Raw genomic sequence first — 57,671 nt, forward strand, 5'->3', positions numbered from 1 at the left:
CTGCCCTGATCGCGCTCGTCTTGGGTCGGCGAGCGCAGACAGGTGAGCCCAGCACGTGAGCGCTCACCAAGGTCTTCGACCCCTGCGAGCCCAGGCCGGTCTCTACGGCGCCGGTTCAGGCTCCGTCACTTCTACTTCAAACCAAAACCAGTTCACGCCCTGCCGCCCATCGCGGACCACGTAATACATGCGAGCCCGGCCATCCACGGGCGCCTCGGTCTCGTCTTGCTCGCCCTGCGTCAGGACCCACTGGTTGTAGCTCATCGGATCATCGCTGGTCCCCGACAACAGCTCGCCCCACGTCCGGTACCAGTCGCCCTGGTACGCCTCGTCGCGCTCTTCGTAGCTCTCGCCGTTGTTGACCGGGATCACGAAGGTCTGCAGGTCTTCCTCGGGGGAGTCGACCTCGACCTGCAGCCTGACCTCGCGCGGGGCCGAGACCACCCCGCCAAATGGAACGATCTGCGCGTTGCCGACCTGCTCGCCTTCGTCGTTGATCACCCCCACGCGCACCTGAGAAATGCGCGGGTTGTGGTCGGGCTCGGGGATGTCTTCGGGGTCGGGCACCTCGAAGCCGGGGATCTCCAGACCAAAGCTTGCCGCGAGCGAGAGCAGCAGCTCGACCGGCCCAATGTTCAAGCGCTGGACCGCATACAGACAGTCGTTGGGCAGGTCGTACTCGCCCCGCAGCAGCTCGGCGGCGCAGGTGTCGGTCGAGGTCCCGCCGGGGACCCCGGCGATCATCGTCAGCTCGATCGCGCCGCTCACAAACACGTTGGCCGACAGCGGCGCCACGTACTCGGGCGTGCCTTCGCGGCCGATCACGCACGGGCTGACCAGCTCGGGCAGCTCGTCACCCGTCAGCGCGTCAAAGCTGGGGGCCGTGCAGTCTGGAATGTCCTCTAGCGCCACTGGCGTGGCCGCCGAGATGCACGCGAACAGCCCCAGCCCCGGGGTCAGCTCGCAGGCCAGCCACACCACGTCGAGGCTGTCCGGGTCCACGATCCCCAGCTCGTTGACGATGTAGGGCGTGATCGTGACGGTCTCGAAGGGCAGCGCCTGGGCCTTGGGTCGGTCGGGGTCGGGCGCCTGATCCGGGAACGGCGAAGCGGTGACGGCCGTCTGGATCGCAAGCACCCGGTGGCTGATGATCACCCGCGCGTCGGGCAGATCTTGGGCGCAGCCAGTGGCGACAAAGCTGACGCAGCAGCCCAGCACGGCGAGCGCAGCGAGCGAGACGGAGTGGGAACCAGAGGCAGACATGACGCTCACAGCTCCACGCGGAAGCCGATCGAAGGAATGATAGGCAGAGAGTTCACCGTAGAGAAGCTCTGATAGTCGTAGGCGTAGTTGATGAACTCGGGGTTTTGCTTGTTGTAGACGTTCTGGACGTCGGCGTAGACGCTCATCTGCAGCGCAGGCAGCACCCAGGTCTTGTCGAGGCGCAAATCCAGCTGATGGAAGGTCGGCAGCCGATCGCCGTTGACCGGGCCGGTGATCGGCGTGTAGATGCCGGCCTGCGCGTCGAACACGCCGTCGTTGACCGCGGTGTAGGGGTTGCCCGAGACCAGCCGAAAGCGGGCGCCAAACTGCCAGCCACGCGGAAATTTGTAGCTGCCGATCACCGTGAGGATGTGGGTCTGGTCAAAGTCGAACAGCTTTCGCTGCTGGCCCGGCGCGTCGATCCTGGTGCTGCGCGAGAGCGTGTACGACACCCAGCCAAACAAGTTGTCGGTCAGGCTCTTGCGCAGCAGCAGCTCGAGTCCGTAGATCCGACCGACGCCAGTGTTGGCGTACTGCTCGGGGCCAAGCTCGCCGGTGCTGCGCGACACCAGCTCCGCCGACGGCGAGACCAGGTCCCACAGCTCCTTGTAGAAGCCAGTGAGCTCGATGAAGCTCTCCCACGGCAGCTCCTGGGCGACCGCCAAGCTGCTGTGCACGGACTTTTGAAGGCCCAGGCGCGGGTTGCCAAACAACTCGTCGAGCTGCACGGGCTGCTGGATGCCCTGGCTGTAGAGGCCGACCGCGGCCTTGAGCGCGGTCGTGTCGGTCAGCTTCCAGACCCCGCGCAGGCGCGGATCCACACCGGCGCGATTGACCGCGGCGAACCACTCGGCGCGAACGCCCGGGTACAGCACGAACCTGTCGGTGAGCGCGAGGGTCACGGTCGAGTACAGGGCCCCGCGAAAGGTCAACCCCGAGACCCGGCGGACCAGCGAGTTGGCGCTGCTAAAGCCCGGCCCGCCGCCGACCCCCGTGGCCGGCGGCGCGGTCACGTCGATGTCGTACAAGGTCGTGTTGACGTCGGTGCCGATCCGCCAGCGCAGGTTCTTGGAGATCTGTCGGCTGAGCTCGGCGCGGCCGCTGATGTCCTTGGTGCGCACGTCTAGATCGAACACGCCGCCCACACCGATCTCGGTCAGCCCGGCCCGAAACGAGGGCGTGACCAGAAACTCCCAGGGCCCGAGCTGCTTGCGATAGACCAGGTCGAGCCGCGAGAAGTACTGCGAGGTCTCGACTTGGTTGCGGACGTCTTCGGTCGCCTCGGGATCGTCGTTGGGCCCGCTGAACGCGAGCTTCAGCTGGTCCGAGCTACCAAACGCGCGGACGCTGAGCTCGCCGCCCGAGACCGGGTAGTCGAACAGCATCTGGTAGTCCCAGTAGCGCGGCGCGACGCTGAAGTTGATGCCCGCGTCGGCCGGCAGCGCCTGGCTCAGCACGAAGTCGATGTAGCTGCGCCGGGCCGCGAGCGCGAAGCTGCCCTTGCCGATCGGACCCTCGGCCAGCACGCCAGCATCGAAGGCGTTGACATCTACGTAGCCGTGGTAGCCGTCGCGGCGGCCGGCCCGGGGCTGCACGTTCACGATGCCCCCGATCGCGTCGCCGTAGCGGCTGTCGAAGTTGCCCGGGATGAAGTCGATCTGCGCGAGGATCTCCGAGGCGAACACGCTGCGCAGCCCGCCAAAGTGAAACAGCAGCGGGATCTCGTGGTAGCCCAGGAACACCGCGGAGTCCTCGGGCGCGGCCCCGCGGATCGCCAACAAGCCCGAGCCAAACGGGGCACGCGCGACCCCGGGGAAGTTGAGCACGGCCTTGAGCGCGTCGCCCTGCGAGCCTGGGAGCTTCGCGATCTCCTCGAGCTCGAGGGTGCGCTCGACGACCTCGGGCATCGCCTCGCGGTCAACGACGACCTCGGTGCGATAGGGGTTTTGCGCCTCGCGCCGGGGCCACACGTTGATCTCGAGCTGCTTGTCGGGCTTCAGCTCGACCACGCGATCGCTGCGGGCGTAGCCAGAGGCCAAGACGATCAAGCGAACCTTGCCCTCGGGCACGCCGCGCAGCTCGTAGTTGCCGCTGGCGTCGGTCTGGGTCTGCACGGTCCACGCGGGCTCGGCCGGATCTTCGTAGAGCGTGCCGCGGATCTCACCCACCGGGAGCTCGCCAGCGGGGATCACCAACACGGAGGCGCCCTCGATCGGCGTGCGGTAGCCAGCCTCGCGCACGCGCCCCAACACGCGCACGGGCGCCTCGGGGTCATCGCCCTGGGGGGTCTGGGTCTCCGCTTCGGTGTTGGGGTTGGACTGCGTGGGCGCCTGTGGCTCGGGCGGACGCGGCGGCTCGACCACGAACGCCAGCGAGAGCTTGACCTCGACCCGCTCGCCTTCGTAGCTGGCGGGCTCATAGCGAAGCTTGGCGACGATGTTGATCGCAACCGGATCCAGCGCGGGATCGGGGCTCTCGAGCACGGTGATCTCGATTGGGACGCCGTCGATCCCGACCACGTACTCCAGCGTGATCTGCCCAGCTGGCGGCTGCTCGCGCTCGAGCAGCGCGGGCGGATACTCGAAGGCCTGCTCGCCCACGCCAACGACGAGCTTGGGCGGGATCAGCTCGCTCGGGGCCGTTGGCGGCGCGGCGGCGGTGGGCGGGCCAGCGACGGCCGTTGACCCACACAGCATCGCAGCCAAGAACGCTGCGAGCCCGCGCGACCGGGATCGCCCTTCATGCACTCGCGCAGCCACTTCAGTCGTTGACCGTGAACGCGTACTCGTAGCGCAGCTCGAAGTCCACCGGCTGGCCGTTGGTCCCGATCGCCGCCTTGAAGCGGGCCTGCTTGAGCGCCTTGACGGCGATCTGATCGCAGCCTTGTCCGATCCCCGTGATCACCTTGACCCCGCGGATCTTGCCGTCGCGCCCGACCTGCACCTTGAGGATGACGTCACCTTGGACCCCGAGCGACGCGGTCGCGGGGCACTCGATCTTGGGCACCTTGACCGGCTTGGGCAGCTCCTTGACGAACAGCTCGCTGCGCGGCTGCCAGGCGGCGGCGGTGCCCTTTTCATCGCCCTTGGGATCGCCGGCGGGCTTGCCCGGCCCCTTGCCCTTGCTGTCCGGCTTGCCGGTGCCCCCATATTCGCCGCCGCTCCCGGTCGGGACGACCACCAGCCCATTGCCGTTGGCCGCCGAGAGATCCCAGCGCTTGGGCGGCGCGGGATCTTGATTGACGGGCTCTTGCTGCTTCTCGGGCGCCTTCTTGGGCTTGGGCTTGGGTGGGGTGACCTCTTTGGGCTTGACCTCTTTGGGCTGCTCTTGTGGTTCGGGCTCGACCTCGGGCTCGGGCTCGGGCTCGGGCTCGGGCGGCTTCTCTTCGGGCTTGGGCTTCTCGACCTCGGCGACCTCGAACTCGATCAGCGCGAGCCCGTCATCCTGGACCCCGCAGCCAACCCGGCCGGCGATATCCAGGGACAAGAACAGCAGCAACAACCCGTGACCCGCGACGGCGCCGCCCAGCGCGATGCCCGATCGGCCCCGGTTGTCGCGGATGAACTCGTAGACGAGGTAGCCGGCGATCGCGGCCAGAACCACCAAGATGCCGGTCGTTGCGTCGAACCCGACCGACTCCGGGCCCGCCCCCAATCCCAGCACCGGACCCTCGACGAGCGCGACTAGCTGGAGACAGGACAGACCCATTGGCGTGACTCAGCCTTTGACCGCGGGCGGCTGCTCTGTCGCAATGGCGTACTTCGTGACGCCGTTTTCACGCAGTAGATCAATCAGGTGGACCATGGCGCCAACCTGGGCTTTGGTGTCGCACTGCACGATCCCCTGCAGCTCGGGGTTTTGGCTGACCCGGGCCGCGATCTCGAGGGCCATCGCCTGGTCGATCTGGGCTTGGGTGCCCTCGACCGGTTGCCCGTCGATCGCGAATTCGCCCCCGCCATCTTGGCCGCGGCACATCAGCACGATGCTCTGGGGCAGCTCTTCGATGTTCTTGCCCGAGCTCGCGTCGGGCTTGTCGACCTCCATGCCCTCGATCTTGTTGATCGTGGTGGTTGTGACCATGAAGATCACCAACAACACCAACATGATGTCGACCATCGGGGTGATGTTGATGCCCGTGATCTCTTCGTCGTCGTCGAGTCCGCCCGCTGCCATGGCTTACTTCGCCTTCTCGCTGCGCTCGGCGAGCTGGGAGACGACCATGCCCGTGAGCGCGTCGGCCTCGGACAGGACCTGCTTCACGCGCCGCTGAAACGCGTTGTAGGCGATCACGGCCGGGATCGCGACGAGCAGGCCGATCGCGGTGGCGACCAGGGCCTCGGAGATGCCGTTCATGATCCCGCTGGCGTCCTCGCCGGTTGTCACGCCTTGCTCACCGAGCAAGTGGAACACCCGCAAGATCTCGAGCACGGTGCCGAACAAGCCGATGAACGGGGCGTTTGAGCCAACGGTGCCCAAGAAGCCAAGGTGCTTCTCGAGCCGGAGCTTCTCTTGTGCGCGGTTGCCCTCGGCCACGGCGCGGGCCGACGCGGGCCCACGATCGGCGACCTTGAACATTGCGACGAGCATGCGCCCACCCGGGGACGGGACATTCTTGACGACCTCGGCGGCCCCCTCGATGTCGTCCTTGCCGAGCTTTTCAGACACCGGCTCGAGCAGCGCGCTGTCGCGTCCTGCGACGCCGCGGAAGAACAGCCAGCGCTCGATTACGATCGCCACGCTGGCCACGCTCAGCGCGACCAAGACCCAAAGTACCCAGTTAGCACCAAGCAGCGCGAGTTGAAGGAAGGCTTCTTGCAGATCCATGGGCTTGTCTGGGGTCGCTGAACGATGAGGCGAGGTCAGGCGAAGTGATGCCCAGCAACGGATATCACGGGTGGCGACGGACCCCGGGGCTCCGAGAGCCGCAAACGCGCGAAAGGTAGCCGAAACATCGTTGCGAGACCAGGCTTGCCACCCCAAACCGGCATTTGCCACGGGTCTGGGCCACTTTGCGCCTGGAGAGTTCGCTGCCCAAGGGCTCTAGTGTGCGCGATCAGCTGGCGCACGGCGCGTGCCTCTTGCCGCCCGCCACACGCGATTGCTTTCATGGCTGGACTGGTCCGCGCTGACCAGGACTGGTCAACCACACAGCTCGCGCAACAACACCGTCGCGTAGCTGCCGGGCGGGAGCGAGAACCGCAGCGCGAGGCCGGGGCTCAGCTCCGGGGCGGTCGCCGACGAGATCGCGGGCGCGGGCGCGAGCTCGAGTTGCCCAGGCCAGACCAACAGCCGCCGTCGCGTGCCCGGGGCGCTGCGACCCAGCCTCGCCAGCTTCGCCGGACTCAGCCCAACGCTGGCGAGCAACGCCTGCTCGAGCGCGTGAGCCGGGGTACCGGGTGTGGGGGATCGCATCTTGCTGCCGAACATGGGCCCGGTGATGACGAGCTCGCCCGCGTCGAGCCGGGCTTGATCTGCGGCAGGATCCTCGCACTCGAACATGCCGCCGCTGTCCCGCTTTTGCAGGATGTCGCCGGCCAACACGCTGCGGCACAGGCCACGCTCGGCGCGGGTCGCGAGGTACAGGTTGAACAGCGCCGACTGGCCTGCGCTCAGGACCAGGTCCCCCTTCTTTTGCCGGCGCCGCTTGCCCGCGAGCGTGGCCAGACCGGGCTCGAGGTTGCGCAGGTCTTTGCCAAACCGCTGCTCACCGTAGTAGTTGCGCAGGCCGTTGGCGGCGAGCCGATCCAGGGACAGCTGCGCGCGAGCCTGGGTCTGGCCAAGCGTGAACGCGGCCGGCAGGTTGCGAACGACCACACAGAACCGATTGCCGTGCAGGTGACCGCGGCGCAGCTTGTGCGAGTGCGGGCGAGGATCGCTCAGCTCGATCGCACCATGCTCGAACCGAGCGAGGTACGCGGCCGCCCCCTCTGGCCGCGTGTAGGGCAGGCTGATCTGCTGGCGGGTCACGGCGTTGCGATCTTTGAGCCCTGCCAGGCCGATCTCCTGGCGCGGGATCCCAAGCTGCCGGCTGACCTCGCGGATCGCATCTTCGGTCGTGAACGCGCGCTTGCGCATCCACACCAGCAAGTGCCCCGGGGATCCGTCGGCCTCGTACGCTGGGAGCTCCTCGACCTCGAAGTCCTCGGCCCGCAGCCGCGTTGCGCCGCCAATATCAGGCAGATCCGCGCACTCCCGCGGCGGATCGCTCACGGCCTGGATCAGTTCGCTGGCCACAGTGAACCAGTCCGCGAAGGCGTCCGCGAGCGGGCGAGAAGCCCTCGCCCGAGCTGAAGACAGTTGCTCGGGGAGCAGTCGTGCGCCCAACGGTCGCCCTCCGGGGTCATGTCGAGCCTTCGCCGGCCATGCGCAGGTACATCTGGGCCCGGGCGTTGTCGGGCTCGAACTCGAGGACGGCCTTCCACTCGGCCCGGGCCTCGTCCTTGCGCTTGGCCGACCAGAACGTCACGCCCAGGTGCAGGCGCGCCGCGAGGTACTCCGGCTTGGCGTCGCGGACCCCGATCAGCTCGTCGATCGCCTCGTCGATGTGACCGGCGTCGCGCAGCGTGGTCGCGAGCTTGGTGCGGATGTCGACGAAGGTCGGGCACAGCTGCAGCGCACAGCGAAATTGCTCGACCGCCTGCGCGAGCATGCCGACCCCCTCGTACGCGAGCCCAAGCTCGCGGTGCAAGTTTGCGAGCTTGCCGCGCACGTACCCATCGAGGTTGTCGACGGCCGTCGCCCGGCTCTCGCGGCCCTCGGCGGCCCGCTCGTACACGGCCTTGGCGTCGTCGTAGCGGCCCAGCTCGTTGTAGCAGACCGCGAGGTTCAGGGCGGCCTCGGTGTACGCGGGGTTGAGCTCGAGCGCGCGCTCGAAATTCAGGCGGGCTTCGTCGGTCCGACTCAGATGCTGCAGGCAGATGCCGAGCATGTTGTGGATGTCGGCGAAGTCGTCGTGGTGCTCGAGGACCTTTGTGAGATGCGGGAGGGCTTTTTGGTACTCCGCCGCGAGGTAGTGCTCACGACCGGCGTTGATGTGGACTCGGATCTCGGACTCCATGATGGCCTGCGTCCAGTGTACTCCCACGCGCCGGAGTACAACTTTGCTGCCCGCGGTGAGCCGCTCTCGCGCTACTGGCCGGGCTGCGTCGGTGGCTGCTCGGCCTCGGGGTCGGCCTCGGCCTCCGGCTCTGCCGCGGGCGGCTTGGCCTCGGCCTCCGGCTCTGCCGCAGGGGACGACTCCGGCGACTCCGACTCCGACTCCGGTGACTCCGGCGACTTCGACTCCGGCGACTTCGACTCCGGCGACTCCGACTTGCCAGCTTTGGCCTTGGGCGGCTTCGCTGCTGGTTCGGGCGTCGCCGTGCCGTCGGTCTTGGGCGCGGCGGGAGCGGGCGCTTCGCCCTCGCGTTTGAGCCGGCGCTGCTCACTGCGCCAGCGCCAGTCCTTGAACTCGTCGGGCTTGGCTTGCGGCGGGGTCTGCGGGACCGGGGGCGAGCGATCTGGGCGCGGGCGGTTGGGATCGGGCGCGCCGTAGCGATCCGTCATGTACTTCAAGTACAGCCGGGCCTGCTGGCCGTGGTGGTGGTCGGGGTGCTGCATCTGCAGCTCGCTGAAGATCTCCCGCGCAAGCTCGATCTCTTCGATGCGCAGGTACGTGATCCCGAGCAAGAACAGCACCTCGGCGTCCAGACCGATCCCAGGGAAGCGGTCGTGGGCGGACTCGAGCCGCATGATCGCGGCCTCGGGGCGATCCGAGTCGAGGTGGAAGCGGGCGACGTAGAGCTCGTGCTCGAGCAACCGACGCTGGACCTCGGCCTCGAGCTTGCGGGCGAGCGGCTCCATCTGCGAGCCGGCGTGATGATCGAAGAAGTAGTCGAGCTCGATCACGGTCTCGCGCAGCAGCGACTGATCTCGCTGAAAGTGCGGCGGCAAGAATGGGACGCTGCTGGGCGCCGCCATGTACGCGCCCACGGCCGCCATGTACGCGACCCAGCCGTTGCGCACGTGCTTGTGCGTGGGGTGCAGGCGCAGGAATTGGCGGAACGCGTCCTGCGAGGTGACGTAGTTCTTGAGCTCGAACTCGGCGCGGGCGATCAGCAGCTCGGCCTCGACGGCGTAGCGTGAGAACGGGAACCGGATCCGCACGAAGTCGGCGTAGGCGATCGCCTCTTCCCAGTCCTTGTCGCCAAACTCGGCCACGGCGAGCTCGTAGTTCTCGCGGGCGGTCTGGCCGTACTCGTCGGACAGGTTGGGCCCGCTCGCGCAGCCGAGCCCGGCACCGACGCTGGCGATCACCAGCGCGCTGGTGAGCGAGAGCGCCCGCAGCCGGAAAAATCGCGACGCACGAGGTGATGACTGCCCGGGCGCACACATCGAGCGAGCAACGCAGGCCGTGGCCGATCCTTGCGAGGCCGACGGATGTAAATCCGGGCCAGGAAGCCGATCAGCGTGAAGACCGCTGTGCACGGCCGCGAAACTAGCCGGTTTTGGCCCTTGGAGCCACCGCCCCCCAAGCCAAGCGGACGCGCACGGGGAGCCTCGTCGCAAAGGCGACAGGCTGACCAGGCTGAGATAGGCTGCCCCGGATCGTGAGTGAGGCTGGCCACAGCTCTGGCGACAGCGCCCAGATGCGTCCGGCGCGGACCCTTGGCGGTCTGCCGGCGCTCGCTCTGGTCGCGGGCTCGATGATGGGGATCGGCATCTTCATCAGCCCGCCAGAGGTCGCGGCGCACGTCACTGGCGAGGGCTCGTTCATGCTGGTCTGGCTGATCGGCGGGATCGTGGCGCTGTTCGGGGCGCTCAGCCTCGCGGAGCTCGGCGCGATGATGCCCCGCGACGGCGGTGACTATGCGTACCTGCGGCACAGCTGGGGGCCCGGGATCGCGTTCGCGGCCGGCTGGCTGCAGCTGCTGGCGATCTTTCCCGGCTCGCTGGCGGCGGTCGCCGTCGCAACTTCCAAATTTCAGCTGCCGGCGTTGTTCGGGCCGGGGTTCGCCGAGCCACTCGTGCTCGCCGGATCGCTCGGCTCCGTGGTGATCCCAGCCTCGCACTTGTGGGCGGCAGTGATCATCGTCGGCTTGACGCTGATCAACCACGTGGGCGTGAAGGTCTCGGGGGTCGTTCAGGTGTTGGTGACCTCGGTGCCACTGGCGGTGCTGCTCGTCGCCACCTTGTTTGTGGTGTGGCAGCACGAGCCAGGCATCGTGACCCCCGTGTTGGTCGAGTCGGGGAGCGATCAGCCAACCGCGCTGACGCTGGCCCGCGCGTACCTGCCGGTGTACTTCGCCTACTCGGGCTGGAACGCGGCGATCTACGTTGGCGGCGAGATCAAGAACCCCGCGCGCAACCTCCCGCGCGCGCTGATCGGCGGGACCGCGGCGGTCACGGCGCTGTATCTGATCTTGTGCGTTGGCTTCCTCGAGGTGTTCTCGCTCGACGGGTTGGCTCACGTCGGCGAGGCCGGCACCGCCGCCGCCCAGGCGATCTTCGGGCCGCTCGGGGTCACGATGATCACCGGGCTGATCGTGCTCGCCATGATCGGCTCGCTCAACGGCTCGGTCCTGACCGGCTCGCGGATCGCGTTCGCTATGGGCAAGCAAGGCGACTGCGCCCGCGCGGCCGGGCAGCTGCATCCGCGCTTCGCGACCCCCGCGGTCGCCCTGTGGCTGCAGTGTGGGATCGCCTTGGGTCTGTTGTTCTTCGACCTCGCCGCGTTTGGCGACGGCCTGGACACGCTGATCGCCTACACCTCGAGCGCCATGCTGATCACCGGGACCTTGACGGTGCTCTCGGTCATGATCCTGCGCCGCCGTGAGCCCAAGCTGCACCGCCCCTACAAGACTTGGCTGTACCCCGTGCCGCCCGTGCTCTACGCCGCCTCGAGCCTGGTCGTGCTCATCGTGCTGGCCCAGCAGGGGGACCTCTCGGTCTGGATCGCTGTGGGCTGGTTCGCGGCGGCGCTCGTGTTTCATCGCCTGATCCGCCGGGGCCGCGTGCCGGATCGAGACCTATCTTGTTAGAATGGGGTGTGCGCACGATCGGACGCGGCCTCGCTGGCCTGATCGCGCTGTGGGCATGCGGCGCCTGTGCTGACCGCGATGGCCTGGTCGAGGTCGCCTGGCTGTTCGACAACGCCAAGCTCGAGCGGATCTACCCGGTGAGCGACATCCCGGACACCTGCGGCTTGGATAGCCAGAGCGGGATCCGCTACGATCTGCGGGTCCGGCTGTCGATCATCGAGAACACGCCGGCGTGCCTGGCGGATCTCGGCAACCCCGACTGCCAAGTGATCGAGCCGTTGCTGTTCCCCTGCAACCGGTTTCGCGGCACCGCCAAGAGCGTGCCCGTCTCGATGCTCGATGACGGCAGCGATCCGGGCTACCTGATGCTCGTCGAGGCCGAGATCGATCCAACGGACACGCCCCCCTTCGTGCCCAACGCCACGTGCCTGTCGGCCCCGGGCCCGCGCGTGCGCGCCGTGAGGCCGGGGCGCATCACCGACCTCGAGGTCTATCAGTTCATCGTCTCGGGGATCGAGAGCCAAGGCGCCCTGCTCGACATCGACATGTGCCGGCCCCTCGAGGACGGCGGCGACGGCGACGGCGATGGTGACGGCGACGGCGACGTGGATACAGGCACCGACAGCACGACCTGAAGCTTTTGATCTGCTTGACGTCCGAGGCACCGCGGGCGACGCTGATCCCCGATCGACGCTCTCATGGCCTGGAACACCCCGCTGCGCACCATCCTCACCACCGTGGCCCTGTTTGGCCTGGCGGCGGATGTAGCGATGGCGCCGGCCCCCGCCCAGGCCCACTTGGCCAAGTGGGGCAGCTGGGAGGTCACCCACCGAAACCTGATGCGCTTGTTCCCCGACGCGGATCCCAACGCGTGGCGGATCAAGCGGTACCAGTTCTCGGACAAAGAGGTGAAGCAGCTCGAGCAACAGCTTGGCTTCGAGCTGTACCCCGAGGACAAGACCCCCGAGTTCTACGTCGCCCACGACGAAGCCGGCCAGTTCCTGGGTGTCGCAATTTTCATCGACCCGCGCACCAAGCCCAAGATCTTGGACGGCAGCGTGCTGACACTCGAGATCGGCATTGGCGTGGACGCCCGCGGCACGATCGACCGCATACGCGTCTACGACTACCGCGGCGACCTACGGCTGACCAAGGAAGACTTCTTGAAGCAGCTAGAGGGCCGCGGCCTGGACTCGGAATTCCGCATGGGCAAGGCCGGCCTCACGCCCGTCCCCGGTGAACCCGAAGAGAGCCAGCTGGTCGCCAACGCCGGCCGCGAAGCGCTGCTGCTCATGAAAGTAGCCCTAGGCCGCTAAAGAGGTGCCCAACGAAGGCACCAACCAAATGTGAAAAAAAAGAGCGCAGCGTTCCCCCAGCCAGACCCGACCTTGGGCCCGAGCGAAGCGAGGGTGTCGACCCGCGCGGAGGCGAAGCCGAGCACAGGGTCGAGTCGGGACGGCTGGGGGTATGAGAGAGAGCGCAGCGTTCCCCCAGACGGACCCGACCTTGGGCCCGAGCGAAGCGAGGGTGTCGACCCGCGCGGAGGCGAAGCCGAGCACGGGTCGAGTCGGGGACGGCTGGGGGTATAATAGCCCCCGTGCCCAGCCATAATTTCATGCGCCCACGCGGGCGGCTGGTGGAGATCACGATCAACTCCGCGGCGCTGCGTGACAACCAACTCGGCGACCCCCACGAGCGCACCGCGGCGGTCTACCTGCCAGCCGGATACGACGAGGGCGAGGGTGCGGGCTACCCGATGTTCGTGGCGCTCGCGGCATTCGGCGGCAGCGGGTTCAAGCTGCTCAACTGGCAGAGCTTTGGCGAGAGCCTGCCGCAGCGGATCGACCGGCTGATCAGCGAGGGCGAGATGGGCCCGGTGGTGCTGGTCATGCCCGACGGCTTCACCCGGCTCGGCGGCAACCAGTGGATCGACTCCCCGGTGCTCGGTCGCTGGGAGGCGCACGTGCTCGAGGAGTTGATCCCCGAGGTCGAGGCGCAGTTCGACGTCAAGCGGGGCCCCGCGCACCGGGCGGTGTTCGGGCACTCGAGCGGGGGCTACGCGGCGCTGATCCACGCGATGAAGCACGGCGAGCACTGGGGCGCGGTCGCGTCGCACAGCGGCGACGTCGGCTTCGAGCTGGTCTATGGGCGCGAGCTCCCGGGCGCGCTCGCCAGCTTGGCCGGGTGCAACAATGATCCGCAGGTGTTCCTCGACAAGCTGTGGGCGGCCGACAAGATCGGCGGCAGGCAGTTCAACACCTTGATGCTGCTGGCGATGGCGGCCACCTACGCCCCGGAACCGGACGCGCCCTACGGGATCCGGCTGCCGGTCGATCCCGACACCTGCGAACGCGACGCCAAGCGATGGGCCCGGTGGCTCGCCCACGATCCCCTCGAGCTGGCCGCGCTCCCGAGCGCGCACGAGTCCATGCAGCAGCTGCGTGGCCTGTACCTCGACTGCGGCTCACGCGACGAGTACTTCATCCACTTCGGCTGCCGCGCGCTTGCCCGCAAGCTGGTCGATGCGCAGATCAACCACGTCTATCAAGAGTTCGACGGCGGGCACTCGGGCGTGAGCCATCGCCTCGATGTCTCGCTGCCGTTCTTGTACCGGGCACTGAACGGCTGCGGCGCAGCGTGATACCGTCGCCGCCATGAGCGACGAGACCACCGCCGAATCCTTGGCCGCGATCTGGGAAGGTGGCCTGCGCGCAGATCTGCGCGAGGTCCTGTTCGATGCGCCCACTGTCCACGAGCGCGTGGTCCAGATGGGCCGGGCGATCACCAAGGACTACGCCGACAAGAGCCCGCTGTTGTTGCTGGGCATTCTCAAGGGCTCGTACCCGTTCCTGGCTGACCTCGCGCGCACGGTCAACCTGCCGCTGACGGTCGACTTCATGGCGGTGTCCTCGTACGGCGCCGGGACCAAGTCCTCGGGCGTCGTCAGGATCCTCAAAGACCTCGATCGCTCGATCGAGGGTCGCCACGTGCTGATCGTCGAAGACATCATCGACACCGGGCTGACCCTTCACTACCTGCGCGAGAACCTGCGGGGGCGCGGCCCGGCGTCCGTGGAGATCGCCGCGCTGCTGGACAAGAAGTCGGTGCGCAGGGGCAAGGAGCTCGAGGACATGAACGCCCGCTACGTCGGGTTCGAGTGCCCCAACGAGTTCGTCGTTGGCTATGGCCTCGACTACAAGGGGCGCTACCGCAACCTCCCCTTCATCGGCGTGCTGCGACCCGAAGTCTACAGCTAGGAGCCCGTGGATTTTTGGGTCGGCGGCTACGTTCAGGATCTGCTGATCATCATCTCGTTGATCGCGGTCGCGGCTGGGCTGCGCCGGGTGATCCCGCCACTGCAAACGCTGGGCATGCCCGACGCGTTGATCGCAGGGTTGATCGGCGTGGTGTGTGGGCCGGCGGTGATCGGGTTGCTGCCGTTCTCGGCGGCGCACCTCGAGGTCATCATCTATCACGCGCTGGCGCTGGTGTTCATCGCGGTGGGCCTGCAGGCACCGCCGCCGGGCAAGCGCACGGGGACGGCGCGCTCGATCGCCTTCGCTATTCCAGCAATCGCAACCTTGCAAGCGATCGTCGGGCTTGGCTGCGTGCTGATCTGGAACGCGACCCAAGGCGGACCGGAGCTGCACACTGGCTTTGGCGTGATGCTGCCGCTGGGCTTCAACCAAGGTCCGGGCCCGGCGATGACCTTTGGCGCGGCGTGGGAGGACAAGGCGGGGATGTCGGACGGCGCGCAGATCGGGCTGATCATGGCGGCGCTCGGCTACACCTGGTGTTGTGTGGTCGGGGTCGTGCTCGTGGCTTGGGGTCGGCGCCGCGGTTGGGATCAGACCAAGGGCGCCGGCGAGACAGTGGCGATTGCAGCAGACGCCCAGCAGCAACGCGCGCCCGCGCGGCGGGCCAAGCATGGCGGGCTCGAGCCGCTCACGGCCCAGCTGGTTGCGATCGCGCTCGTGTACTTGGCGACTTGGGTGTTCCTCGAGCTCGTGACCCCGCTGCTGCCCGAGCAGCACCAGCCAACGGTGTGGGGCTTCCACTTTCTGATCGCCACTGGCTTCGCGCTGACCCTGCGCCCGCTGGCCGCCCGGCTCCCCGGCGGGTCTCCGCTCGACAATGACCTGCTCGCCCGGACCAGCAGCACGATCGTCGATGTCGCGACCTGTGCCGCGCTCGCGGCCGTCAGCGTCACGGTGCTGGGCCAGTACCTCGCCCCAGTCCTGTTGATCTCCACGGTGGGTGGACTGGCGACCTTGCTGGCCTGCGTGTGGATGGCCCGACGTGCGTTCCCGTCCCGGCCCTTCGAGCACGCGATCGTCACCTATGGCTCGCTCACCGGCACCGCTACAACCGGCTTGGCGCTGCTGCGCATGCTCGATCCCCAGCTCGAGGGCCCGGCGGCCCGCAACTACGTGCTCGCGGTCCCGCTCTCGGCGCTGCTCGCCCTGCCCTTGCTCATCGTGATCCAGATCCCCGTGGGCACGTTCCCCGCCGACTACCCCGGGACCGCGCTGTCGGTGCTGGGCATGCTGTTCGCCTACGCGGTGATCCTGGTCCTGGCGTGGCGCTTCTTGGCGCCGCTGCGGTTCGGCAAGACCCCATGGAAGCTCTGGTCCACCGCTGACGGCGACCGATCCGGGGATGCCCCGGGCTGATCGCTTGCGTCGCTCGCAGGGGCCTGAAATCCTCGCCTCTCATGATCACGCCCGCCCTCCGCCGCTTCGCTCCGCTCTTGCTGGGCGCGATCGGCCTGCTGGGGGTCGGCGGCTGCAAGGGCGCAGGTGCGGGGGCGTCGGTTCAACCGGTCGCGGCCGCGCCCAGCGATGACAGCCTCGAGCGAGAGCTCGCCCGCGCGGCCGCGGGCGTCCAAGACCCGGCGCTCGCGCTGCTGCTGCGCGAGCACTGGGCGGTCCACCTCGAGCGCTCGCCCGTGTTCGCAACCAGCATTGGCGTGCACGCCTTCGACGATCGCTGGCCAAGCCTGGGGCCAGAAGCGCGCGCGCGGGCCCACCAAGATCGCGTCGCGTTCCTGACCCGCGCGCGCGCGCTCGACAAGCTCGACAAGCTCGATCAGGACGACCGCCTGACCGTGGAGCTGTTCATCGCCGAGCTCGAGTCCAGCGAGGCCCGCAGCGTGTGTCAGCTGTGGGCGTGGAGCGTGTCAACCCGCGACAACGCGCTGAGCGAGCTCGCTGGAGTCGCCGAGCTCGTGCAGCTGCGGACCCAGGCCGACGCGACCGCTCTGCTCGCGCGCTACCGCAGCTTCCCCGCCCTCGTCGACGCCCAGATCGCGGATCTGCGCGACGGCCTGCGCCGCGGTTTGGTCGCCGACGCCGAGACCTTGGGCCGAACCGTGGACATGCTCGAGCGACAGCTCGCCGCGCCGATCGACGAGTGGAGCGCGATGACCCCCGTCGCGGACGCCAAGACGCCGGACGAGCTGGCGATCCGCGATCAACTGAGCGAAGTCGTCACCGCCCAGATCGCGCCCGCGCTGCAGCGCTACGTCGCGGTCTTGCGCGACGAGCTGCTGCCCGCCGCGCGCGACGGCGCCAACGTTGGCGTTGGCGCGCTGCCGGACGGCGCCGCTTGTTACACTGCGCTGATCCAACACCACACCAGCGAGCAGCCCAGCGCCGATCAACTGCACGAGCTCGGACTCGCCGAGATCGCCCGGATCGACGCGGAGTTTGCCCGGCTCGGCGAGCGCGTGTTCGGGACCGGCGAGCTCGAGCAGGTGCTCACCCGGCTCCGCACGGATCCAGCGCTGTACTTTGACAGCGCCGAGGAGGTCGAGACCTTCGCACGCGAGAGCCTGGCCGCTGCGTCGGCTGCGGCTCCGCGTTGGTTTGCTCGGCTGCCCAAGACCGCCTGCGAGGTCCGGCGGATCCCCGACTACGAGGCCCCCTACACGACGATCGCCTACTACCGCCAGCCCAGCGAGGTCGAGCCTGGCGTGTACTTCATCAACACCCACGCGCCCACGACCCGACCGCGCTATGAGGCCCGGGTGCTAGCGATCCACGAGGCCGTCCCCGGTCATCACACGCAGATCGCTATCGCGCAGGAGCTGCCCGACGCCCCCGCGTTTCGTCGCCACGGCGGCACCACCGTGTTCGTAGAAGGCTGGGCGCTCTACACCGAGCGCCTCGCCGACGAGATGGGCCTGTACGAGACCGACCTCGATCGACTTGGGGTCGCGAGCTTCGACGCGTGGCGAGCCGCCCGCTTGGTCGTGGACACGGGCATCCATGCCAAGGGCTGGACCCGCGAGCAGGCGATCGCGTTCATGCTCGCGCACACGGCCCTGGCCGAGAACAACATCATCAACGAGGTCGACCGCTACGTCGGCTGGCCCGGCCAGGCGCTCGCGTACAAGTACGGGCAGCTCGAGCTCCTGCGCCTGCGCGCCGAGGCCGAGGCCGCGCTCGCAGGGTCGTTCGACATCGCGGGATTTCACGACGTCGTGCTTGGCGCGGGGCCGGTGACCTTGCCGATCCTGCGTCGGCGGGTGCGTGCATGGATCGCGCAACAGCGCGGGGCAAACTAATGCGGGCTGTCCTGCAGACTGTGCTCGCGCTGGTGGCCGTGCTGCTCGCATGGCCCACGCAGGCGCGCGCGCAGTCGCCAACCGCCGAGCCCTCGAGCAACCCAGACATCCGCGCGCTGTGGTCGGACGGCGGCGAGCTGCTGCTCGCGGGCGGGCGCCAAGCGATCTATCTGTACGGACGCAGCGGTCAACAAGAGGCCGCAGAGTCGGTCGACGTCGAGCTGTTCGTCGACGCCGCCGGGACCCGGGCGGCCGGCAGCGTGCTCGCCGTGTTCGCCGCGGCAGACGGGCGCGTCGTCTCGTGGCGCCCGGGTGCCATCACGCAAGAGCGCGCCCCCTTGGTCGAGGGCGACGAGCTCGTCGCGGTGGTCGTTGACGCCAGCGGTACGATCTTCGCGATCGGCCGCGAGCACGCGCTGTACGAGCGAAGCGCCCGGCGCTGGTACGTCTACCCCTATCCAACCAGGATGCGTCCGCTGGCCGCGGCCAGCAGTCCCGGCGGTCGCGTGCACATCGTCGGCCGCGACGGCCTGCTGGTCCGGTTCTTGGACGGCGAGTGGGATCGACCCCTGGTCCCAGGCCTGTCCCCCGAGACGATCCGCGCGCCCTGGTACGACGCTTGGTACAGCGCGGTGACCGAGTCTCTGTGGGTTCGGGTCGGCCGCGACCGCCTCGTGCAGGTCGAGTTTGGTGATCAGCGCGCCGCGACCCAGGCCGAGATCGAATCCCAACCGCTGATGCGCGAGGTCGAGGACGAAGCCGGCGAAGCCCACACCGCGGAGCTGCACGTGTCTGGCTCGGTCCCGACCCGCGAGCACGCGATCCCGATCGACGCCCCGACCGAGGGCGAGCCGCCCCCCGGGTTCACTGGGATCACCGGGGTGTCCTCGGCGGCCGGTGATCGCGTGGTCACGACCGCCGGTGGTCGCGTGTGGCTGTGGGACCGCGAGCGCTTCGTGCTGGTCGGCAGCGACGTTGGCTTGGTTCACGATCTGGTCCTCGATGAGGGCGAGGACGTGGCGTGGGTGGCGACCCTCGATGCGCTCGTGCGGGTGCCGCTCATCGCGACCGCGGCCCACCAGGCCGAGCAGCCTCTGGCGCAGTCGGATCAAAAGCTGCTCGAGCGCCTGCGACGGCGCGAGGCCTGGCAGCTGCGCAACGCCGACGCGCCGCGGTTTTTCTGGATGCCAACGATCCGGATCGACAACGGCGTCGTGTTCCCGCTCGGCGCGGATCCGGTCGCCGGCTACTCGCTCGAGCTCGCCGCAGGCGCCATGCTGCAGCCGCTGGTCAAAGATCGCGGCCCCACGTTGTGGGTCTGGCCGGAGCTCGCCTACCGCTACGAGACCCACCCCACCCGCGGCGGTCACTTGTTTGATCTTGGCGTCGGCGTCGGGTTTGGGACCCATCTCGTCGCCGCCTTCTACCGCCCCCGCTTGGTCCTTGGCGGCATCGATCGCCCGACCAACGACGGCCCCGCCGTCTACGGCCTGCGGCACGGGGTCGCGCTCGAAGCCCTGTGGGGCGTCGTCGGCGTCGAGTTCAGCCACCAGGTGCTCGGGACCAACGAGGGCCCCCTCAACGACGTCCGCTTGGGCCTGAGCATCAACCTCGCGCCGCTGATCTGGATCGGGATCCTGTGGGCGACGATCCCGACCGGCGACTAGCGCCCCCCAAGCCGGTCTGGGCGGCCACCCGAGCCCCGACCGCCCCCCGAGCCGTTCTGGGCGCCCACCCAAGCCCAACGAATGAAGCGGGAGCGAGCGAAGCGAGGGACCTGCGAAGTGCCAAGCCGGCCGCGGGGGTCTAAAAAGCACGGGTCCACACACGCTCGAGAGATCGTGGTAACTCCGAGATGTGTCCGAACCTCAAGTCCCGGAACTCGACATCCGTCGCTTCGATCAGGGCAGCGACGCCGACCGTGCGGCGTTTGTCTCGGATCTCGGCGAAGCGCTGCGCGGCTATGGCTTCGTCGGCATCCGTGAGCATGGCCTCGACGATGACCTCGTCGCGCGTGCCTATGCGGTGCTCAAGCAGTTCTTCGCGCAGCCGACCGAAGCCAAGATGAAGCTCCATATCCCTGGGGGGGGTGGCGCGCGCGGCTACACTGCGTTTGGGGTCGAGACCGCCAAGGACCACACGATCGCGGATCTCAAAGAATTCTGGCACGTCGGTCGGACCTTCTCGCCCAACAGCGAGTGGGCGGGGTCGCTGCCAGACAATCTGTGGCCGGCCGATGTGCCGGGCTTCCGCGAGACGCTGGAGGCCCTCTACGCCGCCCTGGATCAGCTTGGCAACCGCATGCTGCGGGCGATCGCCATGCACCTCGAGCTGGGCGAGCACTGGTTCGCCGACAAGGTCGACCACGGGAACAGCATCCTGCGCCCGATCCACTACCCGCCGCTCGACGGCGCCCTCGGTGCCGACGGGGCGGTCCGCTCGGCCGCGCACGGGGACATCAACCTGATCACGCTGTTGGTCGGCTCGGGCGAGCCCGGTCTGCAGGTTCACTCGCGCAAAGGTGAGTGGATCCCGGTCTCGACGATCGAGGGCGTGGTGGTCTGTAACGTCGGCGACATGCTCGAGCGGCTGACCAACAACGTGCTGCCGTCCACGATCCACCGCGTGGTCAACCCCCCAGAGCCGTGGCGCAGCCAGCCGCGCTACTCGATCCCGTTTTTCCTGCACCCCAACTCGGAGTTCTCGATCGAGACGCTCCCGCAGTGCGTCTCGGAGGCCAACCCAGACCGCTACCCAGAGCCGATCACGGCCGACGATTTCTTGCAGCAACGTCTGCGCGAAATTAATTTGGTCTGAGTCTGCAAACGGGGGCGACGCGGGCCGACAAGCCCGCTGATGTCGGATCCTCGCTGTTTCCCTGTCGCGTGTTCCCCGGTCTCGCTCACCCCCTTGGCCGGTGACCGCGAGCACTGGCTGGTCTTCGCGTTCACCCTCAGTCTTCATGTCGACCTGGGGCCCAAGCAGCTCGCCTGCAGCGAAGCGCCCCGCGATGCCAGCAATGTTTCAGCGGTCGCCGCTGCCCACCCCGCAGGAACTGCCAGCAACCTGCCAACGGCAGCGGCGCCGCAACCCGCCATCGCCCATGCGAGCCACTGGCCTCGCGGCGCCCAACCTGCTGTAAGGGTGGCCCAGATCCGGGCCACCACCGGGTCGTCAAGTCGGGACCGCGCCAAGCATGACGGACCAGTCTCGTCCAGTCTGCACCGCACCTTGTACATGCCCGGCGCATGTTCCCTGTCGGTTCGGTTCATGGTCCACGAAACTGGGCGCAACTTGGATACCGGTCGAAACTTCGGTCGTCATGTACGCAGCCTGCGCCGCGCGCGAGGGATGACCCAAGAGGTCCTCGCGGAGCGCAGCGGACTCTCGCCAGATACGGTCCGGCGTCTGGAGCATGGCAGCTTTTCTCCCAGCCTCGACACCCTCCGCAAGCTGTGTGGTGGGCTGGATCTGATGCTCAGCACGCTGTTCGAGAGCTATGAGCTCGGCTCGCGCAACGAGACCCGCGAACTCATCGATCTTCTCGCTGCTCGCGGTACGAGGGAGCTGGTCCTGGCGACTCGGGTGTTGCGCGCGCTGTTTGAAGAGCTCGATGGCATCGCGGCCGAGGCCGACAGCAGCGACACCGACTCGGACAACAATAGCGAGTCCTGAGCGAAACCGACTGGACACACCACCACGCCCACCAGATCGAATTCCCCGTCTAGACCTCCGCGGCTCCCCATACCGGCCGAACCAGGCAGAAACTCAACGCAGAAATTCAGCACATGCAACATTTGCCTGTCGCGACCATGCACATTTGCCGGACGTGCCCTGTTTAGCGTGATGCACGCTTTGTCTGTGATGAGCTGACTATCGGCACTATCACCGAAATCAGCATGGTGCGTGCTACGCGGCCTGCCCACCCTCGACGTGATGTGGAGCATTGCCGTCAGCGCGCTCGCTGTCGTTGGCGGCGGGCTCGACGGCCCTGGCTTGGGGCCGCGGAAACTTGCGGGTCCGAAGCAGGCGCCGGAGCGCGGGCAACGGGCGGTCCGGCAGGCTCGCAAAGTAGCCGATGGCCGAAGGCAGGTCTCCGAAGGTGCCCGCGATCTCCCCGAAGTGCGGGTTGTTGGCGACGTTCTCGCGCAGCAACGGCTTGCAGTGCGCAGGATCGGCCATGAACTCGCGCACATGCTCGAGCAGGCGTTGGTGGTACTCGGCGTCCTCGATGATCGCACCGATTGACTCCGCCCGCGGATGCGTCCCATCGATGATCTGAAGCAGCTGCGACTCGAGCTCGGACAGCCCGTCGTCGATCGCGGCGAGCAGCTGTAGATCGTAGACCGGATCGGCGTGGGTCACCTGCATGAGGTGGCCGATGATCGCGTCCCGATGACTCATGAATCCGGTTGGATCCATCATGCTGGCTGGGTCGTCGAGGAAACGCAGCAGCGCATGGAAAGCGAAGGTGATGTTCTTGCTGCGGTAGTAGTCGGCCGCGCAAGGGACAATGAAGAAGCGAAACATGTCCATCGAGCCGAAGATGAACTGGGTCCGGTTGGGCCCGCCGCCGATGTAGCCCAACACTTGCAGCCGCTCGAACCTACCTGCGACTCGTTTGGGGTTGGCGTAGTTGGCGAGGGTGTGGCTCGCCCGCCGGACCTTGCCGCGGATCTCCTTGCGGGTGCCCAGGGTCCTTCGAAGCAGGGTCAGCGGTCGCTCACTGAAGCGCGCAAGCTCGGTGTCGATCATGGTGTGCAATACTTAGCACATGTGCACGCGTCGACGCAATCCAAGATGTGAAATCAGTTCACAGCATTCTTGAACGCTGTTCAGACACCACATCCGTGGCTCCACTCCAGGATCTGAATCACATTCATTCACCGTTCAGAGCGTTACTTACCCATAGCATCAATTGTGCGTAAGATCCGCACCTCGTACATCGCCCTTGTGCTTGGCAGAGCCGAAAAGTGTGCAGATCAATGCACGACAAAGCCCACGAGCGATCGCTCGTGGGCTCTGAGTGGCCACCCCGCGGGATTGGCGCCTGCCCGTACGTCAGCCGCCAGCGCCGCAGGTCCACTTGCCCATCACGGTGGGCTTGTCCTTCAGCTCCACCATGCGCTCGCCGGCCCCACCATCGAAGCTGATCCCGGTCCACAGTTCGCGCTTGCCGTCGCCATTGAGGTCGACCGCACCGAACAGCTTGATGACGTCCGCGCCCTTCTTTGCTTGGTCGATCAGCTGCAGCTTGGTGAGGTCGCCCCCGGGCGCCATGAACAGGCCCGAGAACAGGTAGGTGTCGGGATCATTGGGGTTGATCAACACCGCCGAAGCGAACAGCTCGTCGGTGCCGTCGCCGTCGATGTCGATGGTGGCTTTTTGCTTCGGCTGAAACTCGCCCGCCGACTTCTTCACCTTGGCGATCGCCTCTTGAACCGCCTTGGTCTCTGCTTCATCGAGGCGGGCCCCGCGGTCGGACCAGGTGTCGGGGCTGATCTGCGTGAACGTGGGCGCGAGTGACTTGGGCCAGACCGCCCAGTCGTAGTCGGCGCCGCTCGACAGAGCGGCCACCGGGATCGCCCCTTCGTCGGCACACATCGAGGTCGCCGTCCCCGCCCCGGTCTTCTCGAGCGCCTTCTTGCCAAAGCTGGACTCCATGTAGACCTCGGACCCCTCGGCCACCAGCCCGACACAGTCGGCCCCACTGGCCAACGCACCTTTGTCCTTGTTGAAGCAGGCCAGAGGTGTCAGCGCACCATCGACCGAGAACACGACCGTACTGGTCTCGGGCGGCGTGGGCCCCGACAGATCGAAGCGCGGCTCGACCGGCCCCGGATCAGGCAACACCACCGGCTCGGGCGCCGTCTTCACTTCTTTCTCCGGCTCCGGCTCCGGATCTTTCTTGCAGCCGGGGAGCACCAGCGTGAACAGAGTCAAGACCGACAGGCCGCGGAAGAGCTGCATGGAAGCGCGAGTCATCGGCCGCAATTTATCACCCTTGGCCGTGACCCGCTTCCCCTGCCCCAAAGAGCGAGGAGCCGAGGCGCCAGCGAAGTGCGAAGTGCCAAGTGTCCGCCGGCCTCAGCGGCCTCCCCCTGGACCGACGAAGTTCCCCCGGGGGTCCAAAGTGCCCCCTCTTGGCCATAACGGCCAGTGCGCACAGGAGCGGGTGCGTCTATGTTGCTCGTGCGCTGGGGACCAGGAGCCTGCAGCGCGCGGCTGCCAGAGGTCCAACTGGCAGTGTCGGTGGAGCCCCAGATGAGGACGGGGGGTGGCCTGGGAAGGGTCCGCCTCCCGTCCGCGAGTCTGTAGAGCTTCCCCCGCGAGCATCGAAGTGCCAAGCCGGCCGCGGAAGTCGAAAGCGAATGGAGCGCCCTCCGCCGGCCGTGGCTGCCCAGACAAGGGCCCCTCGAGGGGCCCCGGGAGCGGGCGAAGCGAGCGACCCGCGAAGTGCCAAACCATACGAATGGAGCGCCCTCCGCCGGGCCGTTGCTGCCCAGACAAGAGCCCCCTTCGAGGCCTTCGAGGGGGCCACACATACCCCCGCGAACAATCGCCCCCAGGAGCGAGCGAAGCGAGCGACCCGCGAAGTGCCAAACCCATACGAATGAAGCGCCCCCCGCCGGGCCGTTGCTGCCCAGACAAGAACCCCCGCGAACAATCGCCCCCCGGGAGCGAGCGAAGCGAGCGACCCGCGAAGTGCCAAACCATACGAATGGAGCGCCCTCCGCTGGCCGTGGCTGCCCAGACGAGAGCCCCCTTCCAGGGGGCCACACATACCCCCGCGACAATCGCCCCCGGTAGCGAGCGAAGCGAGCGACCCGCGAAGTGCCAAACCATACGAATGGAGCGCCCTCCGCCGGCCTGTTGCTGCCCAGACGAGAGCCCCCTTCCAGGGGGCCACACATACCCCCGCGAACAAACGCCCCCCCGGGAGCGAGCGAAGCGAGTGACCTGCGAAGTGCGAAACCGGCCGGGGGGGTCTAATTAAAACGAGATGTCGAGGTAGAGGTTGCCGATCGTCATCCACTGCTTGTAGATGCCGTCAGCGCTAGCCTGCCGGGTCGGCGGCTGGAACTCGTTGAACACGCTCTGCCCCTTGGTATCCACCGTCAGATAGATGATCTGCCCAACCGTCGCGCCCAGCGCCACGCGCTCGTGAGCCTGCCACAGCGCCCCGAGCGTCACGGTGATCTTGTCCATGTCGAGCAGCGCCGGGTCAACGGTCTCGACGGGGATCGCCGAGCTGTCGTAGCCAAGCCCGATGTAGGTCTCGAGCTCGTCGATGAACCAGTAGCCAACGCCCACCCGCACGCCGCCCGCGTCCTTCCAAAACCGCGGAAGGTGCTGGGTCACGTCCACGACGTTCTCGTCGCCGGCGCCGAAGCTCGAGGGATCCTCGAGGGCGGTGTCGGCGTTCGGAAAGTCGCACTTGCGGGTGTCGTCGTTGGACGGGTCAGTCTTGACGATCAACACGCACTGCTTGTCGAACACGGACCAGCGCGTGTAGTCGGCGAACACCCGCAGCTCGAGCTTGGGGATGGGTCGCACGCGAAAGCCAAGCCGGACGATGTCAGGGTAGGTCTGCGTGACCTCGACGTTGGTCACCGCGACCTCGCCGGTCGTGAAGATGTTGGTCAGCTCGCCCTTGAGCGCCATGCCGCCAGAGACGTTGGGCTGGCTGGTGTACGAGCCGCCGATCCAAAACACGTCTTTGACGGGCTCGACCGTGAAGCCGGCGGCGAACCCACCTTGCCAGCCCGAGGCCTTCAGCCAGCTGCGGCCCTCTTTGAGCCGGTAGTTGTCAGGGTCCGTGCCCGAGACCAGGTTGTCGGTGCCGTCGGCGTTGCGGGCCCGAACGGTGTCGATTGAGCTGTAGATCGCGCTGCCGCTGACGCCAAGGGTGAGGTTGGCGGCGGCCTTGATCTTGAACGCGATCGCGCCGGTAAAATAGAACGAGCGGATGTTGCCGTCGATCGCATACCAGCGCTGCACGCCGTCGTAGGCGCCGGGGTAGTCCGGGTCGTTCTTGAATTGATCGTTCTTGCCCCACGCCGAGCCCCCGCCAAACGGCACGTAGACCGCCGCGGCGCCGTAAACGAAGTCGGTGCCAAAGTCCGAGGTCACGCCCAAGAACGGAGCGCCCGCGACGTTGAACAGGTCAGCGGTGCCGTTGTTGGCCCCGTTGGCCTCGTCGAGGCTGATGTTGGGGCCCATGGCGCCGGGCTGCGGGTTCACTGCGCTCTCGGGGCGCGTGTATTGGACCTTGCGCAGCGCGATCAGGCCGTCGACGAAGATGTGGGTGCCCTTGGACAGGGCGATCGCGCCAGGGTTGTAGTAGATCGTGGTCGCGTTGGTGCCGGTGGGGTGGCCGTGCTCGCCGCCGAAGCGAGCGGTGCCAATGCCCGAGGCGTCGGCGCTTGGGGCCCACAGGCCAACGCAGAGCAAGCTGGCGAACCCGGCCGCCCACTTTGCGAGCGAGGTTGAAGAGCCAGAGCGAGGTGAAGCAGTGAAGCGGGGGGTGCTCATGTTGGAATCGCGTGAGATCGAGAGAGAGGGGAGAGACACCGGGCTTCAGCTCAGAGCTGACTGCACTTGTATGGGAATTCAGTTGGCAAGGTGCCGGGATCCGAGCCGTCGTCGGCGAGGCGCTTGGCGGCGAAGGTCGAGCCGGCGAGGTCGGACTCGAGCGGGCTCATCAACATGCCGCTGAGCGTGCCGCACATGCTGTTGAAGTTGCGGATCTCGCCATCGATGACCAACGACGCCGTGATGTCGCTGCCGGTGATCGGGTTGGCGCCGCCCTCGACCGAGACCACGCCCATGTCGATCATGTACTTGCCGTCAGCGTCGACCGGGACGCCCGGGAACTCGAGCGGATCGCCGATGAACTCGCGCGGGCTCAGGATCTCGCCCTGGTCGAGGCTGAGCGGCTGGAAGCTGAAGTCTGCGGTGTCGCTGAGCCCGTCGGCCGAGGCCGTATAGGTGACCGTGGTCGCAAACTGCAGGGGAAGATCAGGACCGAGCGAGGTCTCGAGCGCCCACAAGAAGGTGCCCGAGAACTCTGGCTCCTCCATGTCCGGGACCATGTTGCAGCGGTACGGGAACATGAGCGGCAGCGTGCTTGGATCCGAGCCGTCGTCGGCCAGGCGCAGCGCCGCGAAGGTCGAGCCGGCGAGGTCGGACTCGAGCGGACTCATCAGCATGCCGGTCAGCTCACCGCACAGCGCGTCGGCATGGACGATGCGACCGAGGACCACGAGCGACGCCGTGATGTCGCTGCCGGTGATCGGGTTCGCCGCGCCATCGACCATGACGATGCCCATGTCGAGCTCGTAGTTGCCGTCCATGTCGAACTCGACACCGGGGAACACGAGCGGATCCCCGACGAACTCGCGCGGGGTCAGGACCTCGCCCTGGTCGAGGCTCAGCGGCTGGAATGACAGGTCGGCGACCGCGCCCGAGCCATCTTCGTTGACGGTCATGTCGATCGTCGTGACGAATTGCAGCGGTAACTCCGGCCCCAGCGAGGTCTCGAGCGCGAACAGGTAGGCGCCGCTCATGTCCGGGACGCCCTCGATGCCCGTGTCGCCGTCGCCGTCGCCGTCGCCCTCGCCCTCGCCCTCGCCCGCGTCCATGCGGTGGTCCTTGCTCCCGTCGATGAACTCGTTGAACCGAGCCTCGGGATCGGGACAACCACTGGCGAGCAACATGAGCGCTGCGATGCCAGAGGCGCGAAGCGTGACGACGGAGGTAGTTTTCAGGGCCATGATCGTGTCCTCGGGCGAGCGGACGGTGCTCGCTAGCGATGGTACACGACCCGGCCGTTAGGACGGTAGCGCTCGAAGCCTCGAGACGGCGGCAACAATCTCGTCGGGCTTGGCCCGAACATCTGCCACGTTGCACAACCACTCTGCAGCTTCGTCGAGCTCGCGGATTGTGCGCATCGGGATGCCGGTTTGGCCTTGGAAGATCTGCGTCATGATGCTCGACATGATCGAGGCCCCAAGCCCAACGAGCCCACCGACGACCGTTGCCATGGCCTCGACCCCGGGGTCACCCGTTGTCGCGTCACGGTAGTAAGCCCGGACCTCCTGGCCCATTGGCGGCAGGATCTTGTCCGGCACCATCAACATCGGTGCCCGACCAACTTGGTCGGCGAACACCTTGAAGAGCGCAATCTCGGCCTTGGCCTCATCGAGGTCTGGAGGCTCGGCGTGGTGGATGATGAACAGCCGCCCGACCTCGGCGACCCGCGGCTCTCTCTCTGACATCTAGATTGTGTCTACCACGAACAGCGGCCCGACCGCAGGCCGCTTTGGTCGTTGTGTCGTGATTTTCTGTCGTGATTCATGGGCGCGGTCCGCCACCTGCGAGCTGACTCATGAAGGCGTCCGCGAGTTCCTCCATGGTTTGGGTCGTCAGCTTCTCTTGATCGCGCACGTCGTACTGCTCGATCACGCCGCTGTCTTCGTCGGGGAGCTCCTTTAGGAACCGGCTGGGCAGCACTTCGAGCTCGCGCCCGCGATCGACGCGGGTGGTCGCGCGCATCAACCACAGTCGATCCCGCGCCCGCGTGATGCCCACGTACAGCAGCCGACGCTCCTCCTCGACGTCGCCCGAGATCGCGTCGGACAGCCGCGGCGCCTCCGTGCGCTTGTGTGGCATGGTGCCCTCCTCAACCCCAAGAATGAACACATTTCCCCACTCCAGGCCCTTGGCCGAGTGGAAGGTGGAGAGCGTGACGAGGTCGGGCGGCTGGTCCTCCTCGTCCTTCTTCTTGAGGTTGAGGTTGCCCAGGTATTCGTTCCACTTGGGCTTGGCTTGCTTGTCCCAAGCGCGGCGCTCGAACTTGTCGACGCTGTTGAGCAAGAACTCGACGCCGCTCCAGCGATTTTGGGTGGCCTCGCCCGAGCCGGTGTCCTTGAGCACGTTGTCGCGCAGGCGAACCTCGACCAGCAGGCTGCGCAGCGCCTCGGCGGCGGTGGTCTGGTGGAGCTGCCCCTGGGCGTGGCGGATCTGCTGCGAGAAGCGCTCGAGCGCTTGGCGAGGGCGGGGGCCGATTCCATCGATCTCTGCGACGTGATGGACCGCGTCGATCAGCCGCTTGTCGTGGGACTCCGCCCACATCCCGAGCCGATCGATCGTCTTGCGCCCGATCCCCTTCGAGGGGGTGTCGAGGGCCCGCCGCACGGCGATCTCGTCGGACGGCATGACCAGACACTTGAGGTACGCGGTCGCGTCCTTGACCTCTTTTTTGTCGTAGAAGGGCTGGCCGCCGAGCACCCGGAACGCGATGCCGTGCTCTTGCAGGTTCTGCTCGACGATCCGGGCCTGGCGAGTCGAGCGATACAGCACCGCGATCTCGCGGCCGCGGACCCCCTCTTTGTTCACGAGCTCGTAGATCTTGTCGGCCACCCAGCTCGACTCCATGGGGCCGTCGCGGGTGACCACGATCTGAACTTTTTCGCCGCCGCGGCGGGCCGGCACCAGCTGCTTGTCGTGGCGCGAGGTGTTGTGGACGATCAGCGCGTTGGCGCAGGTCGTGATCGGCGGCTTTGAGCGGTAGTTGGCCTCGAGTCGGATGACCTTGGCGTCGCGGAAGTAGACGTCGAAGCCGAGGATGTTGGCGACCTTGGCCCCGCGCCAGCCGTAGATCGCCTGGTCGTCGTCGCCGACCACACACAGGTTGCGCTCGGGGCCAAGTAGCTCGAGCAACATCTGAAACTGCGCGGTGTTGGTGTCTTGGTACTCGTCGACGAGCAAGTACCGGAACCGCTCGCGCCAGCGCTGCTGGCAGTCGGGGTCTTCCTGCAGGCGCGCAGCGATGCGGCACACGAGGTCATCGAAGTCCACGCACGCGAGGCTGCGCAGGCGATCTTCGTAGCTGTCGTACAGCTCCGAGGCGATGTCGTCGTAGTCGTTGGACGAGATGATGTTCTTGACCTGCTCGGTCGACAGGAAGTCGTTCTTCCACAGGCTGATGCGCTGGACGATCGCGCCAAGATCGAAGCGGCGCTTGCTGGCCGGGCCGTGGTAGCCGTGCTCGCGCAGCAGCGAGCGCACGACCCCGTAGACGTCGCCCTGATCGAGGATCTGGAACCGCTTGGGCACGTCGAAGCCCTTGGGATCCTCGCGCATCATCCACGCGCCCAGGCTGTGGAAGGTGCCGAGCACCAGCTCGCCCGCGCGCTTCTTGCCGACCATCTTGGCGATGCGCTCGCGCATCTCGTCGGCGGCCTTGTTGGTGAACGAGAGCGCGACGATCTGCCCGGGCTCGACCCCTTGCTCGAGCAGGTGGGCGATGCGGTGGGTGATCACCCGGGTCTTGCCCGAGCCCGCCCCCGCGAGCACCAACAGCGGGCCCTGGGTGTGGAGCACGGCCTCGCGCTGGGCGGGGTTGAGGGCAGAGAGATCCATCGCGCAGCCGGGCCGGACTTTTACTGGGAGGATCTGTCGGGCGCAAGCCAACAGCCACCGCCGGAGTGACGCGGCGCGCTGGCTGCCGAGCTACCGAGGGTGGGGCGACTGAGGTATGAACCCCCCGCCGTGACCCGCACTTGGCACCACGCTCACGCAGCGCTCGCGCTCGACCGCTGCCTGGTGATGGCCGTGGTCAACGTCACCCCGGACAGCTTTCACGACGGCGGTCGCTGGATCGTCGAGTCGCGCGATCGGCCCAACGTCTCGGTCGTGGTTGGGCAGTGTCGGCGCTGGGTCGAGCAAGGCGCGGACATCCTGGATGTTGGCGGCGAGTCGACGCGGCCGGGCGCCGCGCCGGTCGACGAGCGCACCGAGCTCGCGCGGGTGTTGCCGATCATCGAGGCGCTGCGGGCTGACGCTGCGCTGGCCTCGGTGCCGATCAGCGTGGACACACGCCACGCCTTCGTGGCCAAGCAGGCCCTGGCTGCGGGCGCGGCGATCGTCAACGACATCAGCGGCCTCGCGGATCCAGACATGCCGGCGGTCGTGGCCGCGGCTGGGGCGGGGCTGGTGATCAGCCACCTGCGCGGTGAGCCGGCGACGATGCAGGCGCACGTGGACTTTGATGATCTGTTCGGCGAGATCGCCGATGAGTTGGAGCACGCGATGACCCGCGCCCTCGCGGCCGGGGTCACGCGCGAGCAGATCGTGCTGGATCCGGGGATCGGGTTTGGCAAGACGGGTGAGCAGTCGGCCGCGCTGGTCGGCGCCAGCGAGTTCTTGGCGGCGCGCTGCGGTCGTCCGGTGCTGATCGGTGCGAGCCGCAAGCGCTTCTTGGGCGCGCTCGCGGGTGACAAGCCGGTTGAAGATCGGCAGCTCGCAAGCGTGGTCGCGGCGGTGTTGGCGGCCGCTCACGGGGCGGCGGTCGTGCGGGTCCACGATGTCGCGCAGACGGTCGAGGCCCTGCGGGTGGCTGCGGGGATCGAGGCCGCGCTCGCCCACGCGATCACGCGCTAGCGCTAGCGCTAGCGCTAGCGCGGGCGTCCGCGCGGGGCGTCATGTAGTTGGTCAGCACGAACTGCGCCTCGAACCCCAGCGAGCGATACAGCGGCTCGCCCAGCTGCGATGCCTGCAGGACGACGTTGGCGGCGGCGGCATCGCGCGCGCGTCGGAGCGTCTCAAACATGATCTCGCGGGCCAAGCCGCGGCGACGGTGGGTCGGCAGCACGCCAACCATGTGCACGCCCACGGCGTGGGTGTCTTCGAACAACATCGAGGTTCCGACCGGCTCGTCGCCAAGCGTGGCGATCAGCAATTGCACGCCTGGCGACCCCACGATACCCGCGATGACCGGTACATCGATCGCGTAGCCAAAGCTCAGTGATGCGGTCCGCGTCCAGGCATGGATCGACGATTCGGTCTCGACGTCGATCAGCGCGAGCCGGCCCAGCTCGCTGCCCACCTCACCGGACCGTTTGTCGCCAAGCGCCAGCGTTCGTGGCCGGTACATCCCAAGCTGCGTGAACCCAGGCTCGAGCCCAGCGCCGCCCAAGCCACGAAGCAGCTCTGGGTGCGCGCCGGGCCAGACCGGCATGACCACCGGACGATCGTCGCGCAACGCTGCGCGCAGCGACGGGACGTCTGCCTCGGTCAGAGCCTTGTCCCAGTCCAGCCAGCGTCGGTGCGGCCAGGCCTTGGACACATGAAGGGTCGTGCCAGTACCGAGCGTTCGTTGTTCGGCGCCCATCAGGCGCCACAGGTTGGTGAGGTTGCCGATGTTTGCCTGGGCTCGCGTGTTCATGTCGTGGTGCCTTGGATCAATCCGACGCCCAGGATCAGGCAGGCTGCACCCAGCAATTTCATGGGGCTGATCTGGACGACGGGGAGCTGAAACCAACCTAAATGACTGGCGATCATCGACAGCAAGAGCTGACCTGTGAGCGCGTAGGCGACGACTCGGCTCACGCCCAACTGTGGAATCAACCAGTAGAAGACCCCCACCCCAAACGCGCTCATCAGGCCCCCCGCGACCCACAGGTAGGGCGGCACGGCGGCGACGCGGTCGAGGTCGGGCAGCGGCGTTCGCAGCACCGCGAGACCGAGCAAGGTCACGACCAAGCTGGCGAAGAACGCGACGCCGGTCGCGAGGATCGAGCTGTGGAGCAGGACACCCAGTCGCGCGTTGGCGGCGGCCTGGCCGGCGATCGCGGTGCCTGCGAGTATCGCCAAGAACCCGAGTGCGGCGGAGCTCATGCCTGGAACATGGTCCCCCGCGGACCCCATCGCATTTACCTATGTTGATGACGGGTCGACTTTCTTGCCGAGCTCGCGCCGGATCCGACTGAGCTGGGTGGGGGTGACGCCGAGGTGCGAGGCGACGTGATACTGCGTCAGGCGAGCTTCGAGACCCGGGTGTTCTTGCAAGAATCGCAAGTAGCGCTGGGTCGCGTTGTCCTGAACCAGGGCGACCTCGCGGGGCTCCTTTGCCAGCAGCCAATTTTTCTCGAGGTACAGGATCTGAAACCACTTCAGGTCCGCGCGCGCCTCGAGCAGGCGCCGATACCCTGGAAAGTCGATGCGCACCACAGCCGAGCGCTCGACCGCCTGGATCGCAAACGTAGATGGCGCCCGGGTGAGCAGCGCGACCATCGATCCCGGAAACGTCGCTTCGGGGAAGAACACCTTGTTGTATTCGCGGCCCGCGTCACTCGACGTGAACCCGCGCAGCAACCCCTGATAGACAAACCCAAACGAGGACGGGACGACACCTTGGGCGCAGAAGAACGCGCCCGCCTCGAGTGACTCGATCACGCACAGCGACTCGAGCTGGCGCCAGGTGTCGTGCTCGAGCGGGCAGTAGCTCTCCATGCAGCGACGGAGCGCGCGCAGACTTGCTGTCCGGGGCAATTCGTGGCTCATGGTCGGCGCTCAGGGTTCAGGCAGCTCGAGCAGCTGGCCCACGCTCACATCTTCGATCGAGCTCTCGGCGCCGCTTGGCCAGATCACCCGAACCCGCGCGACCGGCTCGTTTGAAGGCCCCAGCCCAAAGTGCGCCCGGTACTCCCCGTGCCCCAGGAAGTGGCTGTTCACCCCGATCACCCGGACCTGCGCGGGCCCGCCCGGGTCACGCTGCAGCTCGACGCGGGCCCCCACCCCCTGACGATTGCCCGCGTTGCCGTGCAGCTCGATCGCCAGCCAATGGTTGGGGTCCGCGGCCTCGTCGCTGCGATTGCGCCACAGCTTGGTGTTCGTCCCGTGCTTGCCGCTGTTGTCGACGACCAGCAGATCCTGATCCCCGTCGCGGTCATAGTCGAACGCCACCAGCCCTCGGCCTTGGCCCGTGTCACTCAGGCCAACGGCGCTCGATTGCTCGGCGAACTCGGGCTGCCCGAACAGCTCCGAGCCGTTGCGCCAGAACCGAAGCGGGTGACTGGTGAACGCCGTGAACGGCGGGCCGTGGGGCACTTGAAAGCCGTTGCACTCGACGATGTCGAGGTCGCCGTCGTTGTCCGGATCCCACAAGGTTGTGCCCCAACCCCAGCCGCCAACGTTGAGGCCGTAGGTCTCGCCAAGCTCTTCGAAGCAGCGCGGGCCGATGCTGCGATACAGCCGGTTGCCGCCGGTGCCACAGATCGGGTTGCCGCACTCGATCTCCGAATTGGGCGAGAAGATCGCGCTGACGTACCAATCGAGGTGGCCGTCACCGTCGACGTCGCCAAAGGTCGAGCCCATGCCATTGCGCTCGATCGAGACCCCCGCTTTGGGCGTACCGTCTACAAAAGTGCCGTCGGCTCGGTTCCAGAACAGCCGGCTGGTGTTGTTATCGCTGACGACCGCGAGGTCTTGCCAGCCGTCCTCGTCCAGATCCACGAAGGTTGGCGAGAACGCGTGCATGCCCGCGGGGTTGATCATCAACATCGAGGCGTCGGCGGCGAGGGTGAGATCCTCGAAGCTGCCGGGCTGACCCGGACCCAGGTTGCGCAGCAATCGAGCGTGGTGGGTGGTCGGGGTTGGGCTGCCGCCGGGCCACCACTCGCTGGTGTACAGATCCAGCCAGCCGTCGCGGTCGTAGTCGCCCACGCCGATCGAGAACCCAAAGTGAGGGAGCCCGTCGTCGAGGGCGAGCCCGCGCTCGATCCCCTGTTCGACGAAGCTGGCCTCGCCGGTCTCGGCCAGCTCGTTGCGGTAGAACCAATATCGACCCGGCAGCGCGAGCGTGGTCACGTAGAGATCGAGGTCGTCGTCGCCGTCGACGTCGACCCACGCGGCTCCGTTGCCACCAAACTCGTGGACCAGACCCACGCTGGCGCCGATCTCCTGAAACGCCGGCTCGCCCCCCTCACCAAGCATGTTGCGAAACAGAAGGTCACGTCCGACCAGGCGGGTCAGGTAGATGTCGGGCCAGCCGTCGTCGTCAAAGTCGCCGACCGCGGCGCCGCCACCTTGGAGATACATCTTGCATGGGGTGCCCACCCAGCCTTCGCCAGCGGGATCGCACGTGGGTGGCCAGTCGCCCGGGTAGTACGCCGTGTCGAGCAGGCCGGCCTCGAGCGTGACGTCGACGAAGCTCAGCGCCGTGGTCTCGCCCATGCCCAGCGCGGGCGTGGACGCGGGCCACGGCAGGCACTCGGCGTCGCCGTCACCCGTGTCGTCGCTGCCGGTCTCGGGCGGGTCGCCGTCGCCGTGCCCGTCGCCGTCGCCTGTGGTGTCGGCGTCGAGCTGCCCAGGCAAAGGCCCGCGGCAGCTCGCGATCGCAACGAGCGCGAGCGACAGCAGGGCCTGTGTCCGAAGCCTCACGCGATCAATCTACACCGAGCCGAGACCCGTCCGCGCCCAGCCCCGCCAGGCCCAGGCCGAACCTGGACCAAACGTTTGGCTGCGGCACCCCCACCGTCGGGGCGCTGGTATCTTGGCCGCGTGAGCGCTGAGCCACCGAGCGAGGTCGAGCCCCACGAGGCGCCGCCGCCCAGCCTGCTGCGCAAGATCTTGCGGTGGACGGTGCTCGGCACCGTTGGCCTGGTCCTGGGCCTGATCGCGCTGTTGCTGCTGCGGCCCGAGGGGCTGCTGTTCTACCCGAGCCCGCACGTCACCAACACGCCCGACGAGATCGGCTGGGCGTACGAGCGGGTCGAGATCACCACCGAGGACGGCCAGAAGCTCGCGGGTTGGTTCTTGCCCGCAGAGCCCAGCCCCGGGACCGAGCGACCGGCGTGGGTGGTCCTCTACTGTCACGGGAACGGCGGCAACATCGGCGGCCGGATCGGGGTGCTCAACGGGCTGCGCGAGCTGGGGTTCGCGGTCTTGATCTTCGATTACCGGGGCTACGGCGAGAGCACGGGTCGACCCACCGTCGACGGCACGCGGCTCGACGTGCTCGCGGCCTGGCGCCACCTCGTCGACGCGCGCGGCTACGATCCAAGCGAGATCGTGATGTGGGGTCGCTCGCTGGGTGGGGCCGTGGCCATTGATCAGGCCGCGCGGGTCAGCAAGGCCGGCATGCCCCCGGCCGCGCTGATCGTCGAGTCCAGCTTCACTTCAACGATGGATATCGGCAAACAGGTGTACCCGTGGCTGCCGGTCGGGTGGTTCGAGCGCAAGCTCGACTATCCATCGCGGGCGCTGATCTCCACGGTCAACGCACCCGTGCTGATCGCTCATTCACCGGGCGACGAGCTGGTCCCCGCGGCCCACGGGCAAGCGCTCAAAGCGGCCGCCGAGGCCGGCGCGGCGACCCGGATCGCGTTCGTCGAGCTCGACGGCGGCCACAACGACGGGCACCTGAGCGAGCTGCGCTTCATCCCGACCGTCGCGGAATTCTTGGCGAACCAGGCTCCCCAGCCGCTCAAATGAAGCGCAGCTTGAGCCAGGCCAGGCGCAGCAGCTCGCCGCCAAACTGCAGGCTCCCGCCAAGCTCGGCGACCAGCTGATCATCGCACAGCTCGCTCACGACCCGCCGGACCGCGTCTTCGTCGATCGTGGTCTCCATCGCCAGCTGCCGACGCACGTCGGTCAAGGTCAGCGTGCGCTCTTCCGCGAGCGCGAGCTGGTCCAACACCGAGAACGCGATGCCGCGCTGGGGTTGTTCGTACTCGTCTAGCACGGGCGAGAGCTCGCGCCGCAACGCCCACGGCTCACGATCGAGGTCGGCGACGGCGGCGACCATGCAGCGCTCGAGATCACCATCGACGATCGGCTTGCGACGCTTGACGAAGTGGGCGACGGCGCAGTGGATCCAGCGCGGCACGTGATCGCAGTCGTCGGCGAGCGAGCGGGCGAGCGCGGCGCGATCGCGGGCGGTGATGCTCTCGCCCAGCAACAGCGACGTGACCAACCGAGCCCCCGCTTCGGGCCGAAGCTGGTCGAGGGTCATTCGGGCGCAGCGCTCGAACAGCGAAGCCGACAGCGGCGGCCGGACCCGCGCCAGGGTTCGATCGATGTGGGTGTTGCTGATCAACAGCAACCGCACCCGCGTGTCAGCGCCGCTGAGCTCCGCGAGGCTCTTGGTCAGCGCGACGAGGTCGTTGCTCTCTTCGGTGGCGGCGTCGGACAAGAAGCGATCGAAGTCATCGAGCACCAACATCAGGCCGACCGCGCGGTCGTCGAGCTGGGCTTCGATCGCCGCGCGCAGGGCCGAGGTTGGATCCCCCTCGAGCTTGTTGGCCGAGACGTGCCCGGCCCCATCGAGGACCGAAGCGACAGCGGCACGAAGTGTCTCGCCGGCGTCGGGGTCACGCGCGAGCGCCTCGATGATCGCAGCCGAGGCCGCCGCCGGACCCCGGACGCCAGCGAGCGAGACCCGCCGCCCCGTCCACCCGGTCGGGGCGTCGGCGATCGCCAGCCGGGCCACCGTGGTCTTGCCGACGCCCGCGCGCGCGGTGAGGATCACGTTGCCGGCGACGAGCGCGGTCCACAGCCGGTCGACGTCGGCCTCGCGTCCGATCACCTCGCCGAGTTCCACCGCGCCGCTGGGGTCCGCTTGCACGCTCCGACGATACGATCGGCCACGCCGAGCGTGGGGAGTTTTAGGGGACCAGCTCGGCCAACCGCACGAAAGCCTGCTCGCGCGCGGCTTCGCTGGGCATCAGGGCGCGCTGCGTGGCCGCGATGTAGTCGGGGCGCGAACCGCAGCACGCCCCCGCGATGATCAGTTGGGGTCGGGTGCGCATCCATGCCTGGATCTGCCCTGCGAACACCTCTGGCTCGACAATGCGGTCGATCCAGACACCGTCGTAGCGCCGTCGTCCAAGGTGCGGACGCAGACCGAGCGGGAGGCCGACGTCGGCGCTCGCCTGGATCATGGCGTCGAGCGCAGCAGGGATCGCGTCGATCTGGGTGCAGTTGATCAGCAGCGCGTCGGGCACGCGGTGGGTCTCGCTGCGCAAGAGCTGGGCGAGATCTTCGAAGCTGTCCCCGCCGAGCAACCGCGCGCCGTCAGATCGGGCCGTCCCACCAGCGACGACCGACAGCCACACTGGTAGCTCGACGCCGACGAGCCCCTCGAGCGCGACGCGTGCATCGTCGACGTTGGTGAAGGTCTCGAGCAGCAGCAGATCCACGCCCGAAGTGATCAGCGCGTTGGCGTAGGCGCGATACTCGGCGCGACCCAGCGCCCGCTCACCCGCGCGGACCCGCGGCGGGATCGATCCTGCGATCCGAAACCGAGCCGAGCTCGGTCCGGGCTCGGCAGGTTGTTCAGCCAGCGCCCGCGCCCGCACGCGCTCGATCAACTGCACGCTACGGCGCACGAGCTCGGCCTGCCGCTCGCCGATCCCAGCGGCCGCCAAGCTGGCCGCGTGCAGCCCAAAGCTGTTGGTGGTCAGGACCTGGGCGCCAGCGCACAGGTAGTCCCAGTGGATTTGCTCGACCAGCTCGGGCGCGTCGAGCAGCGCCCGCGCGCTGAACAGTGGGGGGCGCAGCTCGAACCCGCGCTCGGCCAGCTCGGTGCCCATCGCACCATCGAGGAGAATTAGACCCCCACAGCTGGCTTCGGCCTCGGTCTTGGTGGCTACGCGCACTCGCCGGAGTCGGTGGTGCAACAGTCCGTGGTGTTCATCAGGCAGAAGGTTGGATCACCCTCGGACGCCAAGGTCGGCATCGTGCGGCAACCGTAGCCCTCGCGGCCGCACTGGCTGTCGTTCTCGCACGGGATGATGCAGGCGGTGAACAGATCCTTCGCGCCGACACAGGTCACGCCGCCGGCCGGATCACAGTCCGCGGCGTCGTGAATGAAGGTCGTCATCGTGTCGGGCAGCTCGCAGTACTTCGTGCAAAAGCCACCGGGCAGGTTGTAGACGCCCAAGATGTTCGACACGCACTGGGCGTCGGCGCCAAGCATCGGCTCGCAGTCCGACTTCTGCATGCAGGGGGCTCCCCAGGCATCCATGATCGACTCGGTCATGCCGTCTTTCTCGGCCCACTCGGTCCCGCACGGCATGCCGCCGCTCGTGGTGCTCGTGGCCTCGGTGTCGGACGAGTCGTCGGACGAGTCGTCGCCCCCATCGCACGCGGGCACGAAGCAAGACAGCACGAGAGCGAGGCACGAGGTCAGCAAGGCGGGGCGCGTCATGGCGGGCAGGCTAGATTCGTGTCGCTTCGGTCGTCAAACGGCAAACTCGCTCAGAAACCGCGCACAAGCGTGCGCAGCGGGGTTTGCGGGGATCTTTCCCAAACCCAATTCACGCTCGAACAGCCGCGGATCGAGCCGCTGTTGAGACGCTTCGGGTGCGGCACGATGAGCCGCGCACCACCGGGGTGTGCGCGGCTACGACTCGAGGTCATGGTCGAGCAGACTCAACCTGTGCGCTGCAGCACAATTGCGATGCCCTGACCCACGCCGATGCACATGCTCGCCAGACCCCAGTTGCCGCCAGTCCGACGCAGGTTGTGGATCAAGGTCGTGGTGATGCGGGCGCCCGAGCAACCCAGCGGGTGACCCAGTGCGATCGCGCCGCCCGAAGGGTTGACCTTGTCGGGGTCGAGCTTGAGGGCGCGGATGCAGGCCAGCGTCTGACTGGCGAACGCCTCGTTGAGCTCGATCGAGTCGAGCTGGTCAACCTTCAGGCCCGCCCGCTGCAGGGCCTTGCGGCTGGCGGGGATCGGCCCGATGCCCATCACGTTCGGGTGCACGCCAGCGTGGCCCCACGTGACAATGCGGGCGATCGGCTTGAGCCCCAGGGCGTCGGCGCGCGCCTGTGAAGTGATGAGCAGGGCCGCCGCCCCGTCGCTGAGCGGCGACGAGTTGCCGGCGGTCACGCTGCCACCCTTGCGGAACGCCGCCGGCAGCTTGGCCAGCTTGGCCAGCGACGTATCGCGGCGCACGGACTCGTCGAGGGTCACGCGCAGCGGATCTTTCTTGCGGCCCTGCGGCACCGAGACCGAGATGGTCTCGTCGTCGAAGTAGCCGTCGTCCTGGGCCCCGGCCGCGAGCTCGTGACTGCGCAGCGCCCAGGCGTCTTGATCTTCGCGACTGATGTCATGGCGCGTGGCCACGTTCTCCGCCGTGCCGCCAAGCGACTCGATCGGGTACAGCGCGTCCATCTTGGGGTTGATCATCCGCCACCCCAGCGCGGTGTCGAAGATCTGCGGCTTGTTGTCGAACGGCTGATCGCCCTTGGGCATCACGTAGGGCGAGCGGGTCATGCTCTCCACGCCGCCGGCGATGTAGACCTCACCCTCGCCAACCATGACGGACTTGGCGGCTTGGATGATCGCCTCCATGCCCGAGCCGCACAGGCGGTTGACGGTCACGCCGGGCACCTCTTCGGGCAGCCCGGCGAGCAGCGCGGCCATGCGCGCGACGTTGCGGTTGTCCTCGCCGGCTTGGTTGGCCGCGCCGAAGTAGACGTCCTCGAGATCTTCGAGCGCCGCCGGGTAGCGCTCGCGCAGCGCCTGGATCACGTGACCCGCGAGGTCGTCGGCCCGCATCGGCGCGAGCACCCCCCGGAGCCGGCCCATAGGCGTGCGCAGGGCGTCGACGATCACGGGCGTGCGGGCGGCATCCAGAGCTTCGGCCATTGCCTGTGCGTACCACGGGCTCTGTGGGCGTCGCGTTCTTGGGTGTTTGCGGACCCTCACGGGGCGGACCTCGCGTCGGTAGATCGCGCGCGTCGCGAACTCACGGAGGGTACTCTCCCCCCACATGTCCGCGCCCTTCTCCCTCATGACCTGGAACGTCAACTCGATCCGAGCGCGACTGGACAACGTGCTGACCTACCTCGACGAGCACCAACCCGACGTGGCGTGCCTGCAAGAGACCAAGGTCGAGGATCAGCTGTTTCCGCGCGTGCCCTTCATGGAGCTGGGCTACCAGGTCGCGCTCAACGGGACCAAGGGCTACGCCGGCGTCGCCACCTTGACCAAGGGCGCCAAGCCCGAAGATGTCCAGCTCGGGTTCGCCGAGGGCAAGCCCGACAAGCACCGCCGGATCCTGGCGTGCACCCATGCGGGCGTGCGTATTTACAACCTGTACGTGCCCAACGGGACCGCGCTGGGGAGCGACGCCTTCACCTACAAGCTCGAGTGGCTCGAGCGGCTGCGCTGTGAGGTGGCGACAAAATTCAGCGCTGGCGACTCCGTGATCTTGTGTGGTGACTTCAACATCGCCCGAGACGAGCGCGACGTGTGGTCCGTCGAGGCGATGGCGGGCTGCACTCACTTCACCCCCGAGGAGCACGCGGCCCTCGACGGCTTCGAGCAGCTGGGGCTGCGGGATTGCTTTCGCAAGCACGACCAAGCCGCCGGGCGCTTCACGTGGTTCGACTACCGCGACGGCAGCTGGGAGAAAAAGCACGGCCTGCGGATCGACTATGTGTACGCGAGCGCGCCGATGTTCGAGCGGTGCGGCGAGGTCGTTCACGACTGGGAGCCGCGCGAGTGGGACACGCCCTCGGACCACGTCCCGGTCACGGCTAAATTTTCATGACGCGTGGCAGGCATTGGCTCAGGGCAAGCTGCTCGCCCGCTCGCGGACCGGTCAGCCGCCGCCGCCGTGGGGGCTGCATCGGCGATCCTGCGCGCCGCGGCAGCAACGACATCTGCCTTGGCTTCGATCACATGCAGCTGCGAGCGCTCCGCACGGGCGCGCGCTGTGGGCCGTGTGTGACCCGCTGACGCGAGCCATCACGCGATGGATTTAACCGGCAACACAAGACGATCGGGGTCACCGGCCAACGTGAACCCACGCGCTTCGTACCAGCTCGCTTTGCCGTGCTTTGCGTCGACAACCAAAAATGCGACCCCGATCAACTTGGCCACCGCGAGGGTCCGCTCGAATGCCCGCCTCAGCAGCATGTCACCGACCCCCTCACCTCGATAAATGAGGTCGCGGCCCATTCTTGCCAGCAACACGCCTGGAACCTGCTGGAGGTGGTCAAGGAGCCCGTGGTGCAACGCATCACGCCGCCTCGCTTGGTCTTTCCGCCGAGCTCTTCGTCGCCGAAACTTCCAGTACGCCCGGTACAGGTGCGTTTCGGCTCCTCAATCTCGACGAAAATCCCGGCGCGAGGCGACGCGATGCATTGCACCACGGGCTCCTAGGCCCCGCACCGACTCGGGAACCCGCGACGTGTCCAGACCGAATGCAGCCAGGGTCACGAAGCCAATGATGTGCTCAGGCTGATCGAGGGGTACGAGCACTTCGGTCAAACCAGCGCCTCGTTGAGCATTTGCGCGTGCGTGCTTCAACAACCATTGGTCGAGTGTCCGGCTGCCGCAGTCAAAGTCGGCCCGAGCATGGCTGCGCGAGATCAACTCCCAACGCACTTTCTCCGCCGGCCCCATTCGGCGCTTCCGTTCCGCCCAATCTACAATGCGAAACGAGCGGCAAATCGAGCGAGACCTGCCTCATGGACGGCCTTGGCTCGAGCGCTGATTGGAGCCGGATCCGCCAGCATTCGCAGGATCTTTGCGGCGTCCTCTTCCGTGCACTTGGACATCGCATGCATCCGCTCACCGAGGTCGTCGTGCCCCTCATCCGCAGTGGACGCCACGCCACGTGCGGTGACGTACGTCATGGAACCTTCTTTGGCGCTCGACATGAGATCTCCTGGCGTACGCAGGTTAGGGTAGGGTGAAACGTTGGGTCAACCCGGGTGGTTGTGGCGCTACACAACGGCCGCTGGTCGACTGTGAGGACCGGACGCTCGAATCGGCGCAGTCCCCGCCGCCCAGTCAGACCCAGTAGTCAGACCCAGTCGTCAGACCATCCGAGCTTGATCAACGGCGCACTGGGTTTGCGTCTGGATCGTGCTTGGGCGGTTGGAGATCGAGCTCGCGCATCAGCGACTTCATTTGCGCGTAGGCGTCGTCCATGAGCGCGCGCTCGGTTGGATCCCCTGCGTCGGCCCAGGCCGAGAGCGCGGTGAACGAACCAGTCGCGCGATTGTAGAGCTCGTATTGTTCGCGTGGGCTGAGCTTGCGGCCGCTCTCGAGCGCGGCCTCGAGATCGTGGAGCGCTTGCTTGAAACTGGCGACCGCTTCGTCGGCGTCGAGGTCACCGGGGTCGCCCTCTGGCGGCGCCTGGGGGATCGCAACTTGCTCGCCGCGAGACCGGCCGCTGGTGTGCAAGGGGCGAACAAAGCGGGGCGGGCGGGCTCGCGGTTCTTGGGCGACGCGATCGTTGTCCCGCATGCGATCGAGGCCCTCCTCGAGCTCGACCTGGGCGGGATCGGGTCGCATCGCTCGCCAGGTCAGCAGCGACGCGACCAAGACCACCACGCCGCCGCCTGCGATCAGCAGGTGGTCGACGCGAACCTTGAGGTTGCTGAGGCGGGGTGAACTCATGGCGCGTGGCGGGGCACTGGGAGGCGGACCAAGTGTGGGCCAACTCCCAAGTGTGTGAACCCTATCAGTGCTCCAGGTCAAGTGTGCGTCCAGCGGCCGATGTTTTCAGTTCGGGCGTGGGTTTCTCGCGCGCGCGCGCGGCATTCGGGGTCCAGTGTGCTCCAGTGGTCCCAAATCATTCACCTTTTCCAATTCAGCGCTTGATTCGGAGCTACGCTCGCCCGCCCGCAGACGGCGAACGACTCGCCCAGCCCGAGACCCGCTCATGAACGCATCAAAGCCGGATCACGAACCCCAGGAGGCGCTCGCCCGCGTCGTCGGAGTGCCGGGCGCCGTGCTGATGGGGCTTGGGTCGATCCTTGGCACGGGGATCTTCGTCAGCATCGGGATCGCCGCGGGCGTGGCCGGCTCCGCGGTGCTGCTCGCCGTCGCGCTGGCCGCCGTGGTCGCGCTGTTCAACGGGCTGTCCAGCGCCCAGCTCGCCGCGAACCACCCTGTCAGCGGCGGCACCTACGAATATGGGTACCGCTATTTGAACCCAGCGCTGGGGTTTAGCGCAGGGTGGATGTTTGTGTGCGCCAAGTCGGCCTCTGCGGCCACGGCGGCGCTGGGCTTTGCAGGCTATGCCCTGACGCAATTCGGCGTCACCAACGACTGGGCTCGGGTCGCGCTCGCGGTTGTTGCGGTCGCGGTATTGACGGGGATCGTCGCGGGCGGGATGCGACGATCGAATCGGGCCAACGCGATCATCGTGCTCGTGACGCTCGCCTCGCTCGTCGTGTTCGTGATCGCCGGGCTCCCGAGCGCGGTGTCGGGGTTTCGCCCGCAGCGCTTGGCCGAGCAGGCCTACGACGCGCCCTCGCTGCTGCATGCGACGGCCTTGATGTTCGTCGCGTACACGGGCTACGGCCGAATCGCCACTTTGGGAGAAGAAGTCCGCGACCCCGCGCGAAGCATCCCGCGGGCGATTGTGGTGACCTTGATCGTGAGCATGGGGCTGTATGTCGCGGTCACCTTCGTCGCGGTTGGCAGCATGGGCGCGGGCGGCCTGGCCAACGCGACCCGAGCGGCCGCGGCCCCGCTCGAGGTCGCGGCCCACGGGTTCGGGCTTCGCGGGGTGTCGGTGCTGATCGGGATCGGCGCTGTCACGGCAATGCTCGGCGTGCTGCTGAATCTGCTGCTTGGGCTGTCGCGCGTGTTGCTTGCGATGGCGCGCCGCGGTGACATGCCCAGCGCCCTCGCGCGCGTGGACTCGCAGCACAGCTCTCCGCGGCGGGCCGTAATTGTGACCGGGGCGATCATTGCAGCGATCACCTTGGTCGGCAGCGTCCAGCTTGCATGGTCGTTCAGCGCGTTCACGGTGCTGGTCTACTACGCGCTCACGAACCTGGCCGCGCTGCAGCTGCCTGCGGATCAGCGCCGCTACCCGCGGTGGGTCGCCGCCGCGGGCTTGCTGTCCTGCCTTGGCCTCGCGTTCTGGGTGGAACCAATGATCTGGGCGACCGGGCTTGGGCTGATCGCGGCGGGTCTGGTCTGGCACGCGATCGCGCGCCGCCGCGCAAGCCACTCGCGTGAGTGAGACCCACGTTGTCACGCCTGTGATCCGCGGCGCAAAAATCGTCGCCCGAACCCGGCCGGCATGTTGGTATGCTGGCGCATGCGCAAGTTTGTCCTTGGTCTCGCCGGATTGTCCGCGTTCTTCGCTGGTCTGACGCTGGAGGGCTGCAAAGCGCCCTGCGAGGTCGGGGCCGAGAGCTGCGAGTGCACGGGCGGGGGTGTCTGCGATCCGGGCCTGACCTGCCTCAGCGGTCTGTGTGTGAACGCGGGGCCCAACCCCAACGAGCAGAGCAGCAACGACGAGACCACGAACAGCGGCAACACGATGAACCCCGGCGACGGCGACGGCGACGACGATCCGACCGGCGATGGCGACGGCGACGACACCAAGCTCGACGCGCTCGACGGCGAGACCGGTGGACCGTGCGTCGACACGGGCTGCAAGAAGGTCGACATGCTGTTTGCGATGGACGGCTCGCTCTCGATGATCGAAGAGATCAACGCGCTCAAGGCTGGGCAAGCGTTCTTGTCGATCGTCAACACGCTCGAAGACCTGAACTGCGGGGGCATCGACTATCGAATTGGTGTGACGGGCGACAACGACAATGGCTGGGTGGTCCCCAACAACTGGGCGGACCCCAACCCGTGGTTCGACAGCGGTACGTACACGCCAGCGCAGATGTCCGTGCACTTTCAGGCGGCGGCGACCAAGGTTGGCAACAGCGGTGGGGCCTCGCTCGGGTGTGAACACGTGCTGACCACTGCCGTGAACCTGATCGGCGGCGACGCCAGCGGGTTCTTGCGCGACGACGCGCTGCTGGTGATGGTGCTGATGAGCGACGTCGACGACTACGGCTGGTACGACCAAGTCAACGGCCACAGCTGCGGGGACTTTTTCGAGGGCTGCAACGTGGCGGGGCAGCCGGTCCCAACGCTCTACGACACACTCGTTGCGCTCAAGGGCGGCGACCCAGCAGGGGTCTCGGCGATCGTGATTGCGGGGGACCCAACAGTCAACGCAGGCATCAACGCGTGTAGCCAACCACTGAGCTGTGGGGGGGCGGTCGAGGCGTATCACGCCGACCGGCTCTACGAGTTCGCGGACATCCAAGCGGGCACGAACGGCTTCGCGGCGGAGATCTGCGACGGACCCATGGCCGTCCCAGATGCCGTCAATACGGCCCTCCACGACAACATCGATCTCGCGTGTCAGGAGTTTCAGCCCGAGGGCTGAGAGCTCCGAACGATCGCCGCGCGCGAGCTCGAGTTCCCAGGTGACACCACCATCCTCGGCGAGATCGCCAAGGCGCTGATCGCCGGGAGCTACGAGACCACGATCTGGGGGCAAGCCTCGACCTGGCGGGCTGGCGGGCTGGCAGGCGGTGCACTTTGACGCGAGCCTGTACCCGCGGCTCAATCGCGTTTGGCCCCGATCACCTTCCCGCGCTCTTGAACGGAGCGCGCGGTTCACGTGTCGCACGTGCGCCGTTCGCGAGATCACGGGCGCGAGACGACGCGATGCATTGCACCACGGGCTGCTAGGCTCGCATGATGCCCCTCGACGCGATCCGCGTGACGGAGACGCTGAGCGAGTCATCGCGCAGCGTCGTCGTGCGCGGCGTCGACGAAGATGGTCGCGCGGTCGTCATCAAGCGACCGCACGCGGCGCTGCCACTCGCGGAATGTCGCCCGCGCTTTCTCAATGAGCGGATGATCTACGAGCAGGTCGAGTCGTCGCGTGCGCTGCGGCTGCGCTCGTTCATCGACCAGGGTGACGAGCTCGCCCTCGTCTTCGATGATCCGGGCTGTCGTTCGCTCCCGGCCCACGCGCGGCAGCGTCCGCTCAGCGTACTCGACACCCTCGAGGTCACGCTTGGCATCCTCGACGCGCTGGTCGGGCTGCACCGCGCCCATGTCGTTCACCGAGACGTCAAGCCCGACAACGTGTTGGTCGACGCCTCGCTCTCGCGGATCTTGTTGATCGACTTCGGCATCGCGTCGGTCGTCGAGCGGGCCACGGGCATCGCCAGCAAGCGCGGGCGGCTGGAGGGCACCCTCGAATTCATCGCGCCCGAGCTCACGGGCCGGGTCAACCGCGGCGCCGACTATCGCAGCGACTATTACTGCCTCGGCGCGACCATGTATTGGATGCTCGCCGGCGAGTCCCCGTTTGGTCGGCTCGAGCTGTCCGAGCTCGTTCACGCCCACATCGCGCGGGTGCCCGAGCGACTCGACGTCCGCAATCCAGCGATTCCACGGCCCGTCGCCAGCATTGTCGCCAAGCTGCTGGCCAAGTCACCGGACGAGCGCTACCAGGGCGCGTTTGGTCTGCGCCGCGACCTCGAGCGCTGCATGGAAGCGCTCGCGCGCGATGAACCACTCCATGATTTCGCGCTCGCGGTGCTCGACCCTTCGGAGCGGCTCACGCTGACGCGCCGGGCCTACGGGCGCTCGCGCGAGCTCGACGCGCTGGAGTCCGCGCGTGAGCGGAGCCGCAGCTCGCCGCAGTTGGTCGTGGTCTCGGGCCCTGCTGGCTGTGGCAGGACCACGCTCGTAGAGGAGTTTCGCGCCAGCGTCGAGGCGTCGGGCGAGCAGGTTCAGTTCATGCAGCACAAGCTCGAGGCCGCGCGCGGCGAGCCGATGGCGGCGATCAAGAACACGCTGTCGAGGCTGCTGCGCCGCTACGAGCGTGGCCCGGCCAGCTTGCGCGACGCGGTGCACCAACGCCTCCACACGCAGCTCGACGAGACCGGCGCGGCGCTGGCCGAGGTGCTGCCGGAGCTCGGGCTGATCTTGGGCCCGCGGCCCGAGCTCCCCGTCGTCGACCCGGGGGCAGCGCGCACCCGATTCTGGGCCAGCGTCGGGCGCTACGCCAGCGCGCTGCTGCTACCCGACCACGAGTACATCCTGTTCATCGATGATCTGCAGTGGGCCGACGAAGCCAGCCGGCATCTGGTCGAACACTTGCTCGCCGGTGACCAGCGCGTGCTCGTGATCGTCACCGTGCCCGACGATGACGCCGGCCTCGACGAGGTCCACGCGTGGCTGCACAACCTGCCAGGCACCCGCCAAACCCTCGAGCTCGGCCCGCTCGGCGAGGGGTCGCTGCGCGAGTGGGCCCAGGCGCTGCTCGGCGACGCAGCCGAGGCGTCCGCGTTCGCCCAGCTGTTGCTCGAGCGGACCCGCGGGATCCCATTGTTCGTCGAGCAGACTGTCGTCGCGCTCCACGACGCGGGCGCGATCTCGATCGACCACGCGACCGGGTGCTGGACCGTCGACCTCACCCGCGCGCGCGCGCAGCAAGCCTCGGGCGACGTCGTCGAATTCCTGGTTGGGCGTCTGCGGGAGCTCCCGCCCAAAGCGCTGAACCTGCTCGGTCTCGCGGCGCACGTCGGCGTCCACTTTGATCTACCCACGCTCGCCAGCCTCGCCAACGTCACCGAGGCCGATCTGGCGACGTCGCTCTACGAGGCGAGCGCCGCCGGGTTCCTGCTCGAGAACTACCGTGCCAGCGCCCCCACCTTCACCTTTGTCCATGAACGGATCCGCCACGCGGCCGCGCACAGCTGCACCGAAGACCCCGCGCAGCTCCACCTCGCCCTGGCCCAACGGATGCTCGAGTCCGATCCCGCCACGCAGGATCCCGAGATCATCCATGTGCTCGCCAGTCACGTCGCGAACACCTGCGAGCTGATCACAGACCCCGACGAGCGCCAGCGGTTCGCCGAGATGTGTATCCGCGCGGCCAAGCACGCGCGCGCGGCCGCGACCTTTGTCAACGCCGCGCTCCACTACGAGACCGCCACCCGCCTGCTCGACGACGACACCAGCCACGAGTTGCTGTTCGACTCGCTGCTGGCCCTCGCCGAGTGCCGCTTCATGGCCGGCGATACCAAGCGTGGCGCCCAGGCCTACCGAGCGCTCGACGAGCTCGCTCGCTCCCGCCTCGAGCGAGCGCGGGTGCTGCTCAGCCGCGAGCAGCTGCTCATGATCGGCGAGGACATCGAGTCCTGTCTGAACATCTTGGTCGAGGCCGCGGCCCTGTTCGAGCTGGACCTGCGCGGCGGCGGCTCGCCCGAGTGGGTCGGCGCGCTCATGCAGCGCGTGCTCGCCAGCCTCGCGCAACGCAGCTCCGCGTCGCTCATGGAGCTGCCCCTGATCCGCGCGCCCGAGCTCGAGGTCTTGCTCGCGCTGCTGCTGGCCGCGACCAAGCCAGCCTACGTGTCCGGGGATCTCGGCTTGATGACGGCGCTCACGCTGACGATCATCGAGACCTCGCTCGAGCACGGGTGCAGCGACGCGTCCGCGACGGCGTTCATGCAGCTCGCTTTGCTGTGCGCCTCGGCGCTCGAGGACTTCGATGCTGCCCGGCGTTACTCCGCGATCGCGTTCGCGCTGTTCGACCGGTTCCCTTCGAGCGTGCTGGGCAGCTTCGCCGCGATGACCTACGCGGTGACCGTACAGCCCTGGATCGCGCCGGTTGGCCCGGACAATTCGGCGCTGCGCGAGCAGTTTCACGAGCTGCGCAACGCGGGGATGCTGACCGACGCCGGCTACGCGATCAACACGCTGTCCTCACTCGCGCTGCTGCTTGGGGCCCCGCTCGAGACCACGCTGCAAGACGCACGGCTGGGGGCGGGCTTCTCCGGCCAGACCGGCGCGAGGTCGATCGCCGTCGTGATGGCCACGGCCGCGGACGCCTGCTGTGCGCTGATGGACCACGAGCCTGGCGCGGGGCTGCGTGCGCGGGGCGAGGACGCCGCTGCGGTCGAGCTCCACCCCACAGACACCTACCAGTCTTGTCTGCACGCCGCGTTCGTGGCCTGGATGCTGCGCGACGACGAAGCCCTCGCGCAGGCGATCGCGGCAGGCCGGCCCGCTCGAATCGCCGGCACCGGGCTGTTCTCGACCGGCCTGTTCGACGTGCTCGATTCGATGCTCGCGTGTGCCGGCTACGCCGATCTCGACGACGACCGCCGCCGCGAGCTCGCGGCCACGCTCGACGCACGCTTCGCTCAGCTCGCGCGCTGGGAGGCGAGCTCCCCCACCAACGCGGCGCCGCTTCGCTCGTTGCTCGCTGGTGCGTGGGCGCAGGCGCGCGGCCAGCTCGACGAGGCGTTCTCGCACTTCGACGCCGCAGCCAACGCCGCCGCCAACGCTGGGTGGGTGAGCATCGAGGCCCGCGCGAACGAGCACGCCGCCGACGTGCTCGTCGCCCGCGATCAACCCAAGCTCGCCGTCGGCTACTTCGAGCATGCCCGACGCTGCTACGCCCGCTGGGGAGCCAGGGCGGCGGTGCGGCGGCTCGGCGAAGGCCCCCTGTCGAATCGCGAGGCCCCCCGCACCAAGCCCGCGTCGTCGCACACCTCATCGAGCGACACCCAGCTCACCCTCGACATCAGCGCGCTGGTCAAGATGGCCGAGACGATGTCCAAAGTGACAAGCGTCGAGGATGTCGTGATCGCGCTGCTCGACGGGACCGTGAAGAACGCGGGGGCCGATCGCGGCGTGCTGCTGCTCGATGACGAGGGCGGCCTGCACGTCGCTGGTGTGTTCGAGCGCAACAGCAGCGGCGCGCGACACGTCGACGCGGTCCCGCTCGCCGATGCCAGCGACCAGCTCGCGGAGTCGCTGATCAACGAGGCCGCCAGCGGCACCGAGCCGATCGTCGTGGATGACGGGCCGCTCGACGAGCGGGTCGCCCATGATCCTTGGGTCGTGGCGAGCCGCCCCCGCTCGCTGCTCGCGCTGCCGATCGTCAAGCAAGAGCGTCACGTCGGCGTGCTCTACCTCGAGAACAGCATGCTCAGCGCCGTGTTCTCTGCGCTCGACCTGCAGATCCTGATGACGCTCGCGCGACAAGCCGCGATCGCCCTCGACAACGCGCGCTTGTTCGATGCCCTGCGCGAGCGCGAGGCCCGGTGGCGCTCACTCGTCGACAACGCCCCCGACTTCATCGCGATCGTCGATCGTGACCACCGCTTCGAGTTCGTCAACCGCTTGGACCATGGCCTCGACGCCACGCACGTGCTCGGGATGACCGCCGAGCAGTTTCTCGACCCGAGCCACGCCAACGTCACGCGCGCAGCGATCGACAGGGTCCTCGCCCACGGGACCCACGAGTTCTACGAGGCCCGGGTCTCGACGCCATCAGGGGTCCGGCACCTGTCGACCAGGCTTGGCCCGATCAAGCGTGGCGACGTCATTGACCGGGTCACGCTGATCACGGCCGACCGCACCCACCAACACCAACTCGAGGAGCAGCTTCGCCAAGCCCAAAAGATGCAGGCGATCGGGACCCTCGCTGGCGGTGTCGCCCACGACTTCAACAACTTGCTGACCGTCGTGCTTGGCGCCTGCGAGCTCGCGATGATGCAGCTCGACGATCCCGGTGAGGTCGAGATCTCGCTGGTGGACATCCGCGACGCGGCCGAGCGCGCCGCGAACCTGACCCGGCAGCTGCTGGCCTTCAGCCGCCGCCAGGTGCTCAAGCCCAGGCGCGTCGATCTCAACGCCCTCGTCACCGACATCGCCAAGCTCTTGCGCCGCCTGATCGGCGAGAACATCGAGCTGCGACTCGAGCTAGCCACGACCGGCGCTTGGGTCCACGTCGATCCCAGCCAGCTCGAGCAAGTCCTGATGAACCTCGTGGTCAACGCCCGCGACGCGATGCCCGACGGCGGCGCGCTGGCGGTCCGCACCCGCCGCTCGCAGATCGACGCCGGTGAGCCGCAAGCCCCGCACGCGGTCGAGCCTGGCACCTACGTGATCTTGGAGGTCGAAGACGACGGGCTCGGTATCGCCGCTGATCAGCTCGGGCGGATCTTCGAGCCCTTCTTCACGACCAAGCCCGCCGGCTCCGGCACGGGCCTGGGGCTCTCGACCGTGCTCGGCATCGTCGAGCAGAGCGGGGGCAGCTTGTTCGTCGACAGCGAGCCAGGACGCGGCACCCAGTTTTGCATCTACCTGCCCTTCGGCGACGGGACCTCAGAGCAGCCAACGCTCGCCGTGCCAGCCCCGATCAACGAAGTCTCGAGCCGCAAGGTCATCCTCGTCGTCGAGGACGAGGCCACCGTTCGCAGCCTGACCGCGCGCATGCTCCGTGGCCTTGGCTACGAGGTCATGGTCGCGAGCAACGGCGACGAGGCCGAGGTCGTCGCCGCCCAGGCTGACGCGATTGATCTGCTGCTCGTCGACGTGGTCATGCCCGGCGCCAACGGCCGCGAGCTCGCCGATCGCATCGTCAACCAATGGCCGAACATGAAGGTGCTCTACATGTCGGGCTATACGGATGACGCGATCGTGCGCCATGGCGTGCTCGATGGCACGCGGGCGTTCTTGCAAAAGCCCTTCTCACGCCAGTCGCTCGCCCACGCCATCGCCGCGGCGCTGCGCAACGCAACGCTCGAGCGCCAGCCCGAAGGCTGAGAACCCGGTCGTGGGTCACTCGTCCACAGCTCGTGGGCCTCGAGACTGGCGAGCGCAGACGCCCAGGCTTGCTCGGTGTGGTCGGGCAAGAAGTGCACGCGACAGCCCTCCACGTCGTCGATCTCCATGTGCGAGCTCCTGTGCGAGTTCAGAGTCACTCGATCACAAACGACTCTTTGTACGTCAGCAGCTGGGCCCCGACCATGTCGCGGATCCGCAGCTCCAACTGGTAGCGGCCAGGCCCCGGCACCGCCACGCTGCCCGTGATACGCCCGCCGCCGCTGCCCGCCTCGGCCTGGGGAAACCGAACATCGTCATCCTCGGTCTGCCGATACACTTCATTGCCCTCCGCGTCGCGCACGGTCTTCGCAATCATCACGTGATGCTCGCGCAGCAACGCCTCGAGGCCCTCGAGCGCCAAGTCGTACGAGATGTTGGCGGGATCGAGCGGCGCCGTGATTGGCTTTCCCTTGGGACCGAGGTAGCGAAACTCGGCGACCCGCAGCGAGCCGGCTGCGGCCACGGCGGCCTGATCCACGAAGTCGCGCCACTGCGCGGCGTCGAACACGAAGCCCTCGAGCTTGCCGCCAACTGCGGTCACGCTCAGGCCCAGCTGCTCGCGCCCAAACCGAACCACATAGCGGCGCTCCACCCCACCCGCGACCGCGTGCTCGGACTCGAGCTCGAGCGACTCGACGGCGCCGAGCCACTCGAGCGTCGCGGTGATCACCTCGAGCTCGCTCGCGCCGCGCCGCCCGAGATCCCCCGCGAGCGTCGCGGTGCACTGCGCCCGCGCAGCCTGCAGATCCCCAGCCCGAAGGTTGGCGAGCAGATCTTGGGTCAGCTGATCCGTGGGGTCGTCCTGCGCAGCCGCGGGCGCGTGGGTTGGGCCGCCCCGCTCACACGCGGCAACGTTGAGCAGGCTCAGCAGGCTCAGCCCAAGCACCAGGGCGAGCCACGGCGATGCGATCCCCCGCGACATCACTTGTCCGGCCCGTGTCCATGCTGCGCCGCGACCAGATCCGCCGACGACATCCCAGCCCGATATTGCTCCGCCCACGGCACGTTGCGGTGCCAGCCCTGCTCCGCCGCCGCGTGCAAGGTCAAGTACGGGTCATACAAGTGCGGCCGAGCCAGCGCGCACAGATCCGCGCGGCCCGAGACGATGATCGTATTGATGTGATCCCAGCCCTGAATGTTGCCAACCGCCATGGTTGCGACCGTGCGCAGCTCGTTGCGGATCCGATCCGAGAACGGCGTCTGAAACATGCGCCCGTAGACTGGCTTGGCGCCCGGGTGGGTTTGACCGGCCGACACGTCGATCAGGTCACAGCCGTGCTCGTGGAACATGCGGGCGACCGTGACGGCGTCGGAATCGGACAGGCCCTCGGGCGACCAGTCGGTGGCCGAGATCCGCACGGACATCGGCTTGGTGCTGGGCCAGACCTCGCGGCACGCGTCGAACACCTCGAGCGGAAACCGCATACGACCGGCGAGCTTGCCCCCGTACTCGTCGGCGCGCGTGTTTGTCAGCGGCGAGATGAAGCTAGACAGCAAGTAGCCGTGGGCTGCGTGGATCTCGATCAGGTCAAACCCAGCCGCGAGCGCGTGCTTGGCCGCGCGCACGAACTGCTCGCGGATCTCGACCATGTCGGCCCGGGTCAGCTCGCGCGGGGTCTGGGAGCTGTCGTTCCACGGGATCGGCGAGGGCGCGACGAGCTCCCACGCCTGCTCGGGCGGCAGCGGACGCCCGCCCTTGGCCAGCACCTCTGTCGCCCCCTTGCGGCCCGCGTGGGCCAGCTGAATGCCGATCTTCGCCCGGCTGTACTCGTGCACGTAGTTCACGACGCGCTTCCAGCCGTCGCTTTGCTCCTGCGTCCACAAGCCCGTGCACCCGGGGCTGATCCGGGCTTCGGCGGAGACGTCGGTCATCTCGCACATCACCAACCCCGCGCCCCCGGTGGCCCGGCTGCCAATGTGAACGAGGTGCCAATCGTTGGGCACGCCGTCGCGCGCGGAATACATGCACATGGGGCTGACCACGACGCGATTGTCGAGGGTCATGTCCTTGAGCGTGAACTTGTGAAACATCGGCGGGGGGACCGGCTCGGTGTCCGCGACCGGCTCGCCAACGTGGGCCGAGAACCACCGATCCAAGCCGTCGACGTAGGCCGAGTCGCGGATCCGCAGGTTCTCGTGGGTGACCCGCTTCGAGCGCGTCATCATGCTGACGACGAACTGCTCGGGCTCGAAGTGCTTGTAGCGCGAGATGTCCTCGAACCACTTTTGGCTGACCGACGCGGCCCGCTGCAGCTTCGAGACATCCAGCCGCCGGCCCCGCTCATAGGCGATCAACGAGTCTTCGGCGCCGCGGGTGGGGTCCTCGGTCAGGGCGGCGACCAAGTGAATCGCGTCTTCCATCGCGAGCTTGGTGCCGGACCCGATCGAGAAGTGTGCGGTGTGGGCTGCGTCGCCGATCAACACCGTGTTGCCGTGATGCCACTGCGCGCACGAGAGCGTGGGAAACGACAGCCAGCGCGAGCGGTTGCCAAGCAGCTTGGCGCCGCCGAGCTCTTCGGCGAACAGCTGCTCGCAGTAGGCGATGCTCTGGGCTTCAGTGGCCTCGTGGAGCCCAGCGTTTCGCCAGGTCCGATCATCGCACTCGACGATGAAGGTGCTGGTGTCGACGTCAAACCGATACGCGTGAACTTGGAACAGCCCGTGCTCGTTCTCGCGGATCAAGAACGTGAAGGTGTCCCACAGCTTGTCGCTGCCCAGCCAGATGAACTTCGCGGTGCCCGGGACAATCGTGGTCTTGAAGGTGTCCTCGTAGCGGGCGCGGACCCTGGAGTTGATCCCATCCGCGGCGACGACCAGCGCGCAGTCGTCAAACCGGCTCATGTCGTCGTCGATCTCGGTGTCGTACTCGATCGTGACGCCAAGCTCCTCTGCGCGCGCGGCCAAGATCTCGAGCAGCTTGACCCGGCGGATCCCCGCGAAGTCGTGGCCGCCCGAGTTGATCACGCGACCCTTGAAGTGGACATCGATCGCCTCCCACCGGGCGAACGCGTCGCGGATCGCGTTGAAGCTCTCGGCGTCGGCGTCGGCGAAGTGGCCCATGGTCTCCTCCGAGAACACGACCCCCCAGCCCCAGGTGACCCCACGCGGGTTCTTTTCGACCACGGTGATCTGCGCGGCGGGGTGGGCCTTCTTGAGCAGGATCGCGCTGTAGAGCCCCGCGGGTCCCGCTCCAATGATGCCGACTTTCGGGGGATCAGACGCTTCACTCATCGTCGCGCAGTCTGCCACGAGCCAGCGGTGATTCGGCGAGCAAATTTGGTTTGCGCGAGCGCGACACGGCGATCGTGTCAGTTGGCTCACGGGTATTGTCAGCTCGGGCGAGGGCTTCTCGCCGGCTCGCGGACACGCCCGACAGGTCGTCGCGTTCGTCATCGGGCCGCGATCGAACCCCTGGTAAGCTCGCGCCGATGGCCGGCCGAGCCCGTCGAGCACGCGGGGGACGGGCAGGTGGGCGACCTGATCGCGCGCTCATGGCCGCAGCCGCGTTCGCCGGTGCGGCCGGGCTCGCGTGTGAGACTGCGTGGACGCGGCTGCTCGCGCTGGCCCTTGGGCACGAGCAGCTGGGCGTGCTCTCGGTGCTCGCGGGGTTCTTTGGCGGGATGGCGCTCGGGGCTGGCTTGGCCCACGCGCGCGCGGACTCGCTGCGAACGCCAGCGCGAAGCTTCGCGCTGCTGCAGGTCGGCGTGGCCGTGTACGCGATCGCGTCGCCGTGGTTGCTGACGTGGTTTGGCGCGTGGCTGCCGGGCGCGCTGGGGCTGGCGGCGCCGACCTTGCTGTCGGTCGTGGCCGCGGCGGTGATCCTGGCGCCCGCGACCTTGGCGTTGGGCGCGTCGCTGCCACTGCTGGTCGCCGCACGGCGGCGCGTTGCGACGGACGATGCCCGCGGGCTCGCGCGGCTGTATGCGTTGGACACGATCGGCGCGACGGTGGGTGTGCTCGCCATGATCCACCTGCTGCTCCCGGCCCTGGGTGTCGCGCTCGCGACCGGGGCTGCGGCTGCGCTCGCGCTGGTCAGCGCCGGCTTGGCGATCCACGGCCAGCGTCGCAATGACGAGCCAGCGCCAGCCAGCCCGGTGACCCGCGAGCAGCCAGCGCGTGAGCGCGCGCGTGACCCCGACGACGGTCTGCTGCGCGAGCGCTGGATCTTGTACGTCGCGATCGGCGTGACCGGCCTGCTTGGACTTGGGCTCGAGGTCATCGGCGTGCGGGTCCTGGCCCAGGTGTTCTCGGGCACGATCTACAGCTTCGCGGATCTGCTGGCGGTGTGGCTGCTGGGCACCGGCGTGGGCGCGGGGTGTCACGCTTGGCTGTCCGCGCGGGCCCTGGGTCGGCGGCCGGCCACCGTGTTGGTCGGGCTGCTGTGGGCGTTGGCGGTGAGCGTCGCGCTCACGGCGATGCTGGCCAAGGCGGCGCCCGAGCTGCTCGCGCTGCTGGGCCCAACATCCGGCGGCTGGGGTCGACGGCAGCTGGCCGAGCTGGCGACGGCGGGGATCGTGCTGGGCCCAACGACGATCTTGATGGGCGCCTGCTTTGCGCACTTGCTCGCGCTGATCGCCGCGCCTGATCCCGACCCCACGCACACGCCAGCGGGGCCGCGACCGATCGGCCTGGCGCTGGCGATCAACGGACTCGCGGCCGCCGCTGCGCCGATCGTGGTCGGGCTGTGGGCGATGGGCTCGCTGACCTACGCCGAGGTGTGGGCTTCGATCGCGTGGGGCTACCTGCTGCTCGCCGCTGGGATCGCGTGGCTGCGTCGCCTGCCGCCCCGTGTGACCGCGCTGGGGTCGATCGTTGGTGGCCTGACCTTGCTGGGCGCGGGCGCGGGCTCGCTGGTGCTCGCCGCGGACGAGGACCCGGGCGACGCGTGGACGATCCTCGAGCGGCGCGAGGGTCCCCTGGGCGTGGTCGGTGTCAGCCGCAGCACGCAGCCCCCAGGCAGCCCTGAGCGGCCGCTGCTGCGCTTGCGTGTTGATCGGCAGTTTCGCATGGGCGGCGCGCTGAGCATCGGTGAGCGGCGCATGGGCCACGTCAGCATGCTGCTCGCGGGTCCCGAAGCTCGCGCTGCGGTGTTTCTGGGGCTTGGCACCGGGGCGACCGCGGGCGCCGGGCTGAGCTACCCGCTCACGCAGCTGACCGGCGTGGAATTGTTGCCGGAGGTGATCGAGCTGCTGCCTCACTTCGCGGCCGTCAACGCGGGCCTGGCCACGGATCCGCGCGCGCGCTTGCTGGCCGTCGACGCCCGTCGGTTCTTGCGCGCGGACCCGGGCCGCCACGATTTGATCGTCGCGGATCTGTTTCACCCTGCCCGCGATGGGGCCGGCAGCTTGTACGCCCGCGAGCAGTTCACCGCCGCGCGCGAGCGCCTGAGCACGGGTGGGTTGTTCGTGCAGTGGCTGCCGCTCTACCAGCTCGACTGGGCGTCGCTGCAGATGATCACCCAGACCTTCGTAAGCGTGTTCCCGCAGGCCCACGCGATGCTGGCGCTTTACAACGCCGAGACCCCGGCGCTGGGGTTGATCGGCAGCGACGAGGTGATCCAGATCGAC

45 protein-coding genes (2 of these 45 cut by a window edge) are annotated in these 57,671 nt (G+C 67.7%); 18 read left to right on the top strand and 27 right to left on the bottom strand.

The features are described 5' to 3' along the window. Window positions 1-59: the end of a bile acid:sodium symporter family protein gene (locus DB30_RS07770; RefSeq protein WP_052547381.1), read on the top strand. 790 nt of this gene lie to the left of the window's left edge; only the last 59 of its 849 coding nucleotides appear in the window; the start codon falls outside the window, past its left edge; the stop codon is at window positions 57-59. A gap of 43 nt (window positions 60-102) precedes the next feature. Here the strand turns inward: DB30_RS07770 and DB30_RS07775 are convergent, their stop codons facing one another. From DB30_RS07775 to DB30_RS07810, 8 genes are all read right to left on the bottom strand, one after another. Next, complete coding sequence (locus DB30_RS07775; protein WP_146658256.1) at window positions 103-1,263, bottom strand: hypothetical protein; 1,161 nt, start codon at window positions 1,261-1,263, stop codon at window positions 103-105. 5 nt (window positions 1,264-1,268) lie between these two features. Beyond that, window positions 1,269-4,010 carry a carboxypeptidase regulatory-like domain-containing protein gene (locus DB30_RS07780; RefSeq protein ID WP_240480187.1) on the bottom strand — a complete coding sequence of 914 codons (2,742 nt, stop codon included), beginning with the start codon at window positions 4,008-4,010 and terminating at the stop codon, window positions 1,269-1,271. 13 nt (window positions 4,011-4,023) lie between these two features. Continuing rightward, the gene (locus tag DB30_RS07785) at window positions 4,024-4,971 is read right to left on the bottom strand and encodes an energy transducer TonB (RefSeq protein ID WP_052547388.1); all 948 of its coding nucleotides are present in this window, start codon (window positions 4,969-4,971) and stop codon (window positions 4,024-4,026) included. Between the two features lie 9 nt (window positions 4,972-4,980). Further along, on the bottom strand, window positions 4,981-5,436 hold the full coding sequence (locus DB30_RS07790) for an ExbD/TolR family protein (protein ID WP_052547390.1): 456 nt from the start codon (window positions 5,434-5,436) through the stop codon (window positions 4,981-4,983). A 3-nt stretch (window positions 5,437-5,439) separates the two neighbouring features. Continuing rightward, a complete protein-coding gene (locus tag DB30_RS07795; RefSeq protein WP_052547393.1) occupies window positions 5,440-6,087 on the bottom strand; it encodes a MotA/TolQ/ExbB proton channel family protein in 648 nt (215 codons plus the stop codon). A gap of 315 nt (window positions 6,088-6,402) precedes the next feature. Then, on the bottom strand, window positions 6,403-7,497 hold the full coding sequence (gene truD / locus DB30_RS07800; protein ID WP_052547394.1) for a tRNA pseudouridine(13) synthase TruD: 1,095 nt from the start codon (window positions 7,495-7,497) through the stop codon (window positions 6,403-6,405). Window positions 7,498-7,603: 106 nt separating this feature from the next. Next, the gene (locus DB30_RS07805; protein ID WP_165703667.1) at window positions 7,604-8,347 is read right to left on the bottom strand and encodes a tetratricopeptide repeat protein; all 744 of its coding nucleotides are present in this window, start codon (window positions 8,345-8,347) and stop codon (window positions 7,604-7,606) included. Window positions 8,348-8,391: 44 nt separating this feature from the next. Then, window positions 8,392-9,558 carry an outer membrane protein assembly factor BamD gene (locus tag DB30_RS07810; protein WP_052547398.1) on the bottom strand — a complete coding sequence of 389 codons (1,167 nt, stop codon included), beginning with the start codon at window positions 9,556-9,558 and terminating at the stop codon, window positions 8,392-8,394. 293 nt (window positions 9,559-9,851) lie between these two features. Here DB30_RS07810 and DB30_RS07815 point away from each other — a divergent pair, with 293 nt between their 5' ends. The 10 genes from DB30_RS07815 (at window position 9,852) to DB30_RS07860 (ending at window position 21,525) form a co-directional block, all read left to right on the top strand. After that, window positions 9,852-11,282, top strand: coding sequence for an APC family permease (locus DB30_RS07815; protein WP_052547400.1), 1,431 nt, complete (start codon window positions 9,852-9,854; stop codon window positions 11,280-11,282). An 8-nt stretch (window positions 11,283-11,290) separates the two neighbouring features. Then, window positions 11,291-11,917: a hypothetical protein gene (locus DB30_RS07820; protein ID WP_052547401.1), complete on the top strand. Its 627-nt coding sequence runs from the start codon at window positions 11,291-11,293 to the stop codon at window positions 11,915-11,917. Window positions 11,918-11,980: 63 nt separating this feature from the next. Continuing rightward, window positions 11,981-12,598 (top strand): hypothetical protein, encoded by a 618-nt coding sequence (locus DB30_RS07825; protein ID WP_052547403.1) that lies wholly within the window; start codon window positions 11,981-11,983, stop codon window positions 12,596-12,598. Window positions 12,599-12,879: 281 nt separating this feature from the next. After that, complete coding sequence (locus DB30_RS07830; protein WP_205632935.1) at window positions 12,880-13,923, top strand: alpha/beta hydrolase; 1,044 nt, start codon at window positions 12,880-12,882, stop codon at window positions 13,921-13,923. 13 nt (window positions 13,924-13,936) lie between these two features. Then, window positions 13,937-14,539, top strand: coding sequence for a hypoxanthine phosphoribosyltransferase (gene hpt, locus DB30_RS07835; protein WP_052547406.1), 603 nt, complete (start codon window positions 13,937-13,939; stop codon window positions 14,537-14,539). Between the two features lie 6 nt (window positions 14,540-14,545). Next, window positions 14,546-15,955: a hypothetical protein gene (locus tag DB30_RS07840; protein WP_052547408.1), complete on the top strand. Its 1,410-nt coding sequence runs from the start codon at window positions 14,546-14,548 to the stop codon at window positions 15,953-15,955. 41 nt (window positions 15,956-15,996) lie between these two features. Further along, entirely contained in the window at window positions 15,997-17,850 is a 1,854-nt protein-coding gene (locus tag DB30_RS07845; protein ID WP_052547411.1) for a DUF885 domain-containing protein, read from the top strand. Next, entirely contained in the window at window positions 17,850-19,517 is a 1,668-nt protein-coding gene (locus DB30_RS07850; protein WP_052547413.1) for a hypothetical protein, read from the top strand. The genes DB30_RS07845 and DB30_RS07850 overlap by 1 nt, the downstream gene beginning before the upstream one ends. A gap of 190 nt (window positions 19,518-19,707) precedes the next feature. Continuing rightward, entirely contained in the window at window positions 19,708-20,667 is a 960-nt protein-coding gene (locus tag DB30_RS07855; protein WP_052547414.1) for an isopenicillin N synthase family dioxygenase, read from the top strand. 477 nt (window positions 20,668-21,144) lie between these two features. Beyond that, window positions 21,145-21,525 carry a helix-turn-helix domain-containing protein gene (locus DB30_RS07860; protein WP_276204339.1) on the top strand — a complete coding sequence of 127 codons (381 nt, stop codon included), beginning with the start codon at window positions 21,145-21,147 and terminating at the stop codon, window positions 21,523-21,525. Window positions 21,526-21,759: 234 nt separating this feature from the next. On the opposite strand, the gene DB30_RS07865 is transcribed toward DB30_RS07860, so the two are convergent. The 6 genes from DB30_RS07865 to DB30_RS07890 form a co-directional block, all read right to left on the bottom strand. Beyond that, a complete protein-coding gene (locus DB30_RS07865; protein WP_052547416.1) occupies window positions 21,760-22,605 on the bottom strand; it encodes a hypothetical protein in 846 nt (281 codons plus the stop codon). A gap of 306 nt (window positions 22,606-22,911) precedes the next feature. Then, complete coding sequence (locus DB30_RS07870) at window positions 22,912-23,835, bottom strand: hypothetical protein (RefSeq protein WP_146658261.1); 924 nt, start codon at window positions 23,833-23,835, stop codon at window positions 22,912-22,914. A 1,008-nt stretch (window positions 23,836-24,843) separates the two neighbouring features. Then, a complete protein-coding gene (locus DB30_RS07875) occupies window positions 24,844-26,385 on the bottom strand; it encodes an OmpP1/FadL family transporter (protein ID WP_052547420.1) in 1,542 nt (513 codons plus the stop codon). 50 nt (window positions 26,386-26,435) lie between these two features. After that, a complete protein-coding gene (locus tag DB30_RS07880) occupies window positions 26,436-27,626 on the bottom strand; it encodes a hypothetical protein (protein WP_052547422.1) in 1,191 nt (396 codons plus the stop codon). Window positions 27,627-27,683: 57 nt separating this feature from the next. Beyond that, the gene (locus DB30_RS07885; protein ID WP_052547423.1) at window positions 27,684-28,130 is read right to left on the bottom strand and encodes a hypothetical protein; all 447 of its coding nucleotides are present in this window, start codon (window positions 28,128-28,130) and stop codon (window positions 27,684-27,686) included. 76 nt (window positions 28,131-28,206) lie between these two features. After that, window positions 28,207-30,276 carry an ATP-dependent helicase gene (locus DB30_RS07890; RefSeq protein ID WP_052547425.1) on the bottom strand — a complete coding sequence of 690 codons (2,070 nt, stop codon included), beginning with the start codon at window positions 30,274-30,276 and terminating at the stop codon, window positions 28,207-28,209. 129 nt (window positions 30,277-30,405) lie between these two features. Here DB30_RS07890 and folP point away from each other — a divergent pair, with 129 nt between their 5' ends. Continuing rightward, window positions 30,406-31,296: a dihydropteroate synthase gene (gene folP, locus DB30_RS07895; RefSeq protein WP_240480188.1), complete on the top strand. Its 891-nt coding sequence runs from the start codon at window positions 30,406-30,408 to the stop codon at window positions 31,294-31,296. Here folP and DB30_RS07900 read toward each other — a convergent pair. Genes DB30_RS07900 through DB30_RS07915 form a run of 4 tightly spaced genes read right to left on the bottom strand, consistent with a single transcriptional unit; the run spans window position 31,286 to window position 35,076 of the window. Further along, window positions 31,286-32,080 (bottom strand): GNAT family N-acetyltransferase, encoded by a 795-nt coding sequence (locus DB30_RS07900; RefSeq protein ID WP_052547428.1) that lies wholly within the window; start codon window positions 32,078-32,080, stop codon window positions 31,286-31,288. The two genes, folP and DB30_RS07900, sit on opposite strands and share 11 nt — an antisense overlap. After that, on the bottom strand, window positions 32,077-32,532 hold the full coding sequence (locus DB30_RS07905) for a DMT family transporter (protein WP_052547430.1): 456 nt from the start codon (window positions 32,530-32,532) through the stop codon (window positions 32,077-32,079). The genes DB30_RS07900 and DB30_RS07905 overlap by 4 nt, the downstream gene beginning before the upstream one ends. 39 nt (window positions 32,533-32,571) lie before the next feature. Further along, on the bottom strand, window positions 32,572-33,198 hold the full coding sequence (locus DB30_RS07910) for a Crp/Fnr family transcriptional regulator (RefSeq protein WP_052547432.1): 627 nt from the start codon (window positions 33,196-33,198) through the stop codon (window positions 32,572-32,574). A 9-nt stretch (window positions 33,199-33,207) separates the two neighbouring features. After that, a complete protein-coding gene (locus tag DB30_RS07915) occupies window positions 33,208-35,076 on the bottom strand; it encodes a CRTAC1 family protein (RefSeq protein ID WP_052547433.1) in 1,869 nt (622 codons plus the stop codon). A gap of 120 nt (window positions 35,077-35,196) precedes the next feature. Here DB30_RS07915 and DB30_RS07920 point away from each other — a divergent pair, with 120 nt between their 5' ends. Further along, window positions 35,197-36,129, top strand: coding sequence for an alpha/beta hydrolase (locus tag DB30_RS07920; protein WP_052547434.1), 933 nt, complete (start codon window positions 35,197-35,199; stop codon window positions 36,127-36,129). On the opposite strand, the gene DB30_RS07925 is transcribed toward DB30_RS07920, so the two are convergent. From DB30_RS07925 to DB30_RS07940, 4 genes are all read right to left on the bottom strand, one after another. Then, window positions 36,122-37,261 carry an AAA family ATPase gene (locus DB30_RS07925; protein ID WP_052547435.1) on the bottom strand — a complete coding sequence of 380 codons (1,140 nt, stop codon included), beginning with the start codon at window positions 37,259-37,261 and terminating at the stop codon, window positions 36,122-36,124. The genes DB30_RS07920 and DB30_RS07925 overlap by 8 nt on opposite strands. Before the next feature lie 40 nt (window positions 37,262-37,301). Then, window positions 37,302-38,294, bottom strand: a complete 993-nt coding sequence (locus DB30_RS07930) for a homocysteine S-methyltransferase family protein (protein ID WP_146658264.1) — start codon at window positions 38,292-38,294, stop codon at window positions 37,302-37,304. Next, on the bottom strand, window positions 38,285-38,845 hold the full coding sequence (locus tag DB30_RS07935; RefSeq protein WP_052547437.1) for a hypothetical protein: 561 nt from the start codon (window positions 38,843-38,845) through the stop codon (window positions 38,285-38,287). Before DB30_RS07935 ends, DB30_RS07930 begins: the two co-directional genes overlap by 10 nt. Window positions 38,846-39,069: 224 nt before the next feature. Further along, on the bottom strand, window positions 39,070-40,293 hold the full coding sequence (locus tag DB30_RS07940) for a thiolase family protein (RefSeq protein ID WP_052547438.1): 1,224 nt from the start codon (window positions 40,291-40,293) through the stop codon (window positions 39,070-39,072). Window positions 40,294-40,417: 124 nt separating this feature from the next. On the opposite strand from DB30_RS07940, the gene xth reads away from it, so the two are divergent. Continuing rightward, window positions 40,418-41,200, top strand: a complete 783-nt coding sequence (gene xth, locus DB30_RS07945; RefSeq protein ID WP_052547440.1) for an exodeoxyribonuclease III — start codon at window positions 40,418-40,420, stop codon at window positions 41,198-41,200. A 197-nt stretch (window positions 41,201-41,397) separates the two neighbouring features. On the opposite strand, the gene DB30_RS07950 is transcribed toward xth, so the two are convergent. The 3 genes from DB30_RS07950 to DB30_RS07960 form a co-directional block, all read right to left on the bottom strand. After that, window positions 41,398-41,610, bottom strand: coding sequence for a GNAT family N-acetyltransferase (locus tag DB30_RS07950; protein WP_146658265.1), 213 nt, complete (start codon window positions 41,608-41,610; stop codon window positions 41,398-41,400). A 470-nt stretch (window positions 41,611-42,080) separates the two neighbouring features. Beyond that, complete coding sequence (locus DB30_RS07955; RefSeq protein ID WP_146658266.1) at window positions 42,081-42,314, bottom strand: hypothetical protein; 234 nt, start codon at window positions 42,312-42,314, stop codon at window positions 42,081-42,083. Between the two features lie 178 nt (window positions 42,315-42,492). Beyond that, the gene (locus DB30_RS07960) at window positions 42,493-43,059 is read right to left on the bottom strand and encodes a hypothetical protein (RefSeq protein ID WP_052547445.1); all 567 of its coding nucleotides are present in this window, start codon (window positions 43,057-43,059) and stop codon (window positions 42,493-42,495) included. A 265-nt stretch (window positions 43,060-43,324) separates the two neighbouring features. Between DB30_RS07960 and DB30_RS07965 the strand changes: the two genes are divergently transcribed. The 3 genes from DB30_RS07965 to DB30_RS07975 all read left to right on the top strand — a co-directional run bounded on the left by DB30_RS07965 (window position 43,325) and on the right by DB30_RS07975 (window position 52,044). Beyond that, window positions 43,325-44,638: an APC family permease gene (locus DB30_RS07965; protein WP_052547446.1), complete on the top strand. Its 1,314-nt coding sequence runs from the start codon at window positions 43,325-43,327 to the stop codon at window positions 44,636-44,638. 78 nt (window positions 44,639-44,716) lie between these two features. After that, window positions 44,717-45,850 carry a VWA domain-containing protein gene (locus DB30_RS07970; protein WP_052547448.1) on the top strand — a complete coding sequence of 378 codons (1,134 nt, stop codon included), beginning with the start codon at window positions 44,717-44,719 and terminating at the stop codon, window positions 45,848-45,850. A 317-nt stretch (window positions 45,851-46,167) separates the two neighbouring features. Continuing rightward, window positions 46,168-52,044 (top strand): protein kinase domain-containing protein, encoded by a 5,877-nt coding sequence (locus DB30_RS07975; protein ID WP_165703668.1) that lies wholly within the window; start codon window positions 46,168-46,170, stop codon window positions 52,042-52,044. Window positions 52,045-52,198: 154 nt separating this feature from the next. Here the strand turns inward: DB30_RS07975 and DB30_RS07980 are convergent, their stop codons facing one another. Continuing rightward, on the bottom strand, window positions 52,199-53,026 hold the full coding sequence (locus tag DB30_RS07980; protein WP_052547452.1) for a hypothetical protein: 828 nt from the start codon (window positions 53,024-53,026) through the stop codon (window positions 52,199-52,201). Further along, the gene (locus tag DB30_RS07985) at window positions 53,026-55,335 is read right to left on the bottom strand and encodes a bifunctional salicylyl-CoA 5-hydroxylase/oxidoreductase (RefSeq protein ID WP_205632936.1); all 2,310 of its coding nucleotides are present in this window, start codon (window positions 55,333-55,335) and stop codon (window positions 53,026-53,028) included. Before DB30_RS07985 ends, DB30_RS07980 begins: the two co-directional genes overlap by 1 nt. A 260-nt stretch (window positions 55,336-55,595) precedes the next feature. Here DB30_RS07985 and DB30_RS07990 point away from each other — a divergent pair, with 260 nt between their 5' ends. Continuing rightward, a protein-coding gene (locus tag DB30_RS07990; protein ID WP_052547453.1) for a spermidine synthase family protein crosses the window boundary here: on the top strand, window positions 55,596-57,671 show its 5' portion. 660 nt of this gene lie beyond the right edge of the window; only the first 2,076 of its 2,736 coding nucleotides appear in the window; its start codon is at window positions 55,596-55,598; its stop codon lies off the right edge, out of view.

Origin of the sequence: Enhygromyxa salina, assembly GCF_000737335.2 — a bacterium.
Taxonomy (GTDB): domain Bacteria; phylum Myxococcota_A; class Polyangia; order Nannocystales; family Nannocystaceae; genus Plesiocystis; species Plesiocystis salina_C.

Bases quoted from the DNA above. Each gene is read 5' to 3' on its own strand.
- hpt (WP_052547406.1), top strand. From the start codon at position 13,937: ATGAGCGACGAGACCACCGCCGAATCCTTGGCCGCGATCTGGGAAGGT.
- DB30_RS07880 (WP_052547422.1), bottom strand. From the start codon at position 27,626: ATGGCCCTGAAAACTACCTCCGTCGTCACGCTTCGCGCCTCTGGCATC.
- DB30_RS07980 (WP_052547452.1), bottom strand. From the start codon at position 53,026: ATGTCGCGGGGGATCGCATCGCCGTGGCTCGCCCTGGTGCTTGGGCTG.
- DB30_RS07935 (WP_052547437.1), bottom strand. From the start codon at position 38,845: ATGACGCGCCCCGCCTTGCTGACCTCGTGCCTCGCTCTCGTGCTGTCT.
- DB30_RS07960 (WP_052547445.1), bottom strand. From the start codon at position 43,059: ATGAGTTCACCCCGCCTCAGCAACCTCAAGGTTCGCGTCGACCACCTG.
- xth (WP_052547440.1), top strand. From the start codon at position 40,418: ATGTCCGCGCCCTTCTCCCTCATGACCTGGAACGTCAACTCGATCCGA.
- DB30_RS07775 (WP_146658256.1), bottom strand. From the start codon at position 1,263: ATGTCTGCCTCTGGTTCCCACTCCGTCTCGCTCGCTGCGCTCGCCGTG.
- DB30_RS07885 (WP_052547423.1), bottom strand. From the start codon at position 28,130: ATGTCAGAGAGAGAGCCGCGGGTCGCCGAGGTCGGGCGGCTGTTCATC.
- DB30_RS07940 (WP_052547438.1), bottom strand. From the start codon at position 40,293: ATGGCCGAAGCTCTGGATGCCGCCCGCACGCCCGTGATCGTCGACGCC.
- DB30_RS07875 (WP_052547420.1), bottom strand. From the start codon at position 26,385: ATGAGCACCCCCCGCTTCACTGCTTCACCTCGCTCTGGCTCTTCAACC.
- DB30_RS07790 (WP_052547390.1), bottom strand. From the start codon at position 5,436: ATGGCAGCGGGCGGACTCGACGACGACGAAGAGATCACGGGCATCAAC.
- DB30_RS07950 (WP_146658265.1), bottom strand. From the start codon at position 41,610: ATGGGCCGCGACCTCATTTATCGAGGTGAGGGGGTCGGTGACATGCTG.
- DB30_RS07955 (WP_146658266.1), bottom strand. From the start codon at position 42,314: ATGTCGAGCGCCAAAGAAGGTTCCATGACGTACGTCACCGCACGTGGC.
- DB30_RS07910 (WP_052547432.1), bottom strand. From the start codon at position 33,198: ATGAGCCACGAATTGCCCCGGACAGCAAGTCTGCGCGCGCTCCGTCGC.
- DB30_RS07785 (WP_052547388.1), bottom strand. From the start codon at position 4,971: ATGGGTCTGTCCTGTCTCCAGCTAGTCGCGCTCGTCGAGGGTCCGGTG.
- DB30_RS07905 (WP_052547430.1), bottom strand. From the start codon at position 32,532: ATGAGCTCCGCCGCACTCGGGTTCTTGGCGATACTCGCAGGCACCGCG.
- DB30_RS07985 (WP_205632936.1), bottom strand. From the start codon at position 55,335: ATGAGTGAAGCGTCTGATCCCCCGAAAGTCGGCATCATTGGAGCGGGA.
- DB30_RS07965 (WP_052547446.1), top strand. From the start codon at position 43,325: ATGAACGCATCAAAGCCGGATCACGAACCCCAGGAGGCGCTCGCCCGC.
- DB30_RS07970 (WP_052547448.1), top strand. From the start codon at position 44,717: ATGCGCAAGTTTGTCCTTGGTCTCGCCGGATTGTCCGCGTTCTTCGCT.
- DB30_RS07825 (WP_052547403.1), top strand. From the start codon at position 11,981: ATGGCCTGGAACACCCCGCTGCGCACCATCCTCACCACCGTGGCCCTG.
- DB30_RS07870 (WP_146658261.1), bottom strand. From the start codon at position 23,835: ATGACTCGCGCTTCCATGCAGCTCTTCCGCGGCCTGTCGGTCTTGACT.
- DB30_RS07845 (WP_052547411.1), top strand. From the start codon at position 15,997: ATGATCACGCCCGCCCTCCGCCGCTTCGCTCCGCTCTTGCTGGGCGCG.
- DB30_RS07865 (WP_052547416.1), bottom strand. From the start codon at position 22,605: ATGATCGACACCGAGCTTGCGCGCTTCAGTGAGCGACCGCTGACCCTG.
- DB30_RS07795 (WP_052547393.1), bottom strand. From the start codon at position 6,087: ATGGATCTGCAAGAAGCCTTCCTTCAACTCGCGCTGCTTGGTGCTAAC.
- DB30_RS07890 (WP_052547425.1), bottom strand. From the start codon at position 30,276: ATGGATCTCTCTGCCCTCAACCCCGCCCAGCGCGAGGCCGTGCTCCAC.
- DB30_RS07975 (WP_165703668.1), top strand. From the start codon at position 46,168: ATGCCCCTCGACGCGATCCGCGTGACGGAGACGCTGAGCGAGTCATCG.
- DB30_RS07850 (WP_052547413.1), top strand. From the start codon at position 17,850: ATGCGGGCTGTCCTGCAGACTGTGCTCGCGCTGGTGGCCGTGCTGCTC.
- DB30_RS07900 (WP_052547428.1), bottom strand. From the start codon at position 32,080: ATGAACACGCGAGCCCAGGCAAACATCGGCAACCTCACCAACCTGTGG.